Origin of the sequence: Streptomyces sp. NPDC001922 (assembly GCF_042891165.1) — a bacterium.
Classification (GTDB): Bacteria; Actinomycetota; Actinomycetes; order Streptomycetales; family Streptomycetaceae; genus Streptomyces.
Window position 1 is genome coordinate 552,294 of sequence record NZ_JBIASV010000001.1, and the last position, 57,671, is coordinate 609,964.

Annotated in this window: 41 protein-coding genes and 2 tRNA genes (1 of these 43 only partly in view); 24 read left to right on the plus strand and 19 right to left on the minus strand. The window is 73.2% G+C overall.

Annotated features, from left to right (window positions below):
• Positions 1–63: 63 nt before the first annotated feature.
• Both ACFYYR_RS02310 and ACFYYR_RS02315 read left to right on the plus strand, forming a co-directional pair.
• Positions 64–966, plus strand: a complete 903-nt coding sequence (locus ACFYYR_RS02310; protein WP_388845971.1) for a hypothetical protein — start codon at positions 64–66, stop codon at positions 964–966.
• 19 nt (positions 967–985) lie between these two features.
• Entirely contained in the window at positions 986–1,849 is an 864-nt protein-coding gene (locus tag ACFYYR_RS02315) for a hypothetical protein (protein ID WP_388845973.1), read from the plus strand.
• 79 nt (positions 1,850–1,928) lie between these two features.
• Here the strand turns inward: ACFYYR_RS02315 and clpX are convergent, their stop codons facing one another.
• The 5 genes from clpX to ACFYYR_RS02340 all read right to left on the minus strand — a co-directional run bounded on the left by clpX (position 1,929) and on the right by ACFYYR_RS02340 (position 6,618).
• Positions 1,929–3,218, minus strand: a complete 1,290-nt coding sequence (gene clpX, locus ACFYYR_RS02320; RefSeq protein WP_351512077.1) for an ATP-dependent Clp protease ATP-binding subunit ClpX — start codon at positions 3,216–3,218, stop codon at positions 1,929–1,931.
• A 156-nt stretch (positions 3,219–3,374) separates the two neighbouring features.
• Positions 3,375–4,031: an ATP-dependent Clp protease proteolytic subunit gene (locus ACFYYR_RS02325; RefSeq protein ID WP_351512117.1), complete on the minus strand. Its 657-nt coding sequence runs from the start codon at positions 4,029–4,031 to the stop codon at positions 3,375–3,377.
• Between the two features lie 65 nt (positions 4,032–4,096).
• Complete coding sequence (locus tag ACFYYR_RS02330) at positions 4,097–4,702, minus strand: ATP-dependent Clp protease proteolytic subunit (RefSeq protein ID WP_351512119.1); 606 nt, start codon at positions 4,700–4,702, stop codon at positions 4,097–4,099.
• Between the two features lie 293 nt (positions 4,703–4,995).
• Positions 4,996–6,396 carry a trigger factor gene (tig, locus tag ACFYYR_RS02335; RefSeq protein WP_388845976.1) on the minus strand — a complete coding sequence of 467 codons (1,401 nt, stop codon included), beginning with the start codon at positions 6,394–6,396 and terminating at the stop codon, positions 4,996–4,998.
• Between the two features lie 145 nt (positions 6,397–6,541).
• Positions 6,542–6,618, minus strand: a tRNA-Pro gene (locus ACFYYR_RS02340).
• 137 nt (positions 6,619–6,755) lie between these two features.
• On the opposite strand from ACFYYR_RS02340, the gene ACFYYR_RS02345 reads away from it, so the two are divergent.
• Positions 6,756–6,829, plus strand: a tRNA-Gly gene (locus ACFYYR_RS02345).
• Between the two features lie 192 nt (positions 6,830–7,021).
• Positions 7,022–7,387, plus strand: a complete 366-nt coding sequence (locus ACFYYR_RS02350; RefSeq protein ID WP_388845978.1) for an ArsC/Spx/MgsR family protein — start codon at positions 7,022–7,024, stop codon at positions 7,385–7,387.
• Between the two features lie 296 nt (positions 7,388–7,683).
• Here ACFYYR_RS02350 and ACFYYR_RS02355 read toward each other — a convergent pair whose 3' ends face one another.
• Positions 7,684–7,878, minus strand: coding sequence for a hypothetical protein (locus tag ACFYYR_RS02355; protein WP_388845980.1), 195 nt, complete (start codon positions 7,876–7,878; stop codon positions 7,684–7,686).
• Positions 7,879–8,484: 606 nt separating this feature from the next.
• Between ACFYYR_RS02355 and ACFYYR_RS02360 the strand changes: the two genes are divergently transcribed.
• On the plus strand, positions 8,485–9,672 hold the full coding sequence (locus ACFYYR_RS02360; protein ID WP_388845982.1) for an acyltransferase family protein: 1,188 nt from the start codon (positions 8,485–8,487) through the stop codon (positions 9,670–9,672).
• Between the two features lie 230 nt (positions 9,673–9,902).
• On the opposite strand, the gene ACFYYR_RS02365 is transcribed toward ACFYYR_RS02360, so the two are convergent.
• On the minus strand, positions 9,903–11,045 hold the full coding sequence (locus tag ACFYYR_RS02365) for a PP2C family protein-serine/threonine phosphatase (protein ID WP_388845984.1): 1,143 nt from the start codon (positions 11,043–11,045) through the stop codon (positions 9,903–9,905).
• Positions 11,046–11,193: 148 nt separating this feature from the next.
• Between ACFYYR_RS02365 and ACFYYR_RS02370 the strand changes: the two genes are divergently transcribed.
• On the plus strand, positions 11,194–12,423 hold the full coding sequence (locus ACFYYR_RS02370; protein ID WP_388845987.1) for a GNAT family N-acetyltransferase: 1,230 nt from the start codon (positions 11,194–11,196) through the stop codon (positions 12,421–12,423).
• A 69-nt stretch (positions 12,424–12,492) separates the two neighbouring features.
• Here ACFYYR_RS02370 and ACFYYR_RS02375 read toward each other — a convergent pair whose 3' ends face one another.
• The gene (locus ACFYYR_RS02375; protein WP_388845989.1) at positions 12,493–13,314 is read right to left on the minus strand and encodes an Fpg/Nei family DNA glycosylase; all 822 of its coding nucleotides are present in this window, start codon (positions 13,312–13,314) and stop codon (positions 12,493–12,495) included.
• Positions 13,315–13,409: 95 nt separating this feature from the next.
• A complete protein-coding gene (locus ACFYYR_RS02380) occupies positions 13,410–13,895 on the minus strand; it encodes a ribose-5-phosphate isomerase (RefSeq protein WP_351512093.1) in 486 nt (161 codons plus the stop codon).
• 163 nt (positions 13,896–14,058) lie between these two features.
• Here ACFYYR_RS02380 and ACFYYR_RS02385 point away from each other — a divergent pair, with 163 nt between their 5' ends.
• A complete protein-coding gene (locus tag ACFYYR_RS02385; protein WP_388845992.1) occupies positions 14,059–15,495 on the plus strand; it encodes an amino acid permease in 1,437 nt (478 codons plus the stop codon).
• Positions 15,496–15,584: 89 nt separating this feature from the next.
• Here the strand turns inward: ACFYYR_RS02385 and ACFYYR_RS02390 are convergent, their stop codons facing one another.
• Positions 15,585–16,175: a biotin transporter BioY gene (locus ACFYYR_RS02390; protein WP_388845994.1), complete on the minus strand. Its 591-nt coding sequence runs from the start codon at positions 16,173–16,175 to the stop codon at positions 15,585–15,587.
• A 292-nt stretch (positions 16,176–16,467) separates the two neighbouring features.
• On the opposite strand from ACFYYR_RS02390, the gene ACFYYR_RS02395 reads away from it, so the two are divergent.
• The 3 genes from ACFYYR_RS02395 (at position 16,468) to ACFYYR_RS02405 (ending at position 20,362) form a co-directional block, all read left to right on the plus strand.
• Entirely contained in the window at positions 16,468–17,874 is a 1,407-nt protein-coding gene (locus ACFYYR_RS02395; RefSeq protein WP_388845997.1) for an amino acid permease, read from the plus strand.
• Positions 17,875–18,120: 246 nt separating this feature from the next.
• Positions 18,121–19,536 carry an amino acid permease gene (locus tag ACFYYR_RS02400; protein WP_388846000.1) on the plus strand — a complete coding sequence of 472 codons (1,416 nt, stop codon included), beginning with the start codon at positions 18,121–18,123 and terminating at the stop codon, positions 19,534–19,536.
• A gap of 184 nt (positions 19,537–19,720) precedes the next feature.
• The gene (locus tag ACFYYR_RS02405) at positions 19,721–20,362 is read left to right on the plus strand and encodes a superoxide dismutase (RefSeq protein WP_388846003.1); all 642 of its coding nucleotides are present in this window, start codon (positions 19,721–19,723) and stop codon (positions 20,360–20,362) included.
• A gap of 169 nt (positions 20,363–20,531) precedes the next feature.
• On the opposite strand, the gene ACFYYR_RS02410 is transcribed toward ACFYYR_RS02405, so the two are convergent.
• Positions 20,532–21,197 (minus strand): DsbA family protein, encoded by a 666-nt coding sequence (locus ACFYYR_RS02410; protein ID WP_388846006.1) that lies wholly within the window; start codon positions 21,195–21,197, stop codon positions 20,532–20,534.
• Between the two features lie 144 nt (positions 21,198–21,341).
• On the opposite strand from ACFYYR_RS02410, the gene pepN (ACFYYR_RS02415) reads away from it, so the two are divergent.
• A complete protein-coding gene (gene pepN, locus ACFYYR_RS02415) occupies positions 21,342–23,960 on the plus strand; it encodes an aminopeptidase N (RefSeq protein ID WP_388846008.1) in 2,619 nt (872 codons plus the stop codon).
• A 140-nt stretch (positions 23,961–24,100) separates the two neighbouring features.
• Positions 24,101–25,099, plus strand: coding sequence for a hypothetical protein (locus ACFYYR_RS02420; RefSeq protein ID WP_388846010.1), 999 nt, complete (start codon positions 24,101–24,103; stop codon positions 25,097–25,099).
• A gap of 65 nt (positions 25,100–25,164) precedes the next feature.
• Here ACFYYR_RS02420 and ACFYYR_RS02425 read toward each other — a convergent pair whose 3' ends face one another.
• On the minus strand, positions 25,165–26,913 hold the full coding sequence (locus tag ACFYYR_RS02425; RefSeq protein ID WP_388846012.1) for a TIGR03767 family metallophosphoesterase: 1,749 nt from the start codon (positions 26,911–26,913) through the stop codon (positions 25,165–25,167).
• A gap of 540 nt (positions 26,914–27,453) precedes the next feature.
• Here ACFYYR_RS02425 and ACFYYR_RS02430 point away from each other — a divergent pair.
• From ACFYYR_RS02430 to pepN (ACFYYR_RS02440), 3 genes are all read left to right on the plus strand, one after another.
• Complete coding sequence (locus ACFYYR_RS02430; RefSeq protein ID WP_388846014.1) at positions 27,454–30,744, plus strand: S8 family serine peptidase; 3,291 nt, start codon at positions 27,454–27,456, stop codon at positions 30,742–30,744.
• 284 nt (positions 30,745–31,028) lie between these two features.
• The gene (locus ACFYYR_RS02435; protein ID WP_388846017.1) at positions 31,029–32,054 is read left to right on the plus strand and encodes an aspartate-semialdehyde dehydrogenase; all 1,026 of its coding nucleotides are present in this window, start codon (positions 31,029–31,031) and stop codon (positions 32,052–32,054) included.
• Between the two features lie 260 nt (positions 32,055–32,314).
• A complete protein-coding gene (gene pepN / locus ACFYYR_RS02440; protein ID WP_388846020.1) occupies positions 32,315–34,891 on the plus strand; it encodes an aminopeptidase N in 2,577 nt (858 codons plus the stop codon).
• Between the two features lie 139 nt (positions 34,892–35,030).
• On the opposite strand, the gene ACFYYR_RS02445 is transcribed toward pepN (ACFYYR_RS02440), so the two are convergent.
• From ACFYYR_RS02445 to ACFYYR_RS02470, 6 genes are all read right to left on the minus strand, one after another.
• Positions 35,031–35,918 (minus strand): serine hydrolase domain-containing protein, encoded by an 888-nt coding sequence (locus tag ACFYYR_RS02445; protein ID WP_388846023.1) that lies wholly within the window; start codon positions 35,916–35,918, stop codon positions 35,031–35,033.
• A gap of 53 nt (positions 35,919–35,971) precedes the next feature.
• Entirely contained in the window at positions 35,972–36,424 is a 453-nt protein-coding gene (locus tag ACFYYR_RS02450; protein WP_388846026.1) for a thiol-disulfide oxidoreductase DCC family protein, read from the minus strand.
• A gap of 499 nt (positions 36,425–36,923) precedes the next feature.
• Positions 36,924–37,157 (minus strand): hypothetical protein, encoded by a 234-nt coding sequence (locus ACFYYR_RS02455; protein ID WP_351515281.1) that lies wholly within the window; start codon positions 37,155–37,157, stop codon positions 36,924–36,926.
• Positions 37,158–37,260: 103 nt separating this feature from the next.
• On the minus strand, positions 37,261–39,717 hold the full coding sequence (malQ, locus tag ACFYYR_RS02460) for a 4-alpha-glucanotransferase (RefSeq protein WP_388846030.1): 2,457 nt from the start codon (positions 39,715–39,717) through the stop codon (positions 37,261–37,263).
• The gene (locus tag ACFYYR_RS02465) at positions 39,718–40,014 is read right to left on the minus strand and encodes a hypothetical protein (RefSeq protein WP_388846033.1); all 297 of its coding nucleotides are present in this window, start codon (positions 40,012–40,014) and stop codon (positions 39,718–39,720) included.
• A 459-nt stretch (positions 40,015–40,473) separates the two neighbouring features.
• A complete protein-coding gene (locus ACFYYR_RS02470) occupies positions 40,474–41,895 on the minus strand; it encodes an amidase (protein ID WP_388846036.1) in 1,422 nt (473 codons plus the stop codon).
• Positions 41,896–42,382: 487 nt separating this feature from the next.
• Here ACFYYR_RS02470 and ACFYYR_RS02475 point away from each other — a divergent pair, with 487 nt between their 5' ends.
• Positions 42,383–45,376: a beta-N-acetylglucosaminidase domain-containing protein gene (locus ACFYYR_RS02475; RefSeq protein ID WP_388846038.1), complete on the plus strand. Its 2,994-nt coding sequence runs from the start codon at positions 42,383–42,385 to the stop codon at positions 45,374–45,376.
• Between the two features lie 227 nt (positions 45,377–45,603).
• On the opposite strand, the gene ACFYYR_RS02480 is transcribed toward ACFYYR_RS02475, so the two are convergent.
• Positions 45,604–46,140, minus strand: coding sequence for an HNH endonuclease (locus ACFYYR_RS02480; protein WP_351515286.1), 537 nt, complete (start codon positions 46,138–46,140; stop codon positions 45,604–45,606).
• A gap of 220 nt (positions 46,141–46,360) precedes the next feature.
• Between ACFYYR_RS02480 and ACFYYR_RS02485 the strand changes: the two genes are divergently transcribed.
• The 8 genes from ACFYYR_RS02485 to ACFYYR_RS02520 form a co-directional block, all read left to right on the plus strand.
• Entirely contained in the window at positions 46,361–47,482 is a 1,122-nt protein-coding gene (locus tag ACFYYR_RS02485) for a mechanosensitive ion channel family protein (protein WP_388846427.1), read from the plus strand.
• A 289-nt stretch (positions 47,483–47,771) separates the two neighbouring features.
• Positions 47,772–49,022, plus strand: coding sequence for a 6-phospho-beta-glucosidase (locus ACFYYR_RS02490; protein ID WP_388846429.1), 1,251 nt, complete (start codon positions 47,772–47,774; stop codon positions 49,020–49,022).
• Entirely contained in the window at positions 49,013–50,281 is a 1,269-nt protein-coding gene (locus ACFYYR_RS02495; RefSeq protein ID WP_388846040.1) for an N-acetylglucosamine kinase, read from the plus strand. Before ACFYYR_RS02490 ends, ACFYYR_RS02495 begins: the two co-directional genes overlap by 10 nt.
• 525 nt (positions 50,282–50,806) lie before the next feature.
• A complete protein-coding gene (locus ACFYYR_RS02500) occupies positions 50,807–52,186 on the plus strand; it encodes a hypothetical protein (RefSeq protein ID WP_388846043.1) in 1,380 nt (459 codons plus the stop codon).
• Entirely contained in the window at positions 52,186–53,214 is a 1,029-nt protein-coding gene (locus tag ACFYYR_RS02505; protein ID WP_388846046.1) for a glutamate ABC transporter substrate-binding protein, read from the plus strand. The genes ACFYYR_RS02500 and ACFYYR_RS02505 overlap by 1 nt, the downstream gene beginning before the upstream one ends.
• A gap of 47 nt (positions 53,215–53,261) precedes the next feature.
• On the plus strand, positions 53,262–54,596 hold the full coding sequence (locus tag ACFYYR_RS02510) for a hypothetical protein (RefSeq protein WP_388846049.1): 1,335 nt from the start codon (positions 53,262–53,264) through the stop codon (positions 54,594–54,596).
• Positions 54,593–57,349, plus strand: a complete 2,757-nt coding sequence (locus ACFYYR_RS02515) for a tetratricopeptide repeat protein (protein ID WP_388846052.1) — start codon at positions 54,593–54,595, stop codon at positions 57,347–57,349. The genes ACFYYR_RS02510 and ACFYYR_RS02515 overlap by 4 nt, the downstream gene beginning before the upstream one ends.
• Before the next feature lie 11 nt (positions 57,350–57,360).
• Positions 57,361–57,671, plus strand: the 5' portion of a protein-coding gene (locus tag ACFYYR_RS02520) for a PP2C family serine/threonine-protein phosphatase (protein WP_388846055.1). The gene runs 1,372 nt beyond the window's last position; the window shows 311 of its 1,683 coding nt (coding positions 1–311); its start codon is at positions 57,361–57,363; its stop codon lies beyond the right edge, outside the window.

Consider the following 57,671-nt stretch of genomic DNA (forward strand, 5'->3'; position numbering starts at 1 on the left):
TAAGGCGGCCGTAAGTCGTCCGGAAGGATGTGGCGTACGTGACATGTTCATAGAGGGGATGCCATGAGCTACCACCAGCCGCAGCCGCAGCCGGGTCCGTACGGCGCAGGCGGGCCGAACCCGTACGCCCAGGGCGGAGCGGCCGGCCAGCCCGGCTACGGCTACCCGCAGGCCCCGCAGGGCGTTCCGCCGCAGCAGCAGGGCTACGGCCACCCGGGACAGGGACAGGGCGGCCCGTACGGCGGCCAGCCGCAGCAGCCGGGCCCGTACGGCCAGCAGCCGCCCTACGGGCAGCAGCCCGTCCAGGGTCAGATGCCCCAGCCCCCGCAGGGCGGCGGCAGCAAGAAGAAGACGGGCCTGATCGTGGGCGCGGTCGTGGCGCTGGCCGCGGTCGGCGTCGGTATCTACGCCCTCATGGGCGGGGACGACGGCCCGCACAAGCTGACCACACCGGAGACCGTGGCGGGCGAGTTCAAGCGCCAGGGCCCCGGCAAGGACGACTCCAGCCTGGGGGCGTCCGACAAGAAGCAGTACAAGGAGCTTCCGGGGGTGAGCGACCCCCACCTGGTGCAGGCCGAGTACCAGAGCGCCAGCAAGAAGGCGCTCCTGTTCAGCGGCGTGTGGGGCAAGATCCAGAATCCGGAGCAGGTCGTCGACGCGATGTTCGTCGTGCTGACCAAGACCGTTCAGGAGAAGGCCAACGCCGAGCCCGTCGGCAGCCCCGAGACCGCCGACCCCGGCGGGCTGGGCAGCGCGGTCATGAAGTGCCAGAAGTTCAAGGTGACCAAGGCACAGAGCGGCAAGACCTCCGAGCTGCCGGTGTGCATCTGGGGCGACTCCAGCACGGTCGGCAGCAACGTGCTCTTCGACCCGCTGGCGGCCATCACCGGCAAGGCCGACCTGGAGGCCGCGGCGAAGACGACCTCCGACGTGCGCGACGACACCCGCGTCGAACTCGAGCAGTAGGACCACCGAGAGGTACCTGATGAGTCACAACCAGCCCGGCCCGTACGGCGGTCAGCCGCCGCAGGGCCCGTACGGCCAGCAGCCGCCGCAGCCGGGCCCGTACGGCCAGCCGCCGCAGCCGCCGCAGGGCCAGCCCGGGTACGGCTACCCGCAGGCCCCGCAGGGTCAGCCGGGATACGGCTATCCGCAGCAGCCCCCGCAGGGCGTTCCGCCGCAGCAGGGCTACGGCTACCCGGCCCAGGGCCAGCCCGGCCCGTACGGCCAGCAGCCGCAGTCCGGTTACCTCCCGCCGCCCCCGCCCGGTGGCGGCGGCAAGGGCAAGCTGATCGGCATCATCGCGGGCATCGCGGGGGTGGCCGTGATAGCCGTCGGCGCGATGGCCCTGCTCGGTGGTGGCGGCGGTGGCGGCGACTACAAGCTGACGGCGCCGGATTCGGTGCTGGGCGGCAGCTACACCAAGGACACCAGCCAGCCGCCGATCAGTAACGGGAAGACCGGCGATGGCAAGGGCATCAATGACGGCACGTCCGTCAGCGGCACGTACAAGGGCGAGTCCGGCGGTTTGGCGTTCGGTGGCGGCTACGGGGATGTCACCGACCCCGAGGCGGCTGTCGACACCATGCTGAAGAGCGCGTTCAAGGGCGCCGAAGCCACGGAGCAGAAGCCGTCCGGCTTCGACGGCTCGGTGATGAAGTGCGGCGAGAACGACTTCGGCGTGTTCTCGCAGCCGTTCTGCATCTGGGGTGACGAGAGTACGGTCGCCATGGCGGTCTGGACACCGAAGAAGGGCGCCACGGACCCCAGTACGCTCAAAGCGCCGTCGATCGAGGAGTGGGCGGAGACCACCGCGAAGCTCCGCAACGAGGTCCGCGTCAAGAAGTAGCCACAGCACCCGAACAACGAAGGGGCGCCCGGCCGTTGGCCGGGCGCCCCTTCGCTTGTGTCTTCGTCTGCGTCGCGGGTCAGGCGCTCTTCTCGTGGCGCTCGTCCTTGCCGATGCCCCGCGGCTCGCGCGGTACCAGCGTCGGGTTCACGTTGGAGTGGACGACCTCCTCGGTGATGACCACCCGGGCGACGTCCTTGCGCGACGGCACCTCGTACATCACCGACTGGAGGACTTCCTCCATGATGGCGCGCAGGCCGCGCGCTCCGGTGCCGCGGAGGATCGCCTGGTCGGCGATGGCCTCCAGGGCCGGCCGGTCGAAGTCCAGCTCCACGCCGTCCAGTTCGAAGAGCCGCTGGTACTGCTTGACGAGCGCGTTGCGCGGCTCGACCAGGATCTGCAGCAGCGCCTCGCGGTCGAGGTTGTGCACCGAGGTGATGACCGGGAGACGGCCGATGAACTCCGGGATCATCCCGAACTTCACCAGGTCCTCGGGCATGACCTCACGGAAGAAGTCCGAGGAGTCGACGTCGCGCTTGGAGCGGATGGTCGCGCCGAAGCCGATGCCCTTGGCGCCCGCCCGGGACTCGATGATCTTCTCCAGGCCGGCGAAGGCGCCGCCCACGATGAACAGGACGTTCGTCGTGTCGATCTGGATGAACTCCTGGTGCGGGTGCTTGCGTCCGCCCTGCGGCGGCACGGAGGCGGTGGTGCCCTCCAGGATCTTCAACAGGGCCTGCTGGACGCCCTCGCCGGACACATCGCGGGTGATCGACGGGTTCTCGCTCTTGCGGGCGACCTTGTCGATCTCGTCGATGTAGATGATGCCGGTCTCGGCCTTCTTGACGTCGTAGTCGGCGGCCTGAATCAGCTTCAGCAGGATGTTCTCGACGTCCTCGCCGACGTATCCCGCCTCGGTGAGCGCGGTGGCATCGGCAATGGCGAACGGGACGTTGAGCATGCGCGCGAGGGTCTGCGCGAGCAGGGTCTTGCCGGAACCCGTCGGCCCCAGCAGGAGGATGTTGGACTTCGCCAGCTCGATGCCGTCGTCCCGGCCGCCCTGGCCGTTCTCGTCCGCCTGCACCCGCTTGTAGTGGTTGTAGACGGCGACGGACAGCGCCTTCTTGGCGGCCTCCTGGCCGACGACGTAGCCCTCGAGGAACTCGTAGATCTCGCGCGGCTTGGGGAGCTCCTCCCACCGCACCTCGGAGGTCTCGGCGAGCTCCTCCTCGATGATCTCGTTGCAGAGGTCGATGCACTCGTCGCAGATGTACACGCCAGGCCCCGCGATGAGCTTCTTCACCTGCTTCTGGCTCTTTCCGCAGAACGAGCACTTGAGCAGGTCGCCGCCGTCACCGATGCGTGCCACGAGGTGCTTCCCCTTCGCCTGGGATCTGCAGCGTTGCGCAGACCCGGGTGCTTGCCTAACGACGGTACCTTGCCGGGCCCCCCGCGCGGGCCCCCCTTGGGCCGGTTCACTTGTCCGTGACCGGCCCAAGGGGGCCGTCGTACCTGACCGGAGGTGTCAGCCCATCCCGACAGAGGTCTTGCGGGTGGACACGATCTGGTCCACCAGACCGTACTCGAGCGACTCCTCGGCCGTGAGGATCTTGTCGCGCTCGATGTCGTCACGGATCTTCTCGATCGGCGTGGTGGAGTGCTTGGCCAGCATCTCCTCCAGCTGCGAGCGCATCCGCAGGATCTCGTTGGCCGCGATCTCCAGGTCGGAGACCTGGCCACGGCCGGTCTCGCTGTACGGCTGGTGGATCAGGATACGGGCGTTCGGCAGCGCCATCCGCTTGCCGGGGGTGCCGGCGGCGAGCAGCACGGCGGCGGCGGACGCCGCCTGGCCCATGCAGACCGTCTGGATGTCGGGCTTCACGAACTGCATCGTGTCGTAGATCGCCGTCAGCGCGGTGAACGAGCCACCCGGCGAGTTGATGTAGATGGAGATGTCCCGGTCCGGGTCCATCGACTCCAGGCACAGCAGCTGCGCCATGACGTCGTTGGCCGAGGCGTCGTCGATCTGGACGCCGAGGAAGATCACCCGCTCCTCGAAGAGCTTGGCGTACGGGTCGTACTCGCGCACGCCCTGGGAGGTGCGCTCCACGAAGCGCGGAACGACATAGCGGGACTCTGCGTTCGGGCCCTCGTACAGGCCGCTGCCGGGGAAGTTGTTCATCGGGTTCTTCACCATCCTGGTGGCGATCATGGGCTGGGGTGTCGGCTGCGGGGTGACGCGGGGGCTCAGGCCCCGGTGCCGCCCCCGCCCGGAACGCCTACGGCAGAGGTCATGACCTCGTCGACCAGGCCGTAGTCCTTGGCCTCGTCGGCGGAGAACCAGCGGTCCCGGTCGGAGTCGCGGGTGATCTGCTCGACGGTCTGGCCGGTGTGGAAGGCGGTGAGCTCCGCCATCCGCTTCTTGGTGTGCAGCAGCCGCTCGGCGTGGATCTTGATGTCCGAGGCGGAGCCCGCCAGGCCCGCGGAGGGCTGGTGGATCAGGATCTCGGCGTTCGGCAGCGCGAAGCGCTTGCCGGGGGTGCCGGCGCTCAGCAGGAACTGGCCCATCGAGGCGGCGAGGCCCATGGCGATGGTGACCACGTCGTTCTTGATGTACTGCATGGTGTCGTAGATCGCCATGCCGGCCGAGATCGAGCCACCCGGGCTGTTGATGTAGAGGTAGATGTCCTTGTCCGGGTCAGCGGCAAGGAGGAGCAGCTGCGCGGTGATCTTGTTGGCGATGTCGTCGTCGACCGGCTGGCCGAGGAAGATGATGCGCTCGTTGAGCAGCCGGTTGTAGACCTGGTCGCCGAGGCCACCACCGATGGACGGCTCGCCGGCGGCGGAAGGCATCAGATTCGTCACGTATCCACCTGCTCGTCTCTGACGGCAACGGGCCGTCTCAGCGTCTTCTTCTGGGGCGGGGGGTCGGCGGGTACCGACGCTCTCCGGCGTCTCCCGGGGACTCCCCTGCCCTCGTATCTACGGACCCTAACGCGCAGGTCGGACAACGCCATCCCGCATTCAGAACTGTTCGCTGTGAGCGCAGGCTCACCGAGCGCCGCGCGGGGCCGGGGAACGCCGGTGGGCCCGGACGCCCTCACGGACGTCCGGGCCCACCGAACGGGCTACTGCAGCGGCGAGGCTCAGGCCTCGGGCTTCTCGTCGGCCTCGGCGGCCTTCTCGCCCTCCGCGGCCTCGTCCGAGGACGCCTCGACCGTCTCGGCGGTCTCGTCCTCCTCGTCCAGGTCGACGGTCTCGCCGTTGGTGTCCTTGACCGTGGCGGCCTCCACGACGACCGCGAGGGCCTTGCCGCGGGCGACCTCGCCGACGAGCATCGGCACCTGGCCGCCCTCGACGACGGCCTGCGCGAACTGGTCGGGGCTCATGCCGGAGGACTGCGCACGGCGCATGAGGTGCTCGGTGAGCTCCTCCTGGCCGACCGACAGCTGCTCCTTGTTGACCAGCTCGTCCAGGATGAACTGGGTCTTGATGCCCTTCTCGGCCTGCTCGCGGAGCTCGGCGTCGAACTCCTCGGCGGACTTGTTCTGGATCTTGAGGTAGCTGTCCAGGTCCAGGCCCATCTGCTGGAGCTGGTGGTTCTCCAGGTTGTGCTTGCGGGTCCGGATCTCGTCCTCGAGGAGCTTCTCGGGGATCGGCACCTCGGCCAGGGCGAGGAGCTCGTCGAGCACCTTCTCCTGCGCCTGGGTGGCCTGGTCGTACTTCTTCATCTGCTCGAGGCGCTTGCGGCTGTCCGCCTTGAGCTCGTCCAGGGTGTCGAACTCGCTCGCGAGCTGCGCGAACTCGTCGTCGAGCTCGGGGAGCTCACGGGACTGGACGGCGGTGACGTCGACCTTGACCTCGGCCTCCTTGCCCTCGGCGGAGCCGCCCTTGAGCTCGGAGGTGAAGGTGGCGGAGCCACCGGCCTCGAGGCCGGTCACGGCCTCGTCGATGCCGTCGAGGAGCTCGCCGGAGCCGACGGTGTAGCTGACACCGCTGGCGACGCCGTCCTCCAGGACCTCGCCGTCGACCTTGGCCTCGAGGTCGATCGTCAGGACGTCGCCCTCGGCGGCGGCGCGCTCCACCGGGGTGGTGGAGGCGAAGCGCTCACGGAGCTGCTCGACGGACTTCTCGACGTCCTCGTCGGAGACCTCAACGGCGTCGACCTCGACCTCGATGCCGGAGTAGTCCGGGATCTCGATGGAGGGACGCACGTCGACCTCGGCGGTGAAGGCCAGCAGCTCGCCGTCCTTCAGCTCGGTGATGTCGACCTCGGGCTGACCCAGCGGGTTCAGGTCACCCTCGTTGACGGCCTCGGTGTAGAACTTCGGGAGCGCGTCGTTGACGGCCTCCTCCAGCACGGCACCGCGGCCGAACCGCTGGTCGATGACGCGGGCCGGGATCTTGCCCTTGCGGAAGCCCGCCACCGTGACCTGCTGGTTGATCTTCTTGTACGCCGCGTCGAGGCTGGGCTTGAGCTCCTCGAAGGGCACCTCGACAGTGAGCCGAACCCGGGTCGGGTTCAGGTTCTCCACGGCGCTCTTCACGGTTGGGTCTCCTTGGGGGCTGACTTCTGGGGTTTTGCTGAGATTCAGCGGGCTGATTCAGCGGATCGCGCCCGGTACAGAGACACACGAGCACGCAGCTTGCATAGTAACCGCAAGGCGGTTGAGCCCCACAATGTGATCTTGCTGGTCGGGGTGGCCGGATTCGAACCGACGGCCTTCCGCTCCCAAAGCGGACGCGCTACCAAGCTGCGCCACACCCCGCTGGTTGCGACACGTAGGGTACATGGCCGGACGCGGTCCGGCTGCCGCATTGATGCGGGTGGGGTGAGGTGTGCGGGAGACCGCCGGGACCCGCTACGATGCTCTGCGTGCCGCGGTCCTCACCGTCGGCGGCGCATGCGGGCGTAGCTCAATGGTAGAGCCCCAGTCTTCCAAACTGGCTACGCGGGTTCGATTCCCGTCGCCCGCTCCAGCAGGCCTCCGGCCCGGTACCGCGATCCGCTCGCGGCACCGGGCCGGAGGTGTTTTCCGGGCCCCGCCGCTCCCGGGGAATCCGCCTCCGCGACCCGGGTCGCGGCACCGTGCGGGCGGGCCCGCTCGGGGCGGGCGGGGACGCCGGGGCACTGGACGGAACCGGGCCCGGGGCACGGCTAAGGTGCCCGGCATGGAGATCTGGGTGAATCCCGCGTGCTCGAAGTGCCGGTCCGCTGTGCAGCTCCTCGACGAGGAGGGCGCCGAGTACACTGTGCGCCGCTACCTGGAGGACCCGCCGGACGCGGACGAGCTGCGGGCCGTCCTGGACCGGCTGGGGCTGGAGCCCTGGGACATCGCGCGGACGCGGGAGGCGGAGGCCGAGGAGCTCGGCCTCAAGGCCTGGCCCCGGGAGCCGGCGGAGCGCGAGCGGTGGATCGGGGCGCTCGCGGCGCACCCGCGGCTGATCCAGCGGCCGATCATCACGGCGGACGACGGCACGGCGTCGGTCGCCCGCAGCGAGGACGCGGTGCGGGACGCGCTGACCCGCCGGGCCTGACCGACGGACCCCGGGCCGAGCCCTGGCTGAAACCGGCCGGTGTCGCGCCCGGGCCGCGGGATGTCCCGCGGCCCGGGCGCGGCACCGGGAACAGCGGGGGCCCTAAACGGGGGACGACCGGGCGTGACAGCGGCGCGGCAGCCCGTACGGCAGCCCGCGACCGCGCCCGCATGACGGCCGTCACCCAACGGGAGCCACGAGCCCCACGGTGCGCGCAGGTGAGCCGCGCCGGCCGCAGGGACCGGGCGGAGGAACGGAGGAGCCTGCGGCAGCCGGAGCGCCGCAGGCGGGCCGCCTCAGAAGCTGATCTGGCTGATCATGTCGGATATCGAGTGCATGAAGCGGTTGATCGACGGGGCCATATCGGTCGAAGCAAGGAAGAAGCCGAACAGGGCCGCGACGATGGCCGGCCCCGGCTTGATCGATCCCGAGCGGATCATGACCACCAGCACGATGGCCAACAGCACCACTACGGACAGCGAAATGGCCACAACGGATCACACCCTCGGTCTCGGTTTCGAACGTCTCACCGGCCCGGGGAGCATGCCCCGCACACCCCCGATATGACCATCGTGCCACCAACCCGATGCCACTCGGACCCCGGTGACGCATCGTCGGCAGCCTGCTCACATCCGTTGCGGGCCCGTGTGCCGGAGGAGTCCGTACCCCGGGAGAGCTGCACCACACAATTCGGCCACGGGTCGCCGGATTATTGCGACTGATCGTTTCTCTGTGCACCTTCCACCCGTGCGGAGCACGCCGGTGGGAATTTCTGAATTACTCGTGAGTCGTGAGCAGCGACAACGAAGGGCCATTGAACCGGACATTCCACCGGAGCCACCTCGGGGGCATATGCACCAATTAAGGGGGATGAGACGTGACAGAACGGACAGTTGATCCTCATCGCGCACAACGGCTGAACCCCTACGTTTACTTCGCGTGAACGGGGTAGCCGTGTGATTCGTAGAGGGGAGGATGAAGGTTTTACTGAATCCACCTTCCGACGCTATGGTGCCTCAGATGTTCAGCGCTGCCACGACCCCCGCACGCGCAGTGAGGTCCAGGATCGTCTCCCCCAGTTCATGGTGGGAGGGCCTGTGACGAACACCTTGCGCCCGCACGGCTATCAGCGGACCCCGCTCCCCCCGGCCCGGGATGCGGTGGCCACGGACTCCGAGCGTCCTGCCGCAAACGACGCTCCGGACCAAAGAAAACCCGCCACACCAGCGGCCGGAAACAAGCCGAAGCAGCGTGACTCCTTCTTCGACAACGCGAAGTACCTGGCCATCGTCCTCGTGGCGATGGGCCATGCGTGGGAACCGCTGACGGACGGAAGCCGCACCGCCGAGGCGCTGTACATGGTGGTGTACGGCTTCCACATGCCGGCGTTCATCATCATCTCCGGCTACTTCTCGCGCAGTTTCGACATGCGCCCGGACCGGCTCAAGCGGCTGGTCACCGGCGTGGCCGTGCCGTACGTGATCTTCGAGGTCGCGTACACCTTCTTCAAGCGGTGGGCGGACGACGATCCGACCCAGCCGATCAGCCTGCTGGACCCCTGGTACCTGACGTGGTTCCTGGCGGCCCTGTTCGTCTGGCGGCTGTCCACCCCGCTGTGGAAGCTCGTCCGCTGGCCGGTGCCGCTCGCGCTGGCCATCGGGGCCCTCGCCTCGATCTCCCCCGACATCGGTGACGACCTGGATCTCCAGCGGGTGCTGCAGTTCCTGCCGTTCTTCGTCGTGGGTCTGGTCATGAAGCCGGAGCACTTCCAGATGGTGCGGCGCCGTGAGGTGCGGATCCTGTCCGTGCCGATCTTCGCCACGGCGTTCCTGGTCGCCTACTGGGCGGGCCCGCGGATGTCGTCGGCGTGGTTCTACCACCGGGACAGCGCCCAGGAGCTCACCGCTCCGTGGTGGAGCGGCCTGGTCATGACGCTCGCCCTGTTCGGCTGCTCCGTGATCCTGGTCGCCTGCTTCTTCGCCTGGGTCCCCCGGCGGAAGATGTGGTTCACGGCACTGGGCGCCGGAACGCTGTACGGCTACCTGCTGCACGGCTTCCTCGCCAAGGGGTCCCGCTTCTGGGGCTGGTTCGACGACTACGCCTGGCTGCAGACGCCGTGGGGCGCGATCGTCGTCACCGTCATCGCCGGAGCCGTGGTGACCGTGCTCTGCACCCCACCGGTGCAACGGGTCTTCCGGTTCGCGATGGAGCCCAAGATGGAGTGGGCCTTCAAGAAGGATGCGGCCGAGCTGGCGCGTGGCCGCGCGAAGGCCACCACCGGCTGAACAGCCTGCCGCGACCTCACGCGTGCGTCGAACGGCCCCGGAGCTTCAGGCTCCGGGGCCGTTCGCTGTCTCCGGTCCCTTCTCCGAGTCGCTGTCTCCGGTGCCTTCTCCGAGGGCCGGCTGTCTCCGGTGCCTTCTCCGAGGGCCGTTCGCCTGGCACCGGTCGGCCCCGGGCCGCTCGCCCCACGCCGGAGCGGGCCGTACGGGGCAGATCGCGAGGGGGGGGGCGGTCAGTCGCGGCAGATCAGCAGCAGCGCGCGGTCGTCGTTGACGTCCTTGGCCACCGCTTCGATCAGGTGCCAGGCCGCGCCGTGGAAGCCGGAGGCGACATAGCGGTCGGCCTCGCCGGTGAGCCGGTCGATGCCCTCGGTCAGCTCGCGCTCGGCGGACTCGACCAGGCCGTCCGTGAACAGCATGAGCACATCACCGGGGCGCAGGGTGCCCTTGATCGGGTCGAACTGCGCGCCGTCGTACACCCCGAGCAGCGGGCCCTCCGCGCCCTGCTCCTCCCAGCGGCCGGTCCCGGCGCTCAGCTGGAGCGCCGGGAGGTGGCCCGCCGACAGCAGCTCGTAGTCCCCGCTGTCCAGGTCGAGGACGAGGTGGATCGAGGTCGCGAACCCCTCGTCCCAGTCCTGGCGGAGCAGATACGCGTTGGCGGCGGGGAGGAAGGCATGGGGCGGGAGCGAGCCCAGCAGGCCGCCGAACGCACCGGAGAGAAGGAGGGCGCGGGAGGCCGCGTCCATGCCCTTGCCGGAGACGTCGGTGAGCACGACCTCGAGCGTCCGGCCGCCGTTGGTCCGGGCCGCGACGACGAAGTCGCCGGAGAAGGACTGGCCGCCGGCGGGGCGCAGGGCCATCTCCCGGTGCCAGCCCTTGGGCAGCTTCGGCAGCTTGCTCTGCACCCGGATCCGCTCGCGCAGGTCGAAGAGCATGGTGCCGCCCCGCCGCCAGGGCACCCCGACCCGGCTGCGGAACTGGGCGATGACCAGCCCGACGAAGCCCACCGCACCCACCACCAGCACGGTGCCGGGGGTGACCCGGGAGGGGCCCTGGGAGTACGGGCCGAGGATCGCGGCCTCGGTGATCAGCGCCGCGGCCGCCCCGGCGTAGAGCAGGAGCAGGCTGGAGGGGCGCAGCAGCAGCCCGCCGACGACGACGGGGAGGACGAGGGCAGCGGGCGGGCACCAGTCGGGCACGTTGATCGTCGCGGTGGCGATGGCCGGGACGGTGAGCAGCAGGGCGGCGAGGGCGATCCAGTCGGAGCCGTCGCCGCGGAAGTAGTCGACTCCGGCCCGGCGCAGGCCGATGCGGGCCCGGTGCAGCTGCTTGCGCATCCGGGCCGTCAGGGTCTCAGCTCCCGCGACGCGTGCCATTTCACCGGGACCCTATCCACCCGTTCGGCGGCGCGTCGATTCACGGCGCGCCGCTTTTCGCCGGATCCGGAGTTCAGCCGGGTGGGGTATGGACACCCGTGCGGAAAATGCGGTCGCTCGGGGGAGAACGCCCTGATAGGGATGGCGTATGACAACAGAGCTGCGTGTGCTGCGCCGTGACGAGTGGGACACCTGGTACAGCACGCTGGAGCTCGCCTTCGGCGGGGTGGCGGAGCCCGCCGAGGAGCGGGAGCTCTGGCAGGACCTGACCGAGGTGGAGCGGTCCATCGGGGTCTGGGACGGCGGGACCTGCGTGGGGACGGCCGGGGCGTTCAGCTTCCGGATGTGCGTGCCGGGCGGCCGGATCGTGCCGGCGGCCGGGGTCACCATGGTCGGGGTGGCACCGACGCACCGGCGGCGAGGGGTGCTGCGCTCGATGATGCGGCAGCAGCTCGACGACGTGCGCGCCCGGGGCGAGTCGCTGGCGGTGCTGACGGCGTCGGACCCGGCCATCTACGGGCGGTTCGGCTACGGCACCGCGAGCGAGCAGATGTTGGTGGAGGTGGACACCGAGCGGGTCCGGCTGACCGTTCCGCCCGGCACGGACGACGTACGGCTCCGGCTCGTGCAGCCGCGGGAGGCACAGGAGGTGTGCGAGGCGCTCTACGCCGAACGGGTCACGGAACGGCCGGGCATGCTCACCCGGCTTCCCGGGTGGGAGCGGCTGCCGCTGCTGGATGCCCCCGCGTCACGGGCGGGCGCCTCACCCATGCAGTGCGTGCTGGCGGAGCGGGACGGTGCGGTCACCGGATACGCGCGCTACGCGGTCCGCCCGGACTGGGAGGCCTCCGGGCCGACGGGCACGGTGCTGCTGCGGGACGTCGAGGCGCGGGATCCGGCGAGCTACGCCGCGCTGTGGCGGTACCTCTGCGACATGGAACTGACCGTGCGGGTCACCCACACCAACCGTCCGGTGGACGATCCGCTGCTCCACCTGGTCTCGGACATCCGCCGCTGCACCATCCGCATCCGGGACCAGCTCCACGTGCGGCTGGTCGAGGTGGGTGCCGCGCTGGCGGCGCGGACCTACGCGGCGCCGGTGGATGTGGTGTTCGAGGTCGCGGACGCGTTCTGCCCCTGGAACGAGGGGCGTTGGCGGCTGACCGGCGACGCCCGGGCCGCCTCCTGCAAGCCCACCGACGACGAGCCCGATCTGCGGCTCTCGGTACGGGAGTTGGGCGCCGCTTATCTGGGCGGATACACCCTCACGGCACTGGCGGGCGCGGGCCGGGTCCAGGAGCTGCGGCCGGACGCGCTCGCCGAGGCGTCGGCGGCCTTCCGGAGCGATCGCGCGCCCTGGCTGCCGCACGGGTTCTGAGCGGTTCCGCCGCCCTGCCGCTCATGGGCCGGCCGCCCCGGGGCCGTACGGTCCCGGGTCCGCGGTCCGCTACCGGCGCTGGCAGTCCGGGCACCAGAAGAGGTTGCGGGCGGCGAGGTCGGCGGTGCGGACCTCGCCGCCACAGATGTGGCAGGGCTGCCGGGCCCTGCGGTAGACGTAGACCTCGCCGCCGTGGTCGTCGACGCGCGGCGGGCGGCCCATCGCCTCGGGGGTGTGCTCGGGGCGGACGGTGTCGATGCGGTTGTTCCGGACGCCCTCCCGCATCAGGGCGACCAGGTCGGCCCAGACGGCGTCCCACTCGGCGCGCGTCAGGTCCCGCCCGGCGCGGTACGGGTCGATGCCGTGCCGGAAGAGGACCTCGGCGCGGTACACATTGCCCACCCCGGCTATCACCTTCTGGTCCATGAGCAGCGCGGCGACGCTGGTCCGGCTGCGGCTCACCCGCCGCCAGGCCGCTTCGCCGTCGTCGCCGCTCCGCAGCGGATCGTCCCCGAGCCGGTCGTGCACGGCCTGCTTCTCAGCGGTGGTGATCAGCTCACAGGTGGTGGGGCCGCGCAGGTCGGCGTAGTGGTCGTCGCCGCCGATGCCGCCGACGAGCCGCAGCCGGACCGCGCCGACCGGCGGCGGGGCCGGTCCGTCGCCGAAGCCGACCTTGCCGTAGAGCCCCAGGTGGATGTGGACCCAGCCGACCGCCTCGAAGCCGAGGAAGAGGTGCTTGCCGTGGGCGTCGGCGCCGCTCATCACCTGGCCGTCGAGCAGGGCGGCGCCGTCGGAGAACTTGCCCTGGGGGCTCGCGGCCCGGACGGGCCATCCGGCGAAGCGCTCGAGGCAGTCCGCGGCGAGGCGGTGGATCGTATGCCCCTCGGGCACAGGTGTCTCCTCGGATGCGGTGCGGCATCCCCGGCCCGGCGCGCCGGGGCGCACGGGCACCGGGCCGGCGGTCCGCCGGCCCGGTGCCCGCGGGGTTACGGCTGGGGGTGGTGGGCCGGGATCGGGGGGAGTTCGCCGGTCGTCTCGTAGGCGCTCAGCATCTCGATCCGGCGGGTGTGCCGCTCCTCGCCCGAGTACGGCGTGTTCAGGAAGATCTCGACGAACTTCGTCGCCTCGTCCCGGGTGTGCATCCGGCCGCCGATGCTGATGACGTTGGCGTTGTTGTGCTCACGCCCGAGCTCGGCGGTCTGCTCGCTCCAGGCCAGCGCGGCGCGGACGCCCTTGACCTTGTTGGCCGCGATCTGCTCGCCGTTGCCGGAGCCGCCGATCACGATGCCCAGGCTCTCCGGGTCCGCGGCCGTGCGCTCCGCGGCGCGGAGGCAGAACGGCGGGTAGTCGTCCTGGGCGTCGTAGATGTGGGGGCCGCAGTCGACGGGGTCGTGCCCCTGGGCCCGGAGCCACTCGACGAGGTGGTTCTTGAGTTCGTAACCGGCGTGATCGGAGCCGAGGTAGACGCGCATGGACCGAGTGTGACATGCCTGTGCCCCGGCCTTCGTCACTGGGTGTGACGTGTCACATCTCAAGGGAAGCTCAAATACAACGATCCGGAATCAAAGGTTTTCCTTCTCCTTCTCCTGAGATTCACTGGCCGAGCTCGTAACCCGAGAGCTAAGGACCCCGCACATGAGCGCGCAGTCGACGCCCACGACCGTGGACGCCACACCTGGCGGCCCCGGACAGGGCCCCTCCCCCGACGGTCTCAAGGCCGGACTCAAGAACCGTCATCTGTCGATGATCGCGATCGGTGGCGTCATCGGCGCCGGCCTGTTCGTCGGCTCGGCGTCCGGCATCGCCGCCGCCGGCCCCGGCATCCTGCTGTCGTACGCCCTCGTCGGCGCGATGGTCGTCTTCGTGATGCGGATGCTCGGCGAGATGGCCGCCGCCAACCCGACGTCGGGCTCCTTCTCCGCCTACGCCGACCAGGCCCTCGGCCGCTGGGCCGGCTTCTCCATCGGCTGGCTGTACTGGTTCTTCTGGGTCGTGGTGCTGGCCGTCGAGGCGACCGCCGGCGCCAAGATCCTGGAGGGCTGGATACCGGCCGTACCGCAGTGGGGCTGGGCACTGATCGTCATGGTCGTGCTCACCGTCACCAACCTGGCCTCGGTCTCCTCCTACGGTGAGTTCGAGTTCTGGTTCGCCGGTATCAAGGTCGTCGCGATCGCGGCGTTCATCGTCATCGGCGGCCTCGCGGTCTTCGGTCTGCTCCCCGGCTCCGGGCACGAGGCGACCGGATTCGCCAACCTCACCGAACACGGCGGATTCCTGCCGAACGGACCCGGTTCGATCCTCACCGGTGTGCTGATGGTCGTCTTCTCCTTCATGGGCAGCGAGATCGTCACGCTGGCCGCCGGTGAGTCCGAGGACCCGCAGCGCGCCGTCACCAAGGCCACCAACAGCGTGATCTGGCGGATCGGCGTCTTCTACCTGGGCTCGATCCTCGTCGTGGTCAGCCTGCTGCCGTGGGACTCGAAGGCGATCGCCAAGGACGGCTCGTACGTCGCGGCGCTCAACTCCATCGGCATCCCGCACGCCGGCGAGATCATGAACTTCATCGTGCTGACCGCCGTGCTCTCCTGCCTCAACTCCGGCCTCTACACGGCCTCCCGCATGGCCTTCTCGCTGGGCCGGCGCGGTGACGCGCCCAAGGCGTTCGCCCGTACCAACGCCCGCGGTGTCCCGCAGGCCGCGATCCTGGGCTCGGTCGTCTTCGGCTTCGTCGCGGTGTTCTTCAACTACAAGTGGCCGGACACCGTCTTCCAGTTCCTGCTGAACTCCTCGGGTGCGGTCGCGCTCTTCGTGTGGCTGGTCATCTGCTTCACCCAGCTGCGGATGCGGCGCATCATCCTGCGCGACAACCCGGAGAAGCTCATCGTCCGGATGTGGCTCTTCCCGTACCTGACCTGGGCGACCGCCGCGATGATCGGCTTCGTGCTGGTCTACATGCTCACCGACGACGCCGGGCGCGAGCAGGTGATCCTGTCGGCGCTGGTGGCCGCGCTGGTCGTGGCCATCGGTGTGGGCAAGCACCGGGGCAGCAAGGCGGCCGTGACCGAGGGCTGACCTCGGAAGCCGCGTCGCGCAACAACGGGCCGGGGCCCGCACCCACGTCGATGGGTGCGGGCCCCGGCCCGTTGCGTGGGGGCGAGCGGTCAGCCGCGCCGGCCCGCGAGCTTCCAGGCGGCGGGCAGCGCGCCCATCGCCAGGGCGGCCTTGACGGCGTCGCCGATGAGGAAGGGGACGAGTCCGGCCGCGACCGCCTCTCCGAGGGAGAGGTGCGCGGCGAGCGCCAGGTACGGCACGCCGACCGCGTAGATGATCGCCGAGCCGAGGACCATGGTGCCCGCGGTGCGCAGCACGCCGCGGTCGCCGCCGCGCCGGGCGAGCGCGCCGACGACGGTGCCGGCGAGCAGCATGCCGAGGACGTAGCCGAAGCTGGCGGAGCCCGCGCCCTCGGCGAACCACGGCATCCCGGCCAGGCCCGCCAGGGTGTAGAGCGCGAGGGAGAGGAAGCCGCGCCCGGCGCCGAGGGAGGCGCCGACGAGGAGCGCCGCGAACGTCTGCCCCGTGACGGGCACCGGGGAGCCGGGGACGGGGACGGAGATCTGCGCGGCGAGGCCGGTCAGGGCGGCACCGCCGACGACCAGGGCCGCGTCGCGGACCCGGGCGCGGGAGGCGGTGGCGGCCGGCAGCAGGTCGGCGAGGACCGCACCGGGGCGGCTGGTGACGGCGGCAGTGCTCATTCAGGGCTCCGCGGGGTGAGGAGGGACAGGACTGAACAGGGTGACGTTAGCTCAGGCGTCAGCATCCGATCACCGTGAGCAGCCGACAAAGGCGTGATCAACGGCTTGGTGGGTTCCCGACAATGCACAGCTGCCGCAGAGGTGCCGCCGATGCCGGCGTTTGAGCAGGTCACGTGATGCTGGTCACGCGGCGTACGGGGCGCTCAATATCGTTTTGCGGTGGCTGCCACCACAAGGAGAGACTGTGGGGTCCCACCAAAGCTCCACAGACCCTTGCGAGAGTACGAGCGCCATGCACGACGCGAAGACCGCCACCGGGCCAGGCCGGGAGACCGGCACCGGAGGCGATGGGAAGGAGCCGCTCTCGCCAGGGCTCAAGCAGCGCCATCTGACCATGCTCGGCCTCGGCGGGGTCATCGGAGCCGGGCTGTTCGTCGGCTCCGGCGCGGGGATCGCCGTCGCCGGTCCGGGCATCGTCCTCTCGTACCTGATCGCGGGCGGTCTCGCGATGCTGGTGATGCGGATGCTGGGCGAGATGTCGGCGGCGATGCCGGCCTCGGGCTCCTTCTCGGTGCACGCGGAGCGGGCGTTCGGGCGCTGGGCGGGGTTCACGGTCGGCTGGCTCTACTGGTTCATGCTGGTCGTCGTCCTCGCGGTGGAGGCGACCGGCGCGGCCCAGATCGCGAACGGCTGGGTGCCGGCGGTGCCGCAGTGGGCCTGGGTGCTCCTCTTCATGACGGTGTTCACCGCGGCCAACCTCACCGCGGTGAAGAGCTTCGGCGAGTCCGAGTTCTGGTTCGCGGCGCTGAAGGTCGGCGCGATCGTGCTGTTCCTGGTCCTCGGCGTGCTGGCGGCCCTCGGCCTGCTGCCGGAGACCGAGGCGGTGGGGCTGTCGAACCTCACCGGGCAGGGCGGCTTCCTGCCGAACGGCTGGTCCGGTGTGGTCTCCGGAGTCCTCGCCGTGGTCTTCGCCTTCGGCGGCCTGGAGGTCGTCACGATCGCGGCCGCCGAGTCGGACGACCCGGCGCGGGCGGTCGGCCGCGCGGTGCGCAGCGCGGTCTGGCGCATCCTCTTCTTCTACGTGGGCTCGATGCTCGTCATCGTGACCGTGCTGCCCTGGACGGCGATGAAGCCGGGCAGCAGCCCGTACGTGGCGGTGCTCGACCACATCGGGGTGCCGGCCGCCGGTCAGATCATGAACATCGTGGTCTTCGTGGCGCTGCTCTCGGCGCTCAACGCCAATCTGTACGGCTCGTCGCGGATGGTGTTCTCGCTCGCCGAGCGCGGTGAGGCGCCGCGGGCGCTGCTGAGGGTGGGGCGCGGCTCGGTGCCGCGCCGGGCGGTGCTGGCGTCGGTGGCGTTCGGCTTCGCGTCCGTGCTGCTCAATCTGAAGTGGCCGGACTCCGTCTTCCTCTACATGCTCAACGCGGTGGGCGCGGTGCTGCTGGTGGTGTGGGGTCTGATCGCCGCCTCGCAGCTGCGGCTGCGCCGGGAGATCGAGCACACGGCGCCCGAGCGGCTGACCCTGCGGATGTGGGGCTTCCCCTGGCTGACCTGGACCGCGCTGGCCGGAATGGCCGCCGTGCTGCTGCTGATGCTCACCGATGACGCCGCCCGCCCGCAGGTGCTCTGGTCGGGCGCGGCAACGGCCGCGGTGCTCCTGGTGGCGTGGATCCGGGAGTTGCGGGTACGCGCCTGACGATCCGGTACCGGCCCCGCGGGCGGCGCCGGATCCTGCTGCCTCGCAGGGGTGACCGGGGTCACCGTGCGTGCCCGTCACGCGGCTGTGCCCTGGCACTTTGCGTCTCCTGACGAAGCGGCAGGTACGGAGAGTGAGGAAGGCGTCCGGATAGCGGGCCATCGTGGACGCGGTGTTGTTCTGAGCGATACGCCCCCTCACACTGATGCAGCCCTCTGACGTTCTCACGTAATGGACGCATTGCCCATGAATCGGACACCTCCGCCGTCTGCGCCCGCGCGCGACACCCACGCCGCGGCGTCGGAGAGCGGCACCCCGCTCTCCCACGGCCTCAAGCAGCGCCATCTCTCGATGATCGCCCTCGGCGGGGTGATCGGCGCCGGCCTCTTCATCGGTTCGGGCGCCGGGATCGCGGCTGCCGGACCGTCGATCGTGCTCGCCTACGCCGCCTCGGGCCTGCTGGTCCTGATGGTCATGCGGATGCTGGGCGAGATGTCGGCGGCCAACCCGGCCTCGGGCTCCTTCTCGGTGCACGCCGAGAAGGCGATCGGCCCCTGGGCGGGCTTCACCGCGGGCTGGATGTTCTGGACCCTGCTCTGCGTGGGCATCGCGGCCGAGGCGCTGGGCGCGGCCGGGATCATGACGAGCTGGTTCCCGGGCACCGAGTCCTGGATGTGGGTCGCCCTCTTCATGGCGATGTTCTGCGGCACGAACCTGGCCGCGGTGAGCAACTTCGGCGAGTTCGAGTTCTGGTTCGCCGCGCTGAAGATCGCCGCGATCGTGACCTTCCTGGTGCTGGGCACCCTCGCGATCCTGGGAGTGCTGCCCGGCACGGACGCCCCCGGCACCAGCAATCTGACCGGTGACGGCGGCTTCCTGCCGAACGGGCTCGACGGACTGGTCGTCGGCCTGCTGGCCTCGGTGTTCGCCTACGGCGGCCTGGAGACGGTGACGATCGCCGCCGCCGAGTCGGAGGACCCGCGCAAGGGCGTGGCCCAGGCGGTGCGCACGGCGATGTGGCGCATCGCCCTGTTCTACGTCGGCTCCATGCTGGTGATCGTCACGCTGGTGCCGTGGGACGACAAGGCGGTCGTGGCCGACGGCCCGTACGTCGCGGTGCTGGACGCACTGGACATCCCGGCCGCCGGTCAGGTCATGAACGTCGTGGTGCTCGTCGCCCTGCTCTCCGCGATGAACGCCAACATCTACGGCGCCTCCCGGATGGCCTACTCGCTCGTCTCCCGCGGCGAGGGTCCCCGGATCCTGGGCAAGGTCAGCGGCGGGGTGCCCCGCCCGGCGGTGCTCGCCTCGTCCGCGTTCGGCTTCTTCGCGGTGCTGCTGAGCTACTGGTGGCCGGACACCCTGTTCGCGTGGCTGCTGAACATGGTCGGCGCGGCGGTCCTGGTGGTCTGGGGCTTCATCGCCGTCTCGCAGCTGGTGATGCGGCGCCGCCTGGAGCGCGAGGCGCCGGAGACGCTGTCCGTCCGCATGTGGGCGTACCCCTATCTGACCTGGGTCTCGCTGGCGGGTGTGGTGGCCGTGCTGCTGCTCATGCTCCGCGAGGGCGACACCCGGACGCAGTTCCTCTTCACCGGCGGCCTGACGGTGGTGCTCTCCGTCGTCGGCTACATACGGCAGCGGGCGGTGGCCCCCAGCAGCTGACGCGCCAGGCGCCGCACGGGTCGGGGACGACCCGTACACGGAGGCGGCCGGGTCCTCGTTCCGAGGTCCCGGCCGCCTCCGACTTTTTGCCCGGACGCCCCGGCACCTCCGCCGACGCCGGACTCCTGCTGGTAGCGTGCACTTGCAAGTTGATTGCAATAAGCGTTGTCGAAGGGCGTCGTCCATGGCCATCTACACACTTCCCGAGCTCCCGTACGACTACTCCGCCCTGGCTCCGGTCATCAGCGGGGAGATCATCGAGCTGCACCACGACAAGCACCACGCGGCATACGTCAAGGGCGCGAACGACACGCTCGAGCAGCTGGAGGAGGCCCGCGCCAAGGACCAGTGGGGCTCGATCAACGGCCTCGAGAAGAACCTGGCCTTCCACCTGTCCGGGCACATCCTGCACAGCATCTACTGGCAGAACATGAGCGGTGACGGCGGCGGCGAGCCGCTGGAGAAGGACGGCACGGGCGAGCTCGCCGACGCGATCGCCGAGAACTTCGGCTCGTTCGACCGCTTCAAGGCCCAGCTCTCCAAGGCCTCGGCCACCACGCAGGGCTCCGGCTGGGGCGTGCTGGCCTTCGAGCCGGTCAGCGGGCGCCTCATCGTCGAGCAGATCTACGACCACCAGGGCAACGTCGGCCAGGGCAGCATCCCGATCCTGGTGTTCGACGCCTGGGAGCACGCCTTCTACCTGCAGTACCGCAACCAGAAGGTGGACTTCGTCGAGGCCATGTGGCGGGTCGTCAACTGGCAGGACGTCGCGGAGCGTTACCGCGCCGCCAAGGAGCGCGCGACCGGGCTGCTCATCGCCCCCTGACCCCGCTCCCCCGGGAACCTCCTGCTCGCGTGATCGTCTTCTCACCCTTCACCGGCAGGCGGAACGGAAGGCCCCCGCGCGTATGCGTCGCGCGGGGGCCTTTCGCCTGCCACCGTACGGGACCGGACCGGCCCGGGGCCCGAAGCACCCCGGTCAGTCGCACCCCCGGTCAGTCGAAGGCCGGACCCCGGTCCCGGGTGCGCTTGATCTCGTAGAAGCCCGGGGTGGAGGCGACCAGCAGCGTGCCGTCCCAGAGCCGGGCGGCGGCCTCGCCCCTGGGGGCGGGCGTGACGACCGGCCCGAAGAAGGCGATCCGCTCGCCGTTCTCCCCCGGTACCGCGATCACCGGGGTGCCGACCTCCTGGCCGACCAGGTCGATGCCCTCCCGGTGGGAGGCCCGCAGCTCGGTGTCGTACACGTCCGAGCGGGCGAAGTCCGCCAGCTCGGCGGGGAGGCCCGCGTCGGCCAGGGCACCGGCGACCGCCTCGGGCGTCGGCCCCTCGCCCCGGTTGTGGAAGCGGGTGCCGAGGGCGGTGTACAGCGGGCCGAGCACAGCGGAGCCGCACTTCTGCTCGGCCGCGACGGCGACGCGCGCCGGGCCCCAGGCCGCGGCCAGCTTCGCCCGGTACTCCTCGGGCAGCTCGTCGAGCTTGTTCTCGTTGAGCACCGCGAGGCTCATCACCCGCCACCGCACGGCGACCGGACGGACCTTCTCCACCTCCAGCATCCAGCGGGAGGTGATCCACGCCCACGGGCAGAGCGGGTCGAACCAGAAGTCGACCGGGGTCGTTCCGGACGGAGTCGGAGCGAGCGGCTTCTCGGACGCGGCGGCCACAGGGGTCTCCTCACACGGACGTCATGGCTGGTCGTTCCGGAAAACGTCACAGGGCGCCGCGGCCATTCCCGACTCCCCTCCGTCAGCGCGCCGTGACACCATGGCGGCGTTCGGAGTGGGACGAGGATCACCGAAGGAGCCGTCGTGCGGCGTGAGAACCTGACTCGAGACGAGGCCCGAGAGCGGGCCCGGCTGCTGTCCGTGGACGGGTACGACGTCTCGCTGGACCTGCGTTCGGCGGTCGGCCCGGAGCCCGGCGGGGAGCCGCGCACCTTCCGCTCGGTGACGACGCTCCGGTTCCGCTGCGCCGAGCCGGGCGCCGCGACCTTCGTCGACCTGATCGCCCCCGCCGTGACGTCGGTGGTGCTCAACGGCCGCGCGCTGGACCCGGCAGCGGTGTTCGACGGGGCCCGGATCGCGCTCGACGGGCTGGCCGCGGAGAACGTTCTCACGGTGGACGCGCAGTGCGCCTACAGCAGGACGGGTGAGGGGCTGCACCGGTTCGCCGACCCGGAGGACGGCGAGGTCTATCTCTACACGCAGTACGAGCCGGCCGACGCCCGCCGGGTCTTCACCACCTTCGAACAGCCGGATCTCAAGGCCCCGTTCACCTTCGAGGTGACCGCCCCGGCCGACTGGTCCGTGATCAGCAACGCCGTCGCCGAGGGCGAACCGGCCGCGGCCGGGCCGGGAGCGGCGACCTGGCGGTTCGCGCCCACCCTGCCGATCTCGACCTACATCACGGCGGTCGTCGCGGGCCCGTACCACGTGGTGCGCGAGCGCTACGCCCGGGAGACCGCGGACGGCTCGGTGCTGGAGATCCCGCTGGGCGCGCTCTGCCGCAAGTCGCTGGCCAAGCACTTCGACCCGGACGACATCTTCACCGTCACCAAGCAGGGCCTGGACTTCTTCCACGAACACTTCGACTACCCCTACCCGTTCGGCAAGTACGACCAGGCGTTCGTGCCGGAGTACAACATCGGCGCGATGGAGAACCCGGGCTGTGTGACCTTCCGCGAGGAGTTCGTCTTCCGCGGCCGGGTCACCCGGACCTCCTACGAGCAGCGGGCGAACGTCATCCTGCACGAGATGGCGCACATGTGGTTCGGCGACCTGGTCACCATGGAGTGGTGGGACGACCTGTGGCTGAAGGAGTCGTTCGCCGACTTCATGGGCGCGTTCGCGCTGGTGGAGGCGACCCGCTTCGACAACGGCTGGATCACCTTCGCCAACCGCCGCAAGGCCTGGGCCTACCGCGCCGACCAGCTGCCCTCCACCCACCCGGTCACCGCCGACATCCGGGACCTGGAGGCCGCCAAGCTCAACTTCGACGGCATCACCTACGCCAAGGGCGCCTCGGTGCTCAAGCAACTGGTGGCCTACGTCGGGCAGGACGCGTTCCTGGAGGGCGCCCGCCGCTACTTCCGGCGGCACGCGTTCGGCAACACCCGGCTGGACGATCTGCTGCGGGTGCTGGAGGAGACCTCGGGCCGGGACATGGCCGCCTGGTCGCGGGCCTGGCTGGAGACCGCGGGCGTCAACGCGCTGACCCCGCAGGCGACGTACGACGCCCAGAGCCGGATCACCGAGCTGGCCGTCCTCCAGGAGGCCGCCGGGGCGCACCCCACGCTCCGGCCGCACCGGGTCGCGGTCGGCCTCTACCGGCGGGACCCGGCCGGTGAGGAGCTGGTGCGCTACGCCCGCGCCGAGGTGGACGTGGACGGGCCGCGGACGGTCGTGTCCGAGCTGGCGGGGGCCGAGCGCCCCGACCTGATCCTGGTCAACGACGACGACCTCACCTACTGCAAGATCCGCTTCGACGAGGCCTCGCTGGAGACCCTGCGGCGGCACCTCGCCGACCTCTCCGACCCGCTGGCCCGCGCCCTGTGCTGGTCGGCGCTGTGGAACCTGACCCGGGACGGGCTGATGCCGGCCGGCGACTTCCTCGATCTGGTGCTCCGCTGCGCCGGCCGGGAGAGCGAGATCGGCGTCCTGCAGATGCTGCACGCCTGGGCGCACACGGCGCTGGTGCACCATGTGGCGCCGGAGCGGCGGGAGGCCGCCGGGCTCGCCGTGGCCGACGGTGCGCTGCGCGAGCTGCGGCTGGCCGAGCCGGGCAGCGGCCACCAGCTGGCCTGGGCCCGGTTCTTCGCCCGGGTCGCCACCACCCCGGCCGATCTCCAGCTGCTCGGGGGCCTGCTGGCCGGCACCGCCCGGATCGACGGTCTGGAGGTGGACCAGGAGCTGCGCTGGGCGTTCCTGGAGCCCCGGGCCGCGCACGGGGCCGCCGACGAGGCGGAGATCGCCGCCGAACTGGCCCGCGACGACACGGCGTCCGGCAAGCGGCACCAGGTGCGCTGCCTCGCGGCGCAGCCGTCCGCCGAGGTGAAGGCGCGGGCGTGGGCGGAGGTCGTGGACTCCGACCAGCTGTCGAACGCCCTGGTGGAGGCGACCATCGCAGGCTTCGCCCAGCCGCACCAGCGGGAGCTGCTGGCGCCGTACACGCAGCGGTACTTCGACGTGATCGAGCGGATCTGGCAGGAGCGGTCGATCGAGATCGGGATGGCGATCGTCCGCGGCCTCTACCCGGACCTCCAGGACCGCCGGGAGACGCCGGCGCTCACCGAGGCGTGGCTGACGGAGCACGGGGACGCGCCGCCCGCGCTGCGCCGGCTGGTGCTGGAGGCGCAGGACGATCTGGCGCGGGCGCTGCGCGCCCAGGAGTGCGACGCGGGAGCGGCGGCGGGCGCCTCGGCGAGCTGACGGGCGCCGGCCCCGCGGGCCCGGAGGGGAACCCGCGGCCGGTCCTCGAACTCCCGTCCATTTGGACGGCGATGTCCGGGTTTGTCGACGGGCGTGTAACAACGGTTAGCGGGCCCCGTGGCGCGGGGAATCGGCGGTTCATGAACTACAACACGCCGCTCTCCGCCCGCCCGGTCCGACCCCGCTCCGAGCAACGTCCGCACGTGATGACGCTACGTCAACTACGGGAACACGGCGCGACCGCAGCCGAGGTGGCCGACCGCATCCGGCCCGGCGGGAGCTGGCAGCAGCTCCTGCCGGGCGTCTACCTGCTGCACCCGGGAGCGCCGACCGGCGAGGAGCGGGTGCACGCGGCACTGCTGTACGCGGGCCGGGCGCCGGGGGCCGAGGAGCCGGGTCAGGAAGCGATGATCACGGGCCCGGCGGCCCTCGCCCTGCACGGCTTCTCCTCGGCCGCGCCGCTGCGGACGCTGGACCGCATCGACGTCCTGGTGCCGCGCGGCCGCCGGCTGCGCTCCACCGGCCTGGTGCAGCTCGTCCGGACACAGGCGCTGCCGGAGCCGGTGGAGATCGGCGGGGTGCCGGTGGCCCCGGTGCCCCGGGCGCTGGCCGATGTGGTGGCCCGGCTCACCGACGCCTCCGCGGTGCGCTGTCTGCTGACCGAGGCCGTGCGGGGCGGGCACTGCGAACCGGTGCCCGTGGTCCGTGAGCTGAGCCGCTGCCGGCTGCTGTCCCGGCCGCACGTCGTGGACGCCGTGGACACCCTCCTCGCGGAGGGCCGCGCGCTCACCGAGGGGCGGCTCTACGAGATGGTCCGCACCCATGCGCTGCCCGACCCGCTGTGGAACGTCGATCTGCGGCTGCCCGGCGGCCCGCACCTGGGCGGGGTCGACGCCTACTGGCCGGACCACAGCGTCGCGCTGGAGATCGACGGGGGCGCCCCGCACCCCGACGACCAGGGGGTGTCCGACAGCGCCCGCCGGCGGGAGTACCTGGAGCGCCTGGGCATCACGGTGGTGCACACCACCCCGGCGCGGCTCCGGGAGTCGACGGCGCAGCAGGCGGCGGTCATCCGTACGGCGCTGACGGCGGCCGGGGACCGGGACCCGGCCGCGTACGTGGTGGTCCTGCCCCGGTGAGCCGCGCGCCGTCGCGCTCCCGGCCCCAGGGCACAGCCGCCGCGCCGCGGGGCCGTGCCCCCGGTTCAGCGGCGTTTCAGCAGGAGTTCGGTGTTGCGGTCGCCGGGGTCGCCCGCGAGGGAGGTGCGCGCCCCCGGTGCGTTGAAGGACAACTCCCGGTAGAGGGAGGCCAGTCCGGTCTGGGAGAGGTCGTCGAAGTCCGTGCGGTGCGGGGCGGCCGACTCGACGAGCGTGGTGAAGAGCGACAGGGTGCCGTCGTGGTTGTCCACCAGCTCGATGACCCGGGCCAGTTGGGGGAAGTCGACGTGCGAGGCCGTGGAGATCTCCCAGAAGGTGCCGTGCGGGATGATCTCGTTCTTGTGGCTGTGGCCGTTGATCCAGGCCAGGACGTTGCGGTGGCCCTTCAGCAGCGCGATCACCTCGTCGCCGCCGTGCCGCTTCTCGGTGGGGCGGGCCGGGTCGGGGCGCAGGTTCCGCATGGTCTTGCCGGTGTGGTGGCTGAAGACGAGGACGTGGTCGTCGCGGTGTGCGGCGAGGGTGCGGTCCAGCCAGCGGAACTGGGCGGCCCCGAGTGACCCCTCGTAGTGGCCGCCGGAGTTCGTGGTGTCCAGGCTGATGCCGAGGACGCCGTCGGAGATCCGGAACGCGTAGTAGAGGCGATTGGTCTCCAGGTTGGCGGCGGTGTAGCCGTGCCCGACCGGCCCGGCGCCCGCGTACTGCGGGTCGAGGTGGGCCTTGAGGTACTCGCGCGGGGTGAACGGGGCCCGCAGCGGGTCGGGCGTCACACGGCGCATCTGCCGGGTGCGGGTCCGCAGCAGCTCTTCGTACTGCTTGCCCTTGGGGTCCTTGCCCTTCTCGACCGCATCCCAGAGCGCGGCCGCCTCGGCCTTGGCCACGGTCTCCAGCTTGCGGCCGCCGACGGCGAAGTCGGCGAAGAAGTCCTTGCCCGGTGCGTAGCAGCCGCCCGGGAGGCCGTCGTGGTTGCCGACGGTGGAGTACCAGGGCATGCGCAGGCCCGGGCTGTTGACGCTGCGGATCGCCGCGTCCAGGAAGCCGTCCAGCCGGGGGAAGCCGAGTTCCTTGTCCGCGTCGCGCAGCGCGGAGTCCGGCTGCCAGTAGAGCTTCCGGCCGCTGTTCTGCACCCCTTCGTAGTGCCGGGGGTCGCCGGTGTTGGGGGTGATCCGGCCGCCGCTCATGGCGGTGAGGAACCAGTCCAGCTCGGACTTGGCGTTGTTGTCGGTGTTGTCGCCGGTGGTCATGACGAAGCCGAGCGGGGCGCCGGTGACCGGGCCGCCGCGCAGCCCGTTGACCCGCTCGACGAGCGAGACGGCGCCCGCCACCGACAGGGCCTCCTGCGGGCGGAAGGCGCTGATCAGCTCGGAGCGCAGGAACTCGGCGCGCAACGGGTGCTGCACATCGACCACGTGCAGGTCGGTGAACTGCACGAACGAGGCGAGCGCGGTGCGGCGGTCGGTGCGGCCGGACTTCGCGGCGGCCAGCTCGGAGCGGACGACGCGGGACCAGCCGGGGCCGTCGGCGAGCCGCCGGTAGCCGCCGGAGCCGCGCGGCGCGGCGACCGTACGGAGGGTGGTGCCGGCGGTCGACGGGGCGGCGGCGGGGGCGGTCGGCGCGCCCGGCTCCGCCCGGACTGCGCGCCGGACGGCGGGGCGGCCGGTCACCGGCGGCGCCGCCACGGCGGAGCCGCTGCCGGGGCCGAGGGCGAGGCCGAGTCCGGCGGAGGCTCCGACGGCGCCCACGGCGGCGAGCAGGGCACGGCGGTCGACGACGGACGTGACGGACCGGGTCCGGGACATGCGGGTTCCCCCCGAGTGCGTGAGTGCGGGGAGACCCCCGCTCACTGGGGATGGTTGGCACCGGGAGTTTCCGGTGTCTGAACGAGAACGAAACGACCGGCGCCGATCACCGCACATCGACGGCCGGGCGGGCGGAGCGCCATCGGCTCCTCGCGTCGGGGAGGGATGCCGCTCACCGGCTGTTCACCTGCCGGGGAAGGGAGCTTCCGTCCGGGTGCGGGGGAGCTCTCCGTCCGACGCGGGGCCCCAGGGTGCGGGTGTCCGGATCGCGCGGCAGGGGCGCCCCGCGGGGACCGCACGGCCGGGTGCGGGAACCGTCCGGCCGGGTGCGGGCGTCCGGACCGGTGACCACGCGCCGTCGGGGCGGCGACCGCGGGTGACCGGAGGCCGTCGGTCTGCCCCGGTTGATGGGGGTTCGGGGCCGTTGGCGGCTGGCGGAAATGTGCCACAGGAGGAGTACGTCTCCCTAACTCTCCCCAAAAGCCCGTCACTTACATAAAAGTTCGGTCATCCGGTTCCGAATACCGAACAAGGATGACCATGCCTTCATCTTCGATACCCGAGCCCGCCTCGCCCGGGCACAGACGCGCGGCCCGCATCGCGATGGCCGCGGGCCTGGTGGCCGCGCTCGCCACGGCCGGCTTCACCCCCGCAGTCGCCGCGGACGGCAGCCCGTCCCCGGCTCCGGTCAAGTCGGCGGGCGGCAAGCTCGGTTCGGCCGACGCCGAGCTGCTCGCCGAGGCCAGGGCCGAGGGCGACAAGCACGTCACCATGATGATCGCCACCGCGCCCGGCGCGACCGAGCAGGTCACGAAGGAGCTCGACGCCGTCAAGGGCGCCACGGTGGGCCGGCGGTACGACAAGCTCGGCTACGTCCGGGTGACCGTGCCCACCGGCCGTGCCGACGCCGCCATCGAGAAGGCCCAGAAGCTCTCCTCCGTCCACGGCATCGACCTGCGGCAGGAGATCCCGCTTCCGGATCCGGACCCGAAGGCCGACCGCGCCAAGGGCGCGAAGGCCGCCGCGCAGGGCACCTACCCCGGGCCCGGCAAGGACACCCCGGCCAAGAACCCGTACCAGCCCGCCTTCGAGACCGGCGCGGTCGACTTCGTGCAGGACCACCCGAAGGCCGACGGCCGGGGCGTCACCATCGGCGTCCTCGACTCCGGTGTGGACCTCGGCCACCCGGCGCTGCAGAAGACCAGCACCGGCGAGCGCAAGATCGTCGACTGGGTGACGGCGACCGACCCGCTGGTCGACCAGGACGCCACCTGGCGCCCGATGATCTCCGCGGTCAACGGCCCGACCTTCACCTACGGCGGCCGGACCTGGACGGCGCCGGAGGGCTCGTACCTGATCAGCCGGTTCGCGGAGTCCGCCACCACCGGCGGCGACATGGCCGGTGACCTCAACCGGGACGGCGACACCACGGACCGCTGGGGCGTCCTCTACGACCCGGCCGCCGGCACCGTCCGCGTCGACCTCGACGACAACGGCGACTTCGGCGACGACGAGGCCATGAAGCCGTACAAGGACGACCACCAGGTCGGCTACTTCGGCAAGGACAACCCGGAGACGGCCGTCGCCGAACGGATCCCGTTCGTGGTGCAGATCCGCAAGGACGTGCCGACCGGCACCGACGGCAGCAAGGCCGACTTCGTCAACATCGGCGTCATCGAGTCCGAGCACGGCACCCATGTCGCGGGCATCACGGCCGCCAACGGCCTGTTCGGCGGCGAGATGAACGGCGCCGCTCCCGGTGCGAAGATCGTCTCCTCCCGGGCCTGCACCTGGACCGGCGGCTGCACCAACGTCGCGCTCACCGAGGGCATGATCGACCTCGTGGTGAACCGCGGCGTCGACATCGTCAACATGTCGATCGGCGGCCTGCCGGCGCTCAACGACGGCAACAACGCCCGCGCCGAGCTCTACACCCGGCTGATCGACACCTACGGCGTGCAGCTCGTCATCTCCGCGGGCAACAGCGGACCGGGCGCCAACACCATCGGCGACCCCGGCCTGGCCGACAAGGTGATCAGCGTCGGCGCCACCGTCTCCAAGGAGACCTGGGCCGCCAACTACGGCTCCGAGGTGAAGACCGACTACGCGATGATGCCGTTCTCCTCGCGCGGCCCGCGCGAGGACGGCGGCTTCACCCCGACGCTCTCCGCCCCCGGCGCCTCGGTCAACACCACGCAGACCTGGCTGCCCGGCCAGCCGGTCGCCGAGGCCGGCTACCAGCTGCCGCCCGGCTACGGCATGCTGCAGGGCACCTCGATGGCCTCGCCGCAGGCCGCCGGCGCCTCGGCGCTGCTGCTCTCCGCCGCCAAGCAGGAGCGGATCGACCTGAAGCCGGCCGCCCTGCGCACCGCGCTCACCAGCACCGCCCGGCACATCTCCGGCACCCAGGCCTACGAGGAGGGCGCCGGCCTGATCGACATCCGGGGTGCCTGGAAGGCGATCGAGCGCGGCGCGAGCGCCCATGAGTACACCGTCAAGGCGCCGGTGAACACCGCGCTCGCCGACAAGCTGAAGACCCCGGGCTTCGGCACCGGCGTCTACGACCGCGAGGGCGGGCTGAAGCCGGGCAAGTCCCGGACGTACAACGTCACCGTCACCCGGACCACCGGTCCCGACCGTGCGGTCCGCCACCAGGTGAGGCTCCGGAACAACGACGGCACCTTCCGGCTGCTGAGCTACGACGAGATCTCGCTGCCGCTGAACAAGCCGGTCACCGTGCAGGTCGCCGCGAAGCCGGAGACCGCCGGTTTCCACAGCGCGATCCTCACGCTGGACGACGACGACACCGCCGGCATCGACAAGCAGATCCTCACCAGCGTCGTGGCCGCCCAGCCGCTGGCCAAGCCGTCCTACACGGTGAAGGCCTCGGGCACCGCCCGGCGCAACGCCACCACCTCGTACTTCGTGACCGTGCCCAAGGGCGCCGCCTCGCTGGAGGTGGCGATGGGCGGCCTGAAGGAGGGCAGCCAGACCCGGTTCATCGCCATCAGCCCGTACGGGCTGCCGGCCGACCCGACCTCCACGCCGAACTGCTACCCGAACTACCCGAACCCGGCGAACACCTGCCGCCCGGACCTGCGGTCCTACGCGTCCCCCATCCCGGGCGTCTGGGAGATCGAGGTGGAGTCGCGGCGCACCTCGCCGCTGCTGGAGAACCCGTACACGCTGACCGCGACCGCGCTCGGCACCACGTTCGACCCGGCGGTGCAGACCGTGCCGGAGGCGAAGGTGGGCACCCCGGCCCCGGTCGAGTGGAAGGCCGCCAACGGCTTCGCCGCCATCGAGGGGAAGCTCAAGGGTGGCGAGCTCGGCTCCGCCAAGAAGGCCCGGCCCTCGGTCAAGGACGGCGAGTCGCAGCAGACCACCGTGGTGCTCGGTGAGGACGTCTCGCGGCTCGACGTGGCGATCGGCTCGGTGTCGGACACCAAGGCCGACCTGGACCTGAGCGTCTCGCTGGACGGCAAGGTCGTCGGGTCGTCGGCGGACGGCGACTCGGAGGAGGCCGTCAGCCTGGTCAAGCCGAAGGCGGGCACGTACACGATCACCGTGGACGGCTACGCCGTGCCCGCGGGCAGCACCGAGTACGACTACCGCGATGTCTACTCCGCCCCGTCGCTCGGCGAGGTGAAGGTCGACGACGCCAAGGTCGTGAAGCTCGGCAACGGTGCGACCGCCACCGTCGGCGCCCGGGTCGTGGTGGCCGGCGAGGCTCCCGAGGGGCGTGAGTTCTCCGGCACGGTGAGCCTGCTGAACGCGGCCGGAACGATCACCGGGAGTGGCACCGTGCGGATCGGGAAGGTCATCCCGTAACACCGCCCCCTCCCGTCACAGCGGGAGGGGGACGGGGGCGAAGGGCGGGTGTCCATGGGGGGCGCCCGCCCTTCGGCATGCCCGGCGAACCCCATATCTCGTCCGTTTCCGTATGTTTTGTCCAGGCGTTTTGTGGGCCGGACCGGGTAGGGGCACAGGCGGTCGGCCGTCCGGACAGGTGTCCGCTCTCCGGACAACCGATTGGACATTCGGGACCCTCACCGGCTCATGATGAGGGTCCGATGCCGTACCAGCCGGGACGGCCACTGCGGAGAGGAAGCCGGATGAAGGTCGGAATCGTCGGAGCCACCGGTCAGGTCGGCGGTGTCATGCGCAAGGTGCTGGCCGAGCGGGACTTCCCGGCGGAGCAGCTGCGGCTGTTCGCCTCCGCCCGTTCCGCCGGACGGACGCTGCCGTGGCGGGACGGCGAGGTCACCGTGGAGGACGCGGCCACCGCCGACTACTCCGGCCTGGACATCGTGCTGTTCTCGGCCGGCGGCGCCACCTCGCGCGCCATCGCCGAGAAGGTCGCCGCGCAGGGCCCCGTCGTGATCGACAACTCGTCCGCCTGGCGGCTGGACCCGGACGTGCCGCTGGTGGTCGCCGAGGTCAACCCGCACGCCGCGGTGGACCGCCCCAAGGGCATCATCGCCAACCCGAACTGCACCACCATGGCCGCCATGCCGGTGCTGCGCCCGCTGCACCGGGAAGCCGGTCTGAGCACCCTGGTCGCCACCACGTACCAGGCCGTGTCCGGCTCCGGTCTGGCCGGCGTCGCCGAGCTCGACGGCCAGGTGCGCAAGGTCGCCGACCGGGCCACCGAGCTCACCCACGACGGGTCGGCCGCCGACTTCCCGGAGCCGTCCGTCTACCAGAAGCCGATCGCCTTCAACGTGCTCCCGATGGCCGGCAAGATCGTCGACGACGGCCGCTTCGAGACCGACGAGGAGCAGAAGCTCCGCAACGAGAGCCGCAAGATCCTGGAGATCCCGGAGCTCAAGGTCTCCGGCACCTGCGTCCGCGTCCCGGTCTTCACCGGCCACTCGATCCAGGTCAACGCCGCGTTCGACCGGCCGATCAGCGTGGAGCGGGCGTACGAGGTGCTGGCCGGCGCCCCCGGCGTCGCCCTCTCCGAGATCCCGACGCCGCTGGAGGCCGCGGGCCAGGACCCGAGCTACGTGGGCCGCATCCGGGTCGACGAGACCGTGGAGAACGGCCTCGCGCTCTTCCTGTCCAACGACAACCTCCGCAAGGGCGCGGCGCTGAACGCCGTGCAGATCGCCGAGCTGGTGGCGGCGGAGCTGAGCTGACGCGGGCGCCCGCGGGCGCGTTGCACTGTGCGGCCGGACGTCCCTCGGGGCGTCCGGCCGCACGGCTTTTCCACCGGGTCGCGGCAGGGGTGGCGGGGGCGGTGGCCCCACCGGACCTCCGGACGGGTTCCCGACGGGTGCGCCGCGTCGCGCGGACGGGCTCCGGAGCCCGTCCGCGGCAGCGTGGATCATTCCTCCGTCCGCACCCGCCGGGCGTGGAAGGATGGCCGGAAAGACTCGGAAAACAAGGAGATGACCAGGTGCCTGGCACGAACCTCACCCGCGAGGAGGCGCAGCGGCGGGCCCGCCTGCTGCACGTCGACTCCTATGAGATCGACCTCGACCTGAGCGGGGCCCAGGAGGGCGGCACATACCGGTCGGCGACCACGGTGCGCTTCGACTCCGCGGAGGCCGGGGCGGAGACCTTCATCGACCTGGTCGCGCCGGCCGTGCACGACGTGGTGCTCAACGGCACCGCCCTCGACCCCGCCGAGGTCTTCCGGGACAGCCGGATCACCCTGCCGTCGCTCGAAGCCGGCCCGAACGAGCTCACGGTCGTCGCCGACTGCGCGTACACCAACACCGGTGAGGGCCTGCACCGGTTCGTCGACCCGGTGGACCAGCAGGCGTACCTCTACACCCAGTTCGAGGTGCCGGACGCCCGCCGAGTCTTCGCGTCGTTCGAGCAGCCGGACCTGAAGGCGACGTTCCGGTTCACCGTGAAGGCCCCCGAGGGCTGGACGGTCATCTCCAACTCCCCCACGCCCGAACCCGCCGACAACGTCTGGCGCTTCGAGCCGACGCCGCGGATCTCCAGCTACATCACGGCGCTGATCGTCGGCCCGTACCACAGCGTGCACAGCAGCTGGGAGGGGAACGGCCGCAGCGTGCCGCTCGGCATCTACTGCCGTCCGTCGCTCGCCGAGCACCTCGACGCGGACGCCATCTTCGACGTCACCCGGCAGGGCTTCGACTGGTTCGAGGAGAAGTTCGACTACGCGTACCCGTTCGCCAAGTACGACCAGCTCTTCGTGCCGGAGTTCAACGCGGGCGCGATGGAGAACGCGGGTGCGGTGACCATCCGCGACCAGTACGTCTTCCGTTCGAAGGTGACGGACGCCGCGTACGAGACGCGCGCCGAGACGATCCTCCACGAGCTGGCGCACATGTGGTTCGGCGACCTCGTCACCATGGAGTGGTGGAACGACCTGTGGCTGAACGAGTCGTTCGCCACCTACACCTCCATCGCCTGCCAGGCGCACGCGCCGGGCAGCAAGTGGCCGCACTCCTGGACCACGTTCGCGAACTCCATGAAGACCTGGGCGTACCGGCAGGACCAGCTTCCGTCCACCCACCCGATCATGGCCGAGATCCGCGACCTGGACGACGTCCTCGTCAACTTCGACGGCATCACCTACGCCAAGGGCGCCTCGGTGCTCAAGCAGCTGGTGGCGTACGTCGGCATGGACGAGTTCTTCGAGGGCGTGCAGGCCTACTTCAAGCGGCACGCCTTCGGGAACACCCGGCTCAGCGATCTGCTCGGCGCCCTGGAGGAGACCTCCGGCCGCGACCTGAAGGCCTGGTCGAAGAAGTGGCTGGAGACCGCCGGGATCAACATCCTCCGCCCGGAGATCGAGACGGACTCCGCGGGGGCCATCCGCTCCTTCGCCGTCCGGCAGGAGGCCCCGGCGCTGCCGGCGGGCGCCCAGGGCGAGCCGACGCTGCGGCCGCACCGCATCGCCATCGGCTGCTACGACCTCCAGGACGGCAGGCTGGTCCGCACCGAGCGGGTGGAGCTGGACGTCGACGGTGAGCTGACCGAGGTCCCGGCGCTGGCGGGCAAGCGGCGCCCGGACGTGATCCTGCTCAACGACGACGACCTCACCTACACCAAGGTCCGGCTGGACGCCGACTCGCTGGCCACGGTCACCCGGCACCTGGGCGACTTCGAGGCCTCACTGCCGCGGGCGCTGTGCTGGGCCTCGGCCTGGGACATGACCCGCGACGGCGAGCTGGCCGCCCGCGACTACCTCGCCCTGGTGCTGTCCGGCATCGGCAAGGAGTCGGACATCGGCGTGGTCCAGTCGCTGCACCGCCAGGTGAAGCTGGCCCTCGACCTGTACGCCGCCCCGGACTGGCGGGAGACCGGTCTGGCGCGGTGGACCGAGACCGCCCTGGAGCAGCTGCGCGCGGCCCGCCCCGGCAGCGACCACCAGCTGGCGTGGGCCCGGGCGTTCGCGGCCACGGCCCGCACCGACGCCCAGCTCGACCTGGTCTCCGGCCTGCTGGAGGGCACCGAGACGATCGAGGGGCTGGCCGTCGACGCCGAGCTCCGCTGGTCACTGCTCCAGCGGCTGGCGGCGACCGGCCGGGCGGACGAGAAGGCCATCGCGGCGGAGCTGGAGCGGGACCGGACGTCGGCGGGCGAGCGGCACGCGGCGACCGCCCGCGCGGCCCGGCCCACCCGGGAGGCGAAGGCCGACGCCTGGGCCTCGGTCGTGGAGTCCGACGAGCTGCCGAACGCGGTGCAGGAGGCGGTGATCGGCGGCTTCGTCCAGACCGACCAGCGCGAGCTGCTGGCGCAGTTCAGCCCGCGGTACTTCGCCGCGGTGAAGGGCATCTGGGAGACCCGCAGCCACGAGATGGCCCAGCAGATCGCGGTCGGACTGTACCCGGTGCTCCAGGTCTCGCAGGCGACGCTGGACTCCACCGACGCCTGGCTGGCCTCGGCCGAGCCGTCGGCGGCACTGCGCCGGCTGGTCACCGAGTCGCGGGCGGGCGTCGAGCGCGCCCTGAAGGCCCAGGCGGCGGACGCGGCGGCAGCCGGCCGGGCCTGACGGCACCGCACGCACGAGGGCGCCCCGGGACGAGGTCCTGGGGCGCCCTCGGATGCGTGGGGGCCGACGAACAGCCGGTGAACACCCCGGCTTCGGACCCGTCCCGGTCCGCGGGCCGCCGCACGGCTGGCCGGCGGAGTCAGCCGGGTGCGGACGCGTTCTCCGGCCGCTCCTCGCCCGGCCGGTCCTCCCCCCGCCGGCCGCGGCGGGTCTCCCGCAGGTGCTCCACCGCCATGGCGTCCGTCCGCTCCGGTGAGCCGCCGAGCCGGTGCACCACGACCCACTGGCCGTCCGGGAAGGCCCCGGCGAAGGCGGAGGCGTTCCGGGTGGCACCGTTGTGCCAGGTCAGTCCGGCAGCCGACTGCCAGGTCGGGGCCGGGGCACCGAGTCTCCCCTCGACCAGCAGGCCGACGACGAGATCGGCCGTGGCCCGCGGTGTGGCCCACATGCCCCCGGCGGGGAGGATGGCGCCGTCCATCGTCCAGGGCCTGAGCTCCCTCCCGAACAGCCCGCGTGCGACCAGCCGCCGGCCCGGCGGACGGACCGCCACACCGTGCTCCACGCCCAGGGGCTGGAGGACGTGCTCCCGCACCAGCTCCTCGTAGGGCCGCGCGCCCGCCGCCACCAGGGCCGCACCGAGCAGCGCGTATCCGAGGTTGGAGTACTCCGTCGACGCGCCGGGGGCCGCGGTGGTGAGCGCGTCCAGCCGGCCGGTCAGCGCGCGGAGCGCAGCGTCGGTGAACGCGGCGTAGGGGTCCCGGCCGGTCAGGCCCGGGGGCAGCCTCGGGAGTCCCGAGGTGTGCTCGGCGAGGTGCCGCAGCGTGATGCCGGTGCCCGCCGGGGCGTTGAGGAAACGATCCACCGGATCGTCGGGGTCGAGCGTGCCCGCGGCGGCCAGCCGCAGGAGCAGGGTTCCGGTGAGGACCTTGGTGAGCGAGCCGATCTCCACGAAGGCGTCCGGGTCGTGCCCGTGGCTCACCCGGGGTGCCGCATGGCTGCTCAACAGACAGGTGGGGACACGACGCACGGGGGGTTCCCTTCGGGACGGGCGCGGACGGCGGGGATGCGGGCGCGGGCCGGTCAGCCGCGCCGGGGCACCGCGCAGGCCGCGGTGGAGCCGGGCATGCGCAGCCGGTTGGCGGAGACCCAGGCGTAGACGCGCCGGGCGCAGAAGCGGACCCCCGGCAGGGTGAGGAGCGCCGCCGCGGCGCGATGGCGACGGGCCGGCGCCGAGCGTACATACGCGGCGATGGCGTCGGCCCCGCCGCACACGACGGTGGCACCCCGGAACACCAGCACCTCGTGGTCCAGCCGTTCGACATGGGGCCCGGTGACCGCGTCGGGCAGCGACTGCCACGGCACGGCCCGCATCCTGGGCCGGGCCCGGGCGGTGAGCGTGTCGATCGTCCGCTGGCAGAAGCCGCAGTCCCCGTCGAAGGCCAGGACCGGCAGGTCGCGGCCGCCCGTCGGGCGGTGGTGGCGACGGCCGGGCGCGTCGGCACGGCTCTCGTTCGGCGCTGGTTCGGACGCCATGACGGATCCCCCTCTGCACACACGGTCGTCTGCCATTCTGCGGCACCCCGGCCGGTGGCCCGCCACCGGGCCGGACGGGACGCCGGTCCCCCGGCCGTGCAACCGCGCATGTCCTCACGGCCGTTGGCGGCACTCCGTGGTCGCGACCACCGGGGGCTGATTCCTTCCCTGCGACCACCGGGGGCTGATCCCCTTCACCGGAATCGCCTCGCACCGGCGTCCCGCGCGGCCCGGCGTCGCCGTCCCCGCTCCGCGGCGGAGGCCGGGCATCGGACGCCGGGCATCGGGCATCGGGCATCGGGCATCGGGCATCGGTACAGCGTGCGCCGGGCACCGGAACACCCGCGCGGCGCGCCGCATGCCCTGCCGCCGGCCCCGAGAACAGCCGCTCAGCGGCCGTAAGCAGCACGAGGGCGCCCCGGGCCTCGCTCGGCCGGGGCGCCCTCGTGCTCAGGTGTGTGTTCGCGCAGCGTCGCCGCGGAGGTGACGCGGAAGTGCGTCAGCCCTGCGGCTTGCGGCTCTTGTCGCCGACCATCACCAGGCCGGTGATCACCAGGAACAGCACGATGGGGGCGAAGACATAGAGTCCGAGCGTCTCGCCGACGCTCAGGCCCGGGCCCGGGTCGTCGCCGGCGTCGCGGGTCAGCGCGAGGGCGGGGGACGACATCAGCAGCATCATCAGCGTCGTACCGGCCGTGACAGCTCCGGCGCGCAGGGTGTTCTTCTTGTCCACAGGGTCACCGTAGCGGGCGGCCCCGCGGCCTGCGCGGCCGGGGTGCCCCTCCGGAGCCCCTCGGCCGGGACGCTTCCCGGGACGGAGCGGCGGGTGAGCCGCCTCAGGGAGCCGGACGGAGCGGGCGGTCGTCCCCGCCCGTCGGGCGCCGCGGCTCGGGCGCGTCGTCCCGGCCGTACGGACCGGGCCCGGGGCGAGCCGGACCGTGCGACCCGGGCCCGGAGCGTCCCACGGGCCCGGCGGGCTCCGACGGCGGCAACCCGGCCGCGGCGGGAGACGGCACGACCGGAGACGGTGCCGTCGGAGACGCCACAGCCGGGCCGGGCATCCGTTCCGCGAGCTCCGTCATCAGCGCGCGCAGCCGCGGGGAGGCCGCGAGCTGTTCCAGGGTGACCGGGCGGCCGTCGGCGCCCGCGACCGGGAGGCGCCAGTTCGGGTACTGGTCCCAGGTGCCGGGCAGGTTCTGGGGCCGGCGGTCGCCGACGCCGTCCGGCAGCCAGACCCCGACCATGCTCGCCGGAGTGCGCGCGAGGAAGCGGTGGACCGCCCGGATCGCCTCCTCCTCGTCCTCGACGCCCTCCGGACCCTCGCCGCCCTCCGGCAGCAGTCCGAGGCGCCGCAGCAGGCTCAGCCACTCGGCGACCTCGGCCGCGTCCGCGGCCCGTTCCTCGGCGAGCGGGCGGGACAGCAGCCCGAGCCCGTGCCGCAGTTCGACGTGCTCGCCGGTGAGGCGTGCCGCGGTGCTCGGCAGGTCGTGCGTGGTCGCGGTGGCGAGGCAGCCGGCGCGCCAGGCCTCCGGCTCCAGCGGACGGGCGGCGCCGTCCGCCGCGCCCGCGTAGTCGCGCTCGAACCAGAGCACCGAGGTGCCCAGGACCCCGCGTCCGGCCAGGGCGTCGCGGACGCCCGGCTCGACCGTGCCCAGGTCCTCGCCCAGGACCACCGCGCCCGCGCGGTGCGCCTCCAGGGCCAGCACGCCGAGCATCGCCTCGGCGTCGTAGCGGACGTAGGTGCCCTGCGTCGGCGGGCGGCCCTCGGGTACCCACCACAGCCGGAACAGGCCCATCACGTGGTCGATGCGCAGCGCGCCCGCGTGCCGGAGGAGGCCGCGCAGCAGCTCGCGGTACGGGGCGTGTCCCGCGGCGGCCAGCACGTCGGGCCGCCAGGGCGGCAGCCCCCAGTCCTGGCCCCGGGAGTTGAAGGCGTCCGGGGGCGCGCCGACGGACATGCCGGTGGCGAAGGCGTCCTGCCGGGCCCAGACGTCCGCGCCCCCGGGGTGCACCCCGACGGCGAGGTCGTGGACGAGGCCGATGCCCATCCCGGCGTCCCGCGCGGCCCGCTGGGCGTCGGCGAGCTGGACGTCGGTCAGCCAGGCCAGCCAGCGGTGGAAGTCGACGCGGTCGCGCAGCTCGGCGCGGGCCCGCGCGGTGTGCGCGGAGCGGGGATCCCGCAGGCCGGCGGGCCAGTCGTGCCAGTCGGGGCCGTGGATCTCGGCCAGCGCGCACCAGGTGGCGTGGTCCTCCAGGGCCTGCCCCTGGGCGGCGAGGAAGTCGGCGTGGGCGGCGCGGCGGCCGGGGCCCGGCTCCACGGCGCGCACCAGTTCCAGGGCTTCGCGCTTGAGCCGCCACACCGCGTCGCGGTCGATCAGGGCGTCCCCGTGGAGCACCCCGTCCCGTAACGCGGCGGCCTGCCCCACGAGCCGCGCGGCGCGGTCCCGGGCCGGGCCGGTCAGGTCGGCGTACTCGGGGACCTGGGTGACCCGCAGGTGGACGGGGTCGGGGAAGCGGCGGGAGGAGGGGCGGTACGGCGAGGGGTCGGTCGGATCCGTGTCCCGGCCCCGCACGGCGGCGTGCAGCGGGTTGAGCTGGAGGAATCCGGTGCCGAGGGACCGTCCGGACCAGGCGGCGAGGTCGGCCAGATCGCCGAGGTCGCCCATGCCCCAGGAGCGGGCGGAGAGCAGGGAGTAGAGCTGGACCAGGAAGCCGTACGTCCGGGCGGCGGGCTGCGGGACGCGGTCCGGGGCGACGATCAGGGTGGCGCGGCCGGTGCGGCCGTCGGGGGCCGTGGCGTGCAGCAGATGCGTGCCGAGCGGGATCCGGCGCGCGGGACCGGGGCCCGGCGTCCCCGCGGGCGGGGTCATTGCGCGGAGGAGGGCGGCGGTGTCCCACGGCAGCTGCTCGCCGTGCTCGGTCTCGATGTGCAGCACGGTGCCGTCCGGGAGGGACGGGACCGGGGCACCCGCGGCCGGGAGGCCCCGCAACGGGGCTCCGGGGGCCGCGGTGCCGGTCGCGGGCGCGCCGCCGGCCGCGGGAGGGGCGGTCGGGGGCGGCGCGGCAGAGGCGACGGGTGTGTGCAGGACCACGGTGTCGGGCAGCAGGCGGCCCGCTGCCCGGTGGGCCTGGAGGTCGAGGGCTGCTCGGACGGCTCGGGGCGTGGTGGCGTCGACTCCCAGCGCGGCGAGGACGGCGACGACCGTGTCCTCGGGCACATCGACGGTACGGCCCGGCGAGGGCTCGTACGCGGTGGCGACTCCGTGCAGTACGGCGAGCCGCGCAAGGCCCATCTAGACCTCCATGGACTCCGTACCCGCGCCCTGGCCGGTCGCGGTCGGCTCACTGGTCAGGGGAAGTTCGGTGGCGAGCGGCGGCTCGCTGGTGAGGGGGCAGCATTCGGCCAGCGGCGGCTCACTGGTGAGCGGCGGCTCGGCCCACTCACTGGAGCTCGCGCCGTCCAGGCCGGAGTCCGGGTCGGACAGGCCGTCGAGGTCGAGCGGATTGGCAGGCATCGGATCCAGGGGGTCGACGACGGGGGCTGCGGGTTTGGAACGGGTGGACAGAAGCAGAGGTGCGGACGCGGCCACGAGGGGCCTCCCTGGGGTGTTCCTCGGCAGTGGGTCGAATCGAGCCCTACCCAGCGGATGCCGGAGCAGACGTAAACACCCGGGGAAGGTGTCCCAGCTCACAATAGGCATACCGTGCCCGATTTCACGGCCGGACGGGCTTCCGGACGCAGGGATTGCCGGAGAACGGGCGTCTCGGACGGCGGATTTTCTGCGGGGGCGGCGGTGACGATCACGGGGACGAGGGGTGGACGCCGGGTCGGGCGGCGCGCTCGGCGACCGCGCCCGATCAGGGCCGCCACCAGCGGCGATGCCGCTCCGTTCCCGCCCGGCCCGGCCCGGTCGGCACTGCGGAAACCCGGCGCGTCCTCGGTCACGGCCCGGCGCGGCCTCGGCCCGGCGCGACCTCGGTCACGGCCCGGCCTCGGTCACGGCCCGGCCTCGGGCCGGCGCGCTCCGGGCGCCCTCGGAGGTCCCGCTTCAGTAAACCCGGGGCCGCCGGTCCCGCCAGGGTGCGGCGGCCTCCAGCTGGGCCGCGAGTGACAGCAGCGGGCCCTCCGAGCCGTGCGGTCCGCCCAGCATCATGCCGACCGGCAGCCCCGCGCCGGTCCAGCCGAGCGGCAGGGAGACGGCGGGCAGACCGGCGATGTTCCACGGCGCGGTGAACGGGGTGAAGGCGAGCTGCGCCCGGAAGTCGGCGGCCGGGTCCGCGTCGTCACGCAGGGCGCCCACCGGCTGCGGGAGCTGGGCGAGCGTCGGGGTGAGCACCGCGTCGAAGGGGGCCACCGCCGCGGCGAAGCGGCGCCCCGCGGCCTGCATGGCGGCGAGCGCGAGGGCGTAGTCCACGCCGTCGGTCGCCCGGCCCTGGTCGCGCAGGTAGCGGGTGAGCGGCATCAGCTCGGCCTCGCGCTCCGGCGGCACCGGCGGCAGCGCGGACAGGACCGCCCAGACGGGCGTGAAGGCGTCCCGGTCGCCGGGGCGCAGCGGCTGCTCGGCCTCCACGACCTCGTGCCCCAGCTCGGCGAGGAGGGCGGATGTCTTCTCGTAGGCGTCCAGCACCTCCGGCGCCACCTCGGCACCCGGCACGTCGGGGCGGGCCCAGCGGCCGATCCGCAGCCGGCCGGGGGGCCGCTCGCACCAGTCGAGGAACGGGCCGGCCGGCGGCGCGACGGGGGACGGGTCGCCCGGCACCGGGCCGGCCATGACGTCGAAGAGCGCCGCCGTGTCGCGGACCGTGCGCGCCAGCGGCCCCGCGGTGACGAGCCCGCTGACGTCACCCAGCGGCGCCGGACTGACCCGGCCGCGGCTCGGCTTGAGACCGACGAGGCCGCAGCAGCTCGCCGGGATGCGGATGGAACCGCCGCCGTCGCTGCCGGGCGCGGCGGGGGCGAGCCCCGCGGCGACGGCGGCCGCCGCGCCGCCGCTGGAGCCGCCCGCGCCGAGCGCCGGGTCGTACGGGGTGCGGGCCGGCGGGCCGACCCGGCTCTCGGTGTACGCGGGGAGCCCGAACTCGGGGGTGCTGGTCTTGCCGAGCAGGACGGTCCCGGCGCGTTCGAGCAGGGCGACGAGGTGGGTGACGGCCTCCGGCGGCGCGGTCCGGTCGGCGAACACGGCCGATCCGGCGGTCCAGCGGACACCGGGCACCGGGTCGAGGTCCTTGACCGGCAGCGGCACCCCGAGCAGCGGCGGGAGGTCACCGCCGCCCCGGCGGGCGAGGAGGTCCGCGGCCCGGCGGGCGTCGTCCAGCGCGCGGTCCGCGGTGACGGTGACGTACGCTCCGACGGTGTCGTCGAGGCGTTCGATCCGGCGCAGATAGTGCTCGGCGAGTTCGACGGGTGACAGGGCGCCGTTCCGGATCGCCGCTGCCTGTTCCAGCATCGTGAGCTCGTGCGGGTCGGCCATTCGGCCACTGTACGGCGTACGCGGGGCACGGGGCCGGGGTCGAGGATCGGCCGGAACCGGGCGCGTTCGTACCGTCCGCGCCCCTCCCCGGAGCCCGCGCCCTCTCCGGAGCCCGCGCTCCCCGCGCAGGGGGGGGAAGCGGCGGTGGCCGCCCCGGCCCCGGGACGCCACCCCCGTCCGGGAACGGCCACCGAGTACAACGGCCACCGAGTACGCGGACCGCCCGCCCGGAGGAGCAGCCACCCGGTACAGCGCGCCCCGGGGAGCAGTCGCCGACTGCGGCGCCGCCCGCCCGGGCTGCTGCCGAGCCACCGTCAGGGCGGGCCCGTACGGCGCCCGGTGGGCCCGTGCGCCGCCCCGCGCGCGGGGTGAGCGGTCTCCTCGGGGAGCAACCCGCCCACATCGGTCACCGTCGTTGACACCCCCGTGAAGCGGGTGGTGGGCTCGGTGCCCATTGGCACACCAGCGACCGGGCGAGGAGACAGCCGTGCAGCTGCGGGGGAGCGGACCGTACGGGCGCCGGGAGCGGGGCGGACGGGTGGCCGGGGCGACGGCGCTGGCGGCCGCGGTCATCGGCGGGCTGCTCGGCGGCGCTCCCGGCGCGGTGGCCGCTCCTCCCCCGCAGCCGGGCGGCTCCAGTGCGGCGGCCGAGGACCGGGAGAGCGACAGCGGGGTTCCGGCCGTGTGGCCCCGGCCGCAGCAGGCACGCGCCCAGGGGTCGCCCGTCCGGGTGACCGACGCGGTCGTGCTGGTGGCCGAGGACGGCGCCGATCCGCACGCCCTGGAAGTGCTGCGCGCCGCGCTGCGGTCCGCCGGGGCCCGCACCGTGGTGGACCACCGTCCCGATGCCCCGCTGCCCGCCCGCGGACTCGTCGTCCGGGCCGACCGGCGGGGCGCGCAGGAGGCGTTGCGCGCCCTGCGGGCTCCCGCGCGCGGGGACCTGCCGTCCGGCGGCTACCGGCTGGCGTCCGGCCGGGTCGGCGGCCGGGACACCGTGGCGCTCGACGGCGTCGGGCCGGACGGGCTCTTCCACGCGGCGCAGACGCTGCGGCAGCTCACGGTGGGCCGGGACGGGGCGCGGTCGTTCGCCGGGGTGCAGGTGCGCGACTGGCCCACGACCGCGGTGCGCGGGATGACCGAGGGCTTCTACGGCTCGCCCTGGTCCCTCGAACAGCGCCTCGGCCAGCTCGCCTTCATGGGCCGCACCAAGCAGAACCGCTATCTGTACGCCCCCGGCGACGACCCGTACCGCCAGGCCCGCTGGCGCGATCCGTACCCGGCCGCCGACCGGTCCGCGTTCCGGCGGCTGGCCGAGGGGGCCCGGCGCAACCACGTCACCCTGGGCTGGGCCGTCTCCCCCGGCCAGGCGTTCTGCTTCTCCTCCGACGAGGATCTGCGGGCGCTGAGCCGCAAGGTCGAGTCGATGTGGGCGCTGGGGGTGCGCTCGTTCCAGCTGCAGTTCCAGAACGTGAGCTACAGCGAGTGGCACTGCGACGAGGACGGCGACCGGTTCGGTTCGGGGCCCGCCGCCGCGGCGAAGGCGCAGGCGCGCGTGGCGAACGCGGTGGCCCGGCGGCTCGCCGAGCGCCACCCGGAGGCGCCCGCGCTGTCCCTGATGCCGACCGAGTTCTACCAGGACGGCGCCACGGCCTACCGGAACGCCCTCGCCGAGCGGCTGGACAAGCGCGTGGAGGTGGCGTGGACCGGGGTGGGCGTGGTGCCGCGGACCATCACCGGAGGCGAACTCCGGGACGCCCGCGCCGCGTTGGACCACCCGCTGTTCACCATGGACAACTACCCGGTCAACGACTTCGCGCAGGACCGCCTCTTCCTCGGCCCCTACACCGGCCGGGAGCCGGCCGTCGCGACCGGCTCGGCCGCGCTGCTGGCCAACGCGATGGAGCAGCCGGCCGCCTCGCGCATCCCGCTCTTCACGGCCGCCGACTACGCCTGGAACCCACGCGGCTACCGCCCCCAGGAGTCCTGGACGGCGGCGGTGGCCGAGCTCGCGGGCCCGGACCGGGAGACCCGTGAGGCAGTGGCCGCGCTGGCGGGCAACGACGCCTCGTCCATGCTCGGCGGGAGCGAGTCCGCCTATCTGCGGCCGCTCATGGCGGAGCTCCGGGAGGCCTACGCGGACCGGGACCGCCGGAAGCTGACCGCGGCGGCGGAGCGGCTGCACCACGCCTTCACGGTGATGCGCGAGGCCCCGCGGCGGCTGTCCGGCCACCCGCTCGCCCGCGACGCGAAGCCCTGGCTGGCGCAGCTGGCCCGGTACGGCGAGGCGGGCGGACGCGCGGTGGACATGCTGCTGGCCCAGGCGGCGGACGACGGTCCGCGGGCCTGGCGCGCCCAGCTGGACGTCCGCCGGCTGCGCAAGGAGATCGGCGCCGCGTCCGCGACCGTCGGCCGGGGCGTCCTGTCGCCGTTCCTGACCGAGGCCCTCCGCCTGGGCGACCACTGGACCGGCGCGGACCGGGTGCGGTCCCGTACCTCCTTCACCGAGGGCCCGTCCTCGCTGACCCTGGCCCTGGACCGGGCCCGCCCGCTGGCGGCGGTGAGCGTGCTGTCCGAGCCGGCCGGGCGCGGCGGGACCGCGGTGACGGTGCGGGCGCATGTCCCGGGTGCGGGCTGGCGCCGGGTCGGTGCGCTGTCCGACGACGGCTGGACCCAGTTGCAGGGCCGCGAGGTGCGGGCCGACGCGCTGCGGCTGTCCTGGCCGGAGGACGGCGAGGCCCCGGCGGTGCACAGCGTGGTGCCGTGGTTCGCGGACACCCCGGCCGCGCGGTTCGAGCTGAGCAGCGGCGAGACGGACGCCGAGATCGGCGGGGAGCCGCAGACCGTCACCGCGGAGATCACCTCGCAGCGCCCCTCGCGCATCCGCGGCCGGCTGGTGGCCGACGCCCCGAAGGGCATCCGGGTCGAGGTCCCCGAGGGGACGGTGGCGCCGCGCGGGGCGAGGACGACCGTGCCCGTGCGGGTCTCGGTGCCCGAGGGCACCCGGGCCGGCCGTTACGAGGTGCCCGTGGACTTCGGCGGGGAGCGGCGCACCCTGGCGGTGCGGGCGTTCCCGCGGGCCGGGGGCCGGGATCTGGCGCGCGGCGCGAAGGCCACCTCCTCGGGCGACGAGACGGCGGACTTCCCCGCCTCGGCCGCCGTCGACGGGAACCCCCGGTCCCGCTGGTCCTCCCCCGTCGAGGACGGCGCCTGGCTCCAGCTGGAGCTGGACCGGCCCGCCCGGGTCGGCCGGCTGGTGCTGCACTGGCAGGACGCGTACGCCGCCGGGTACCGCGTCCAGGTCTCGCCCGACGGCCGCCGCTGGCGCACGGCGGCGACGGTCCGGGAGGGCCGGGGCGGCCGGGAGACGGTCGGGCTGGACGCGCCCAAGGACACCCGGTTCGTCCGGATCCAGGGCGACCGGCGCGCCACCCGCTTCGGCTACTCGCTCTGGTCGGTGGAGGCGTACGCGGTCAGCGACTGAGGGGGCCTTGCGCGAGAGGGTGCTTTGGAGAGGGCGCCTTGCACGAGAGGGGTCCTTGCACGACGAGCGCCGTCCGCCGGAGTAAGGGGGCGGGCGCCGGAGCGCGGGGAGGCATTTCTCACGCCGGCCGGCGCGCCCTCGTCCATCGGTACACCACGGCAGAACGCCCGCCCCCGCCCGGACGGCGGTGACGGGCGGGGCGCGGCAGGGACGACTGAGGCCCGGTCTCAGGCGGATATGCCGTCGATCCGGGCCATCGCGTCGTCCGCGCCGTACGGCTGCAGGTATGGCAGCCAGCGCGGGTCTCTATGCCCCGTGCCGATGATCCGCCACGCCAGTCCGGACGGCGGGGCGGGTTGGTGCCGCAGCCGCCAGCCCAGCTCCGCGACGTGCCGGTCGGCCTTCACGTGGTTGCAGCGGCGGCATGCGGCCACCACGTTCTCCCAGGCGTGCTGGCCGCCGCGGCTGCGCGGAATGACGTGATCGACGCTGGTTGCGACGCCACCGCAGTACGCGCACCGGCCGCCGTCACGGGCGAACAGGGCGCGGCGGGTGAGCGGAACGGGCCCCCGGAAGGGGACCCGCACGAAGCGCTTGAGACGGACGACGCTGGGTGCGGGAATGACAGTGGTCGCGCTGTGCATCAGGGCGCCGGAGTCCTCGAGGCTGATCGCCTTGTCGTTGAGGACGAGGATGAGCGCGCGGCGGAGCGGTACGACGCCGAGCGGCTCGTACGACGCGTTGAGGACCAGGACGTGCGGCACGGGTGCCTCCTTGTACGCCGGCGGCGCGTGGCTCGCGCCGGGACGATCTGTTCTCAGTCTCTCCTCATGCCTGGTCGCGGCGCCACCACGTCCGGGTAACGCATCCAGAGTGTTTTCGACCACACCCTTTTCTTCCCCCGCCGAAACCCGCCCTCTCTCGAACAGAGCAACGGATCATTCCGCTTGCCCCGTTAGTGTGGTTGGTCTGCCCGCGCATGTCATGGCGGGCGGGCCGCCCCGCGGCCCGTGGTCTACACGGAAGGTTTCTGCTGTGTCCTTGTTGCTGGCCACCGGCACGACGACAACGGCGCCCTCGCTCCGAGAGGCGCAGGACAACGCCTCCCAGGCAGCCGGCTGGCTCGAGGCGAACTGGTCGACCTGGCTCAGCGCCGGGTTGCGGATCCTGCTGATCATCGTCATCGCGATGGTCCTCAGGTCGGTCGTCCGCAAGGCGATCACCAAGTTCATCACCCGGATGAACCGCACCGCGCAGGCCGTGGACGGCACCGCGCTGGGCGGTCTGCTGGTCAATGCCGAACGGCGCCGGCAGCGCTCCGAGGCCATCGGATCGGTGCTGCGCAGTGTCACATCGTTTGTGATTCTCGGCACGGCGGCGCTCACCGTCCTGTCGATCCTGAACATCAATCTGGCCCCGCTGCTCGCCAGCGCCGGTGTCGCGGGTGTGGCCCTCGGCTTCGGCGCCCGCAATCTGGTCACCGACTTCCTCTCCGGCGTCTTCATGATCCTCGAGGACCAGTACGGCGTCGGCGACACGATCGACGCCGGCGTCGCGGCCGGCGAAGTGATCGAGGTCGGACTGCGGGTGACCAAGCTGCGCGGTGACGAAGGCGAGATCTGGTACGTCCGCAACGGCGAGGTGAAGCGGATCGGCAACAAGAGCCAGGGCTGGGCCACGGCCTCCGTGGACGTGCCGGTGCGCTACGACGAGGACCTGGAGACCGCCCGCCGCACCATCCAGGAGGCCGGCGACGCGATGGCCAAGGAGGAGCCCTGGAACGAGCGGCTCTGGGGCCCGGTGGAGGTCCTGGGCCTGGACTCGGTGACGCTGGAGTCGATGGTGATCCGGATCGCGGCGAAGACCATGCCCGGCAAGGCGCTGGGCGTGGAGCGGGAGCTGCGCTGGCGCGTCAAGCAGGCGTTCGACGCCGCGGGCATCCGGATCGTCGGCGGGCTGCCGCTGGAGGCGGCGGAGGCCGCTGCCGACCCGACGGCGGGCATGGCCGCGCCGTCCGCGCTGAGCAACCCGTCGTCGCCGCAGTCGATGAGCGCGACGCCGATCGCGCCCCCGGCGGGCGGCGGCGGCACGAACCTGACGAAGTAGCGGGCTCCGCCGCCCGCTTCCCCCACGGCCCCTCCGTTCGCGGAGGGGCCGTGGTGCGTCCGGGCACCGGGAGCGTGGGCCTCTTTTCGCGCACAACGCTGCGCCGGGACCGGCCGCTGCGGGACCATCGGCCGCAGGCGGCCGTAGGTCGCCGGTCCCCGGAGGCACGCGGAGGGACCCGGATACCGACGGCGCGTCACCGACAGCAGTCGCGACACCGACAGCCCCTGGAGGGCCGATGCCGGATGCTTCCCGGGAGCGGGGCCCGCGCCCCCGCAGGATCACCGTGGTGGGCGGCGGGTCCACCTACACCCCCGAGCTGGTCGACGGCTTCGCCCGGTTACGGGACGTCCTGCCGCTCGACGAGCTGGTGCTGGTCGACCCCGCCGCGGACCGGCTGGAGCTCGTCGGCGGCCTCGCGCGGCGGATCCTCGCGCGGCAGGGCCACGGCGGCCGGGTCGTCACCACCGCCGGCCTCGACGCCGGGGTGGACGGCGCGGACGCCGTCCTGCTGCAACTGCGCGTCGGCGGGCAGGCGGCCCGCGCCGGGGACGAGACCTGGCCGCTGAGCTGCGGCTGCGTGGGGCAGGAGACCACCGGCGCGGGCGGGCTGGCCAAGGCGCTGCGCACCGTGCCGGTGGTCCTGGAGATCGCCGAGCGGGTGCGGCGGCGGAACCCCGGCGCCTGGATCATCGACTTCACCAACCCGGTCGGGATCGTGACGCGCGCGCTGCTCGGGGCCGGGCACCGGGCCGTCGGGCTGTGCAACGTCGCCATCGGGCTGCAGCGGAAGTTCGCCGGGCTGCTGGGGCTGCGCCCCGAGGAGCTGTACCTCGACCACGTCGGGCTCAACCACCTCACCTGGGAGCGGGCCGTCCGGCTCGGCGGGCCCGGCGGGAAGGACCTGCTGCCCTCGCTGCTCGCCGCGCACGGTGCCGCCCTCGCCGCGGACCTGCGGCTGCCGCGCTCCCTGCTCGACCGGCTCGGCGTCGTCCCCTCCTACTACCTGCGCTACTTCTACCTGCACGACGAGGTGGTCGCGGAGCAGCGGGACCGGCCGTCCCGGGCCGCCGAGGTGGCGGCGATGGAGCAGGAGCTGCTGGCGATGTACGCCGACCCGGCACTGGCGGAGAAGCCCGCGCTGCTGGCCCGGCGCGGCGGGGCCTACTACTCGGAGGCCGCTGTGACACTGGCCGCCGCCCTGCTGGGGGACGGCACCGGGGAGATCCAGGTGGTCAACGCGGCGAACGGCGGTGTGCTGCCGTTCCTGCCGGACGACGCGGTGGTCGAGGTCCCGGCCCGGGTCGGCCCCGGGGGCGCGGTCCCGCTGCCGGTGGCACCGCTGGAGCCGCTGTACGCCGGGCTGGTCGCCGGGGTCTCCGCGTACGAGGACCTGGCCCTGGACGCCGCGCTGCGCGGTGGCCGCGACCGGGTGGTGAAGGCCCTGCTGGCCCACCCGCTGATCGGCCGGTACGGGACCGCGGAGGCGCTGGCGGACCGGCTGATCGCCCACAACCGGGAGCATCTGGCATGGGCCTGAACTCCCCGGAGAACGGCGGGCGGGCCGGAGCACCGGCCTCGGACGCGGACGCCGGGGCGGCCGTCGAGCCAGGCGGCCCGGCCCCGGCCGTCGCGCCCGGCGCCCGGGTGCCGGCGATCAGCCGCGGCGCCCCGGCCCCCGCGACCGCCCCCGGCGCCCTGGTCCTGGCGATCGACGCGGGCAACAGCAAGACCGATGTGGCGCTGGTGGGCGCGGACGGCAGTGTGCTGGGCACCGCGCGCGGCGGCGGCTTCCGCCCTCCCGCGGTCGGCACCGGCGCCGCCGTGGACGCCCTGGAGCGGACGGTGCGGCGGGCCGCCCGGGCGGCCGGGCCCGGCACCGGCGCCCTGCCGTACGCCGTCCACGTCGCCGCCTGTCTGGCCAACGCCGATCTCCCGGTCGAGGAGCGGCAGTTGCGGGAGGCCCTGCACGAGCGGGGCTGGGGCAGCACGACGGACGTCGTGAACGACACCTTCGCCGTGCTCCGTTCGGGCGTGGACGAGCCACGGGGCGTCGCCGTGGTGTGCGGCACCGGCATCAACTGCGTCGGCCTGCTGCCGGACGGGCGCACCGCCCGGTTCGCCGCGCTGGGGCGGCTCTCCGGCGACTGGGGCGGCGGCGCGGAGCTCGCCGAGGAGGCGCTGTGGTGCGCGGCGCGGGCGGCGGACGGCCGGGGCGGGCCGACCGCTCTCGCCACGGCCCTGCCCGCCCACTTCGGGCTGCCGGACATGGGTGCGCTGATCGAGGCGCTGCACCTGGGGCGGGTGCCGCGGGCGCGCCGCCGGGAGATCCCGCCGCTGCTGTTCGCGACGGCGGCGGCCGGCGACCCGGTCGCCCGCTCCCTGGTGCGGCGGCAGGCGGAGGAGATCGTCGCGCTGGCGGCGGTCGCCCTGTCCCGGCTCGGTCTGCTCGGCGAGGAGGCGCCGGTCGTCCTCGGCGGCAGTGTGCTCGCCGCCCGCCACCCGCTGCTGCTGGACGGGATCACGGCCGCGCTGGCCGCGCGCGCCCCGAAGGCGGTGCCCCGGGTGGTGACCGAACCCCCGGTGCTGGGCGCGGCGTTGCTCGGCCTGGACCGGACCGGGGCGGGGCCGGAAGCGGCCGCCCGGCTGCGGGCGCACTTCGCCCGGGCGGACCGCCCGGCGGACGGCGGCCTCCGGTCCCGCCCCGGCCCTGGGGACGCCCCAGCCGGCGCTCCGGCGGACGGCGCAGCGGACGGCCCGGGGGACGGGAACGCCGCGGGCCGCCCCCTCCTCCGGTAGAGGGGACGGCCCGCGGCGGTGCGGCAACCCCGCATCCAGTGGCAGAGGGAGACGGGTGGGACGGCCGGGAGCCCGTCCACGACCGAACGTATCGACAGGGGTACGCATCGTCACCGGCGTGCGGGAGCGCGGGAGTTCATCCGGGTGCCACCGGCGCACCCGGGCCCGGCCTGGCGCCGGGCCGCGCCCACCCGCCTCGGGCGCACCACCGGGGAGCCCGCGTCCCGGCAGCCGCCTCCGCGGCACCCGGACCCGCCCGGCGCGAGCGGGAATCCGCGCGCCGCCCTTCCCTCCCGGCCACAACCGGGGCCGACCACACATGGGAACCGAACGGATACGGTACGCGTCATCAACACCGGGGGCCGGTCTCCCGTGCACCGCCGGCCCACGTGTTCGGTAGCGATCAGAACAAGATCCAGTCAATCCCGGTGTGGATACCGGTCACCGCGGCCATACTTCAGGCCGGGTACCTGTCCTGCGCCACGGGGGCGACGGGCCACGGTCAGCGACCAAGGGGGAGGTCCAGTGACACACCCGCCGACAGGGACGGCGGCACCAACGGCCCCCGCACGCCCGACCGCGTGGGCCGAGGGGCTGGACCGGCTGCGGGCCGGATCGGCCACGGAGCCCGGACGGCTGCGGATCATCGGAGCCCTGCTGGCCGTCCTCGTCGCCGCGTTCGGCGGGGTGACGGCCTGGCAGACCTCCGAGCGCGAGGCCGCGGCCGACGACGTGGTGCGGCGGAGCCAGCCGCTGAGCGCCGACGCCGCCAGCATCCACCGCTCCCTCGCGGACGCCGACACCAGCGCCGCGGCGGGCTTCCTGGCGGGCGGGCAGTGGCCGCCCGAGGTGCGGCAGCGGTACGAACGGGACATCGACACCGCGTCCGCGCTCCTGGTGAAGGCCGCCGCGAACAGCGAGGGTTCGGGCTCGGCCCGCCGCCGGATCGCGACGCTCAACGAGGAACTCCCCGTCTACACCGGCCTGATCGAGCAGGCGCGCGCCAACAACCGGCAGGGGCTGCCGCTCGGCGGCGCCTATCTGCGGTACGCGAACGAGCGGATGCGGACGCGGCTGCTCCCCGCCGCCCGCGCGCTGTACGAGGCCGAGACCGCCCGGCTGGAGGCGGACTACACAGCTGCCACGGTGTGGCCGTGGGCCGCCCTGGGCACCGGCGCCGCCACCCTGGGCGCGCTCGGCTGGGCGCAGCGGCGCGAATTCCTCCGGACGAACCGGGTGTTCAGCCACGGCCTGCTCGCGGCGACCGGCGCCACGGCGGTCGTCCTGCTGTGGCTGGGAGCGGGACACGCCCTGGCGGCCGCCGGGCTGCACGAGTCCCGGGACAGCGGCGCGCGGTCGCTCCAGGTGCTCAACGAGGCGCGGACCGGTTCGCTGCAGGCCCGCGGGGACGAGAGCCTGACCCTGGTGGCCCGCGGGGCGGTGCTCACGCCGGACGGCCGGGACTTCTACGAGACGGGCTACCGGGCGCGGATGGCCGAACTGGCGGGCCGCGGCACGGGCGCGGCGGGCCGCGGCTCGCTGCTGGACCGGGCCCAGCGGCTGGCCGACGACGCCGCAGGCCGCGACCCCGTCCGCAAGGCGGCGGCGGAGGTCCGGGTCTGGCAGCGGCGGCACGCCGAGGCCCGGAAGACGGACGAGGGCGGCGCCTACGAGGACGCGGTGCAGCGGGTCATCGGCAGCGGTGACACCACCGGGGCCTCGTTCGACCGGGTGGACGCCGCGCTGGCGTCCGCCGTGACCCACGAGCAGCGGGAGTTCCGGCGGGCCGCGGACCGTGGACGGGGCGCGTTCACCGGACTGCCGGCGGGCGCCGCGGTCCTCGCGCTGCTGGGCGCCGCCGCCGCGCTGCTGGGGATCGGCCGCAGGCTGTCGGAGTACCGGTGATGGGAGGGGAACCCCCGGTGAGGGAGCGGCGAGTGCGACACGAGCCCGGGAGAACGCCGCGGCGGCTGCGCGGCTGGGGAGGCGTCGCCGGCATGGCCCTGGCGTGCGCCGTCGCCGCCGGTCTGCTGCCGCTGGCCCAGGACCGGGCGGACCCCCGGGACGGCCGGGCCGGTTCGGTCGCCTCGGCCGATGTGCCCGCGGCGCCGAAGTCGGTGGCCGGTGACTGCAAGAACCCGGAGGCGAGTCTGAAGCCGTCCGGCAGGAGCGGGCCCGCCGTCGACCGCATCAAGGACCGGGGCTACCTGATCGCGGGCGTCGACCAGAACAGCTTCCGCTGGGGCTACCGGAACCCGGCCACCAAGGACCTCGAGGGCTTCGACATCGACCTGGCCCGGGCCATAGCGAAGGACCTGCTGGGCCCCGACGGCCGGGTGGTGTTCCGGGCCATCCCCACCGACCAGCGCATCCCCGCCCTGGAGCAGCGCAAGGTGGACGTCATCGTGCGGACGATGACGATCAACTGCGAACGCATCAAGCAGGTCGCCTTCTCCACCGCCTACTTCGAGGCCGGGCAGCAGGTGCTGGCGCCGAAGGGCTCGCCGGTCACCGCGTTCAACGACACCCTGCGCGGCCGCCGGGTGTGCACCGCGGCCGGTTCCACGGGCGAGGCCGAGCTGCGGAGGACCTCGCACGGCGCGAAGGTCACCACCGTGCCCAGCCAACTCGACTGCCTGGTGCGGCTGCAGCTCGGCCGGGCCGACGCGGTGATCACCGACAACGCCCTCGCGGCCGGTCAGGCGGCCCAGGACCCGTCCGTCGAACTGGTCGGTGAGCCGTTCACCCGGGAGCCGTACGGCGTGGCGATGAACCTCGGCGACGACGACCTGGTACGCCGGGTCAACAAGGTCCTGGAGAAGTACCGCAAGGGCGGGGACGACAGCGGCTGGATGAAGGCGTACAAGCGCTGGCTCGAGGACGACCTGGACGGCATCGACGGCCCGCCCGAGCCCACGTACAAGAAGGACTGACCGTGCGCACCCGCCCACAGCGGCCGCGAGCAGAGGAGAGGTGATCGATGGGGGGCCCGGGAGCCGCCGGAGACCCGGTCATGGACCGGGACGACGCGGACCGTGCACTGGCCCGGCTGGGCGCGGAGCACGAGGCGATCGAGACATCGCTGCTGGCGTTGCAGGACCACGCGGGCCGCAGGCTCCTCGAGGGCGCCGGGCTGACCGGCACCACCAGGAGCCGCTGGGCCGCCGCCGAAGCGCTCATCACCCTGCTCTGGACGTCCTTCGAGGCCTACACCGCGGCGCTGCGGGAGGCACGTGAGGTGCGTTCCCGGCGGCGCTGGCCGTCCCGGGAGGACCTGGCCGAGCTGACCCGGCTGCTCAGCGGTCCCGCGGTCACGCTCCCGGACTCCGCCGCGGCGGGGACGGCGGACGCCGGGCTGTCGCCCGACATCACCGGGCCGCCCGCCCGGCCCGGCGAGCGGTTGAGCCTGGAGGAGCTGGTCGGGCGGATGAACGACGGGTACGCCCGGGCGCTGGACGTGGTGGTGGCGGCCGACGCCGTCTGGTCCGCACTGCCCGCCCGGATCGATCTGCTCGCCGCCGAGCTCCGGCGCACCCGTTCCCTCGCGCACTCCGTCGGGGTGCGCCCCGGTGAGCACCCGTCCGGCGACGACCTGGAGGAGATCACCCGGGAGCTGACCGCGCTGCGCGCCGAAGTGGTCTCCGATCCGCTGGCGTTCTGGGTCCCGGCCCGCTCAGGCAGTTCGGCGCCGGGCGGCGGCCGGCCGGACACCGGGCGCTACGACCGGGCGGCACGGGCCCTGGAAGAAGTGCGGCGCGAGATCGAGGCGGTGCTGGCCGTCCGGCAGGACGCCGAACAGCGGCTGTTCCAGCTCCGCGATGTGCTGTCCCGGGCCGACCGTACGCTCACCGAGGCGCGGGAGGCGCGCGGCGAGGTGCTGGCGAAGATCGCCGCGTCCGAGGTGCCGGCGGTGAGCGGCCCGGCGACGGCGCTGCACGAACAGCTGGCGGCCGCGGCGGACTACCGGCGCCGCTCCCAGTGGCACCGGCTCTCCCCGCTGCTGGACACCCTGGAGGTACGGGCCGAGGACGAGCTGATGCGCGCCCGGGAGTCGCTGACGGCGGTGACCGCGCCGCTGGCCGTACGGGCCGAACTCCGCGGCCGGCTCGACGCGTACCGGGCGAAGGTGGCCCGGCACGGCATGGCGGAGGACCCGATGCTCACCGAGCGGTACGACGCGGCGCGGCGGATGCTGTGGAGTGCGCCGTGCGATCTGCGCGCCGCCGAACAGGCGGTCCTGCGTTACCAACGGGCCGCCGCGGAGGTTCTCGTGCCGAGACAGGCCGGTCCCGAGGACCGTGAGGGGGACGGATGAAGAGCTGCCAGCGGCCGGGCTGCCCCGGCGCGTACGAGGACTTCGGCGGCGGTGAACGGTACTGCGACACCTGCGGGCTGGCTCCCGTGGTGTCGGGCGACGGCACGGTGGCCTCGCCGGCGACCGGCGCCGTGGGCGGGCACCGGGGCAGTTCGTCGTCCTCCTCGCGTGCCTCCCGCGCCTCGTCGCGCTCCTCGTCCTCCCGGCGTTCGGTGTCGGGGCGGCTGTCGCGCTCGCTGTCCGGCGCGCGGACGGTCCGCTCGGTGTCGGTGCGCAGCTCCGCCCGCTCCGCGGCCGGCCCGTCCGGGCGCAACAAGCTGGGCGCGGGGCTGGTCACCGTGCCGGAGGTGCCCCGTCCGGATCCGCGGACCGCGGTGCTGGAGCGTGCCGAGGTTCCCGAGAGGAAGCGATTCTGCAGCCGGGGCGACTGCGGTGCTCCGGTGGGCCGGGCGCGCGGCGACCGGCCGGGCCGGACGGAGGGGTTCTGCACCAAGTGCGGCCACCCGTACTCGTTCGTGCCCAAGCTGCGGGCCGGGGACGTGGTGCACGGCCAGTACGAGGTGGCGGGCTGCCTCGCGCACGGCGGGCTCGGCTGGATCTATCTGGCCGTCGACCGGGCGGTGTCCGACCGCTGGGTGGTCCTCAAGGGCCTGCTGGACACGGGTGACGAGGACGCGCTCGCCGCGGCCGTCTCCGAGCGGCGCTTCCTCGCCGAGATCGAGCACTCCACCATCGTCCGGATCTACAACTTCGTCGAGCACCTCGACCAGCGGACCGGCAGCCTCGACGGCTACATCGTCATGGAGTACGTCGGCGGCAAGTCCCTGAAGGAGATCGCCAACGAGCGGCGGGGCCCGGACGGCCGGCGCGACCCGCTGCCCGTGGAACAGGCCTGCGCCTACGGGCTGGAGGCACTGGACGCCCTCGGCCACCTGCACAGCCGCAACCTGCTGTACTGCGACTTCAAGGTGGACAACGCCATTCAGCAGCAGGACCGGCTCAAGCTCATCGACATGGGCGCGGTGCGCAGGATGGACGACCACGAGAGCGCGATCTACGGCACGATCGGCTACCAGGCGCCGGAGGTCGCGGACACCGGCCCGTCCGTCGCCTCGGACCTCTACACCGTGGCGCGCACCCTGGCGGTCCTGACCTTCGACTTCCAGGGCTACACGAACGTCTTCGTGGACAGCCTGCCCGACCCCGGCCACATCGAGGTCTTCCGCCGCTACGAGTCCTTCTACCGGTTCCTGGTCCGGGCCACGGACCCCGATCCGGCGCGCCGGTTCGGCTCCGCCGAGGAGATGGCCGAGCAGCTGACCGGCGTCCTGCGGGAGGTCGTGGCGCTCGGGACGGGGCGGCCCCGGCCGGCGCTCTCCACCCTGTTCGGGCCGGAACTGCGGGTCACGGACACCCGGTTGTTCGCGGAGCAGTCCGGCGCGGTGTCGGTGCTGGGCGTCCGCTCGCCCCGGGTGCGCTCCATCGCCCGGCCGCGGCGCCGGCCGGCGGGCCCGGACGGACCGGCCGCGGCGGCCGTGGCCCTCCCCCGGCAGGCGACCGGTGGCGAACCGCCGGTGCCCGCCGCGGCGGGACACGGGTCGGGGCACGGAACCGGGCACGCGGCGGCCGGGGCGAACGGCGGGGCCGGGCACGGCGCCTCCGGTGCGACCGGGCACGGATCCGCGGGTGCCGCGGCGCCGGGCACGGCTCTCCCGGGAGCCGCGGCGGCTGCGCACGGCCCCGGAACGCTCCCCTCCGGCGCCGGGACGACCCCGTTCGCGGCCCTGGCCGGCGACGGCGAGCACCCGGGGCTCGAACCGCTGGACACCCGGTCGGCCGTGCTCGCCCTGCCGGTGCCGCTGGTCGACCCCACCGACCCCAACGCCGGGTTCCTCGCGGGGCTGCTGGCCTCCGCGCCCGCCGAACTGCTCGCCGCGCTCCGGGGCGCGCCCACCGGCTCGGTGGAGCTGCGGCTCAGGGAGCTGCGGGCCCGGCTGGAGATGGGTGAGCTCGGCGCCACGGCCGAGGTGCTGGCGGAGCTGGAGAGCCGGCATCCCGACGACTGGCGGGTGATCTGGTACCGCGGGGTGGCGTCCCTGGTGACCGGCGACGAGGAGTCGGCGGCCCTGTCGTTCGACGCCGTCTACGACGCGTTCCCCGGCGAGCCCGCCCCCAAGCTGGCGCTGGGCGTCTGCGCCGAGGTGCTGGGCCAGCTGGACAACGCCGCCGAGTACTACCACCTCGTCTGGGTGACCGACCCCAGCTATGTGAGCGCCGCCTTCGGGCTCGCCCGGGTGCGGCTCGCCGCCGGGGACCGGCCGGGAGCGGTGGCGGCCCTGGAGTCCGTGCCGGAGGCCTCCATCCACTACACGGCGGCCCGGGTCGCGGCGATACGCGCCCGGCTGCGGCAGCGCTCGGCCAGGGAGCCGCTGCTCGACGATCTCACCGCCGCCGCAGGTCAGGTGGAGCGGCTCCGGGACTTCGGTCTCGACGCGGTCCGCCGCGAGCGGCTGGCCACCGAAGTTCTGGGCGCCGCGCTGGACTGGGTACTCTCCGGGAGACACGGCGCTCCCCCGGAGGGCGCCGTCCCCGGAGAGCACGGCTCGCTGCTCGGCAGCAGCCTGGACGAACGGGGCCTGCGCTTCGGACTGGAGCGCTCGTACCGGGTCCTCGCGCGGCTGGCCCAGCGCGGTGAGGAAAGGATCGAACTGGTGGAGCGGGCCAACCGTCTCCGCCCCAGGACGTGGGTGTAACGATGTCTCAAATGCCCCAGCCACCCCAGCTGTCCGCCTGCCCGAGCTGCGAAGAGCCGCTGGAGCCGGGCGACAACTTCTGCGGCGCGTGCGGGGCCGACCTGTCGGCCGCGACGGCGCCGCACACGGGTCGGCCCACGGCTGCCCGCAACGGGCAGGCCCGGACCGAGGCCGCGGAGGGCACCGTCCCCCGGCCGTCGGCCCGGCCCCCGGCCGGTGACGGGTCCGCCCCGCTGCGGCCGGGAGCCGGACCGGAGGGCGGAGCGGCCGTTCCGCCGCCGCCCCCGTACCCCCCGGCCGTGGCCCCGGAGCCCGTACCGGC

Excerpts from the sequence above, each read along its gene's own strand:
- ACFYYR_RS02425 (WP_388846012.1), bottom strand. The coding sequence starts at position 26,913 with ATGTCCCGGACCCGGTCCGTCACGTCCGTCGTCGACCGCCGTGCCCTG.
- ACFYYR_RS02495 (WP_388846040.1), top strand. The coding sequence starts at position 49,013 with ATGGGCCTGAACTCCCCGGAGAACGGCGGGCGGGCCGGAGCACCGGCC.
- ACFYYR_RS02370 (WP_388845987.1), top strand. The coding sequence starts at position 11,194 with ATGACAACAGAGCTGCGTGTGCTGCGCCGTGACGAGTGGGACACCTGG.
- ACFYYR_RS02435 (WP_388846017.1), top strand. The coding sequence starts at position 31,029 with ATGAAGGTCGGAATCGTCGGAGCCACCGGTCAGGTCGGCGGTGTCATG.
- ACFYYR_RS02390 (WP_388845994.1), bottom strand. The coding sequence starts at position 16,175 with ATGAGCACTGCCGCCGTCACCAGCCGCCCCGGTGCGGTCCTCGCCGAC.
- ACFYYR_RS02485 (WP_388846427.1), top strand. The coding sequence starts at position 46,361 with ATGGCGGGCGGGCCGCCCCGCGGCCCGTGGTCTACACGGAAGGTTTCT.
- ACFYYR_RS02315 (WP_388845973.1), top strand. The coding sequence starts at position 986 with ATGAGTCACAACCAGCCCGGCCCGTACGGCGGTCAGCCGCCGCAGGGC.
- ACFYYR_RS02380 (WP_351512093.1), bottom strand. The coding sequence starts at position 13,895 with ATGCGCGTCTACCTCGGCTCCGATCACGCCGGTTACGAACTCAAGAAC.
- ACFYYR_RS02510 (WP_388846049.1), top strand. The coding sequence starts at position 53,262 with ATGGGGGGCCCGGGAGCCGCCGGAGACCCGGTCATGGACCGGGACGAC.
- ACFYYR_RS02450 (WP_388846026.1), bottom strand. The coding sequence starts at position 36,424 with ATGGCGTCCGAACCAGCGCCGAACGAGAGCCGTGCCGACGCGCCCGGC.
- ACFYYR_RS02430 (WP_388846014.1), top strand. The coding sequence starts at position 27,454 with ATGCCTTCATCTTCGATACCCGAGCCCGCCTCGCCCGGGCACAGACGC.
- ACFYYR_RS02405 (WP_388846003.1), top strand. The coding sequence starts at position 19,721 with ATGGCCATCTACACACTTCCCGAGCTCCCGTACGACTACTCCGCCCTG.
- ACFYYR_RS02395 (WP_388845997.1), top strand. The coding sequence starts at position 16,468 with ATGCACGACGCGAAGACCGCCACCGGGCCAGGCCGGGAGACCGGCACC.
- ACFYYR_RS02330 (WP_351512119.1), bottom strand. The coding sequence starts at position 4,702 with ATGCCTTCCGCCGCCGGCGAGCCGTCCATCGGTGGTGGCCTCGGCGAC.
- malQ (WP_388846030.1), bottom strand. The coding sequence starts at position 39,717 with ATGGGCCTTGCGCGGCTCGCCGTACTGCACGGAGTCGCCACCGCGTAC.
- ACFYYR_RS02385 (WP_388845992.1), top strand. The coding sequence starts at position 14,059 with ATGAGCGCGCAGTCGACGCCCACGACCGTGGACGCCACACCTGGCGGC.
- ACFYYR_RS02365 (WP_388845984.1), bottom strand. The coding sequence starts at position 11,045 with ATGGCACGCGTCGCGGGAGCTGAGACCCTGACGGCCCGGATGCGCAAG.
- ACFYYR_RS02350 (WP_388845978.1), top strand. The coding sequence starts at position 7,022 with ATGGAGATCTGGGTGAATCCCGCGTGCTCGAAGTGCCGGTCCGCTGTG.
- ACFYYR_RS02505 (WP_388846046.1), top strand. The coding sequence starts at position 52,186 with ATGGGAGGGGAACCCCCGGTGAGGGAGCGGCGAGTGCGACACGAGCCC.
- ACFYYR_RS02325 (WP_351512117.1), bottom strand. The coding sequence starts at position 4,031 with ATGAACAACTTCCCCGGCAGCGGCCTGTACGAGGGCCCGAACGCAGAG.
- ACFYYR_RS02515 (WP_388846052.1), top strand. The coding sequence starts at position 54,593 with ATGAAGAGCTGCCAGCGGCCGGGCTGCCCCGGCGCGTACGAGGACTTC.
- ACFYYR_RS02400 (WP_388846000.1), top strand. The coding sequence starts at position 18,121 with ATGAATCGGACACCTCCGCCGTCTGCGCCCGCGCGCGACACCCACGCC.
- ACFYYR_RS02420 (WP_388846010.1), top strand. The coding sequence starts at position 24,101 with ATGAACTACAACACGCCGCTCTCCGCCCGCCCGGTCCGACCCCGCTCC.
- ACFYYR_RS02310 (WP_388845971.1), top strand. The coding sequence starts at position 64 with ATGAGCTACCACCAGCCGCAGCCGCAGCCGGGTCCGTACGGCGCAGGC.
- ACFYYR_RS02470 (WP_388846036.1), bottom strand. The coding sequence starts at position 41,895 with ATGGCCGACCCGCACGAGCTCACGATGCTGGAACAGGCAGCGGCGATC.